The organism is Aeromonas sp. TS_SC_11 (assembly GCF_057318915.1).
Window position 1 is genome coordinate 2307124 of sequence record NZ_CM170470.1, and the last position, 57671, is coordinate 2364794.

Here is a 57671-nt window from a genome sequence, read left to right on the forward strand (position 1 = left end):
ATGCTGGTTGAAGGTGACAACCTGGGCACCTACGTTCACGGTTCCCGCATTGGTGTTATCACCAAGCTGACCGGTGGTACTGCCGAGCTGGCCAAAGATCTGGCCATGCACGTTGCTGCCAACAGCCCGCAGTTCGTCAAGCCTGAAGACGTGTCTGCTGAAGTCGTTGCCAAAGAGCGCGAAATTCAGATCGACATCGCCATCAACTCCGGCAAGCCGAAAGACATCGCCGAGAAGATGGTTGAAGGCCGCATGAAGAAGTTCACCGGTGAGGTTTCCCTGACTGGTCAGCCGTTCGTGAAGGATCCTTCCATGACCGTTGCCGAGCTGCTGAAGAAAGAAGGCGCTGACGTTGTCTCCTTCACCCGTTTCGAAGTGGGCGAAGGCATCGAGAAGCAAGAGACCGATTTCGCTGCTGAAGTAGCAGCCCAAATCGCGGCCGCTCAGAAGGCCTAATCGAACCGGTTTTTCCGTTTCCCCAGACCGCGACTTATGTCGCGGTCTTTATATGACCAGGAATCAGTGACATGAGTACCAATCCCAAGCCTGCATACAGACGTGTTCTTCTGAAGTTGAGTGGTGAAGCCCTGCAAGGATCCGAGGGTTTTGGCATTGATCCAGCTGTGCTGGAGCGGATGGCCCAAGAGATCAAGGAACTGGTTGAGTTGGGTGTTCAAGTCGGTCTGGTCATCGGTGGCGGCAACTTGTTCCGTGGTGCCGGTCTTGCCAAAGCGGGCATGAACCGCGTGGTGGGCGACCACATGGGTATGTTGGCCACCGTGATGAACGGTCTGGCCATGCGTGATGCCCTGCATCGTGCTTATGTGAATGCCCGTCTGATGTCTGCCATCTCCCTGCAGGGTGTCTGCGATTCCTACAGCTGGGCCGAGGCCATCAGCCAGCTGCGCGCCGGCAAAGTGGTGATTTTCTCTGCCGGTACCGGCAACCCATTCTTTACCACCGATTCTGCAGCCTGCCTGCGTGGCATCGAGATCGAAGCCGATGTTGTGCTCAAGGCGACCAAGGTCGATGGCGTATTCAACGAGGATCCGGTTAAGAATCCGGACGCCGTGCTGTATCATGAGCTCAGCTACAACGAAGTGCTTGAAAAAGAGCTCAAGGTGATGGATCTTGCAGCCTTTACTCTGGCCCGTGACCACGATCTGCCGATCCGCGTGTTCAACATGAACAAACCGGGTGCATTGCGTCGGGTTATCATGGGTGAGCCGGAAGGCACGCTGATCCACCACATCGGCAAATAAGATAAATATGATAGACACGAGCCGCGTGATGGCTCGTTCGCCAAAAGGAAAACCACTGTGATCAACGAGATTAAAAACGACGCCAAGGACCGTATGGCCAAGAGCGTAGAGTCGCTCAAGACCCAGATGTCCAAGATCCGTACCGGCCGTGCTCACCCGAGCCTGCTCGACGGTATCCAGGTTGAGTATTACGGTGCTGCCACTCCTCTGAAACAGTTGGCCAACGTGGTGGCAGAAGATGCCCGCACCCTGTCCATCTCCATTTTTGACCGTTCAATGATCCAGGCGGTAGAAAAGGCCATCCTGACCTCCGATCTGGGCCTGAATCCGTCCAGCAACGGTCAGACCCTGCGTGTGCCCCTGCCGCCGCTGACCGAAGAGCGTCGCCGCGATCTGACCAAGATCGTCCGTGCTGAAGCGGAAGGTGCCCGTGTGGCCGTGCGCAACATCCGTCGCGATGCCAACGCCGATCTGAAAGCACTGCTCAAAGACAAAGAGATCTCCGAAGACGATGACCGTCGTGCCCAGGAAGAGATCCAGAAACTCACCGATTCCTTCATCAAGCTGGTGGATGACGCCCTGGCCGCGAAGGAAAAGGAGCTAATGGAAATCTAAGCCTCTGACAGGTATATTACGAGCGCCGTGTAGTGCCCCTGCACGGCGCTTTTGTCTTTGTGGGAGAAATGAATGTCGCTTTTGGCAGCGTTAGGTGATTGTGCCAATTCGTCCTTGCCTCGTCATGTGGCCATCATCATGGATGGCAATGGGCGCTGGGCTCAGAACCGTGGCAAGATGCGGGTCTATGGCCACAAGGCGGGCGTGAAGTCTGTTCGTGAGGCGGTGACGTTTGCCGCGCGCGCCAAGATAGAGGCGTTGACCCTGTTTGCGTTCTCCAGTGAGAACTGGCGGCGTCCGGAAGGGGAGGTCAGTGCCCTGATGGAACTCTTCATGACAGTGCTGGGCCGTGAGGTCAAGCAACTGCACAGCAACGGGATCCGGCTCAAGGTGATCGGCGATACCGCCCGTTTCAGCGAGCGCTTGCAGGCCAGGATCGCCAAGGCCGAGGCTTTGACTGCAGACAACAAGGGGCTGACCCTCAACATTGCTGCCAATTACGGTGGTCAGTGGGATATCGCCCAGGCGGCCCGTAAACTGGCCCGAGCCGTGGCGGCAGGCGAGCTGGATGCCGATGCCATCGATGAGTCCCTGCTGGCCGAGCAGGTCTGCATGGCTGATTTACCACCTGTGGATCTGCTGATCCGGACCGGCGGCGATCATCGCATCAGCAATTTTGTGTTATGGCAGCTCGCCTATGCCGAGCTCTATTTTACCCCGGTATTGTGGCCCGATTTCAACGAGGCCGAGTTCAGTGAGGCCGTTGCCTCTTTCGTTGCCCGCGAGCGTCGCTTCGGGTGTACGGGTGAACAGATACGGGAATTGATCGCCGAGCATCAGACCGGCTAAATCCCCTCCCAAGAGAGAGGTTTCTTTTGCTAAAACAACGAATTATTACCGCATTACTGCTTGTTCCCCTGGTATTGGGAGCGCTATTTTTCCTGCCGTTGAAATTCTTTGCCCTGTTGGCAGCTCTGGTGTTTCTGTTGGCCAGCCGCGAGTGGAGTGGCTTCGTCTCTGCCCAGCCGCAGCAATGGTTGCCGCTGGTGTTCTGTCTGTTGCTCGGTGCCAGCCTGTTCTGGCTGCCGGTCGATCAGCTCTGGACTCCCCATCTGCATCCGCTGGTGATGGGCGTGCTCTGGACCGCCGTCAGCTGGTGGCTGCTGGGGCTGCTGCTGGTATTGCGCTATCCCCGGAGCGCCAGGCTGTGGAAAGAGTCCATCTGGCTCAAATCCTTGTTTGGTCTGGTGACCCTGGTGCCCTTCTTCTGGTCTCTGGTGGCCATTCGTGGTTACAACTTCTATCACGACCCCATGATGGGGGCCTGGATCCTGTTGTTCGTCATGGGGCTGGTCTGGGCGGCAGATTCTGGCGCGTATTTTTTCGGCAAGGCCTTTGGCAAACACAAGCTGGCGCCGGCCGTCAGCCCGGGTAAAACCATCGAAGGCATGTGCGGTGGTCTCTTTACCGCCAGCCTGCTGGCGGTCGGTGTGACCTGGTTCATGGGCTTCGTGCCGGTCAAGATGGCGATAGTGCTGTTCTGCTCCTTGCTGGCCGTGCTGGCTTCCGTGCTCGGCGATCTCACCGAGAGCATGTTCAAGCGGGAGGCAGGCATCAAGGATTCTGGCACTCTATTGCCCGGTCATGGTGGTATCCTCGACCGGATCGACAGCCTGACCGCGGCCCTGCCAGTCTTCCTGCTCAGTTATCTGTTACTCAGTCAGGAGTTCTGATGCACATCTTGCTGATGGTTTTGAGCGCTTCCGGCTCCATTGGTTTGTTACTCAAGCAGGAGTTCTGATGCATAACCTGGTGATCCTGGGGGCTTCCGGCTCCATCGGGCAGAGCACCCTCAAGGTGCTGCGCCGCAATCCCGGGCGCTGGCAAGTACTGGCGCTCACCGCCGCTCGCAGCGTGGATGCCATGGTGCGGGACTGTCTCGAGTTTTCCCCCCGTTTCGCCGTCATGGTGGATGAGTCTGCCGCGACCGCACTGGCGGGCCAGCTCAAGACCCACGGTAGCGCGACACGGGTGCTGTCTGGTCAGGCTGCCCTGTGCGAGGTGGCGGCTCACCCCGATGCACACAGCGTGATGGCGGCCATCGTCGGTGCGGCGGGTCTGGCACCGACCATGGCCGCAGTGCGTGCCGGCAAGCGGATCCTGCTGGCCAACAAGGAGGCGCTGGTGATGTCCGGGGCCTTCTTCATGGAGGCGGTGCGCGAGCATGGCGCCGAGCTGCTGCCCATCGACAGCGAACACAATGCGATTTTTCAGTGCCTGCCCGAAGCCATTCAGCGCCAGCCCGGCTACTGCGATCTGGCGGGGGCGGGCATCAGCAGGATACTGCTGACCGGCTCAGGCGGTCCGTTTCGTTATACCGACATCAATGCGCTGGCACAGGTCACGCCGGCCCAGGCCATCGCCCACCCGAACTGGTCCATGGGGGCCAAGATCTCGGTCGACTCCGCCACCATGATCAACAAGGGGCTGGAGTACATAGAGGCGCGCTGGCTGTTCAACGCCGCGCCCGAGCAGATCCAGGTGGTGATCCATCCCCAGTCAGTGATCCACTCCATGGTGCAGTACAAGGATGGCTCCGTGATGGCCCAGCTTGGCAATCCGGACATGTGTACCCCCATAGCGCATGCCCTGGCTTATCCGGCTCGAGTTGAGTCCGGAGTGGAACCTTTGGATTTCTTCAGTGTCGGAGAGTTCAGTTTTATCCGGCCCGATTATGAGCGTTATCCCTGTCTGGCACTGGCCATGAGTGCCTGTCAGCAAGGGCAGGCGGCGACCACGGCGCTCAATGCCGCCAATGAAGAGGCCGTTGCGGCTTTCCTTGCAGAGCGGATCGGTTTTATGGATATTGCCAGAGTCAATGAGGCCACCATGCTGGCGCTGGGGAGTTCCCCTGTGGGTTCGCTGGATGATTTGATTGCGCTGGATGGTGCGGCCCGTGCCCGTGCTCACAATTTGATTGAGGAGCTTAGCTAATGAGTGGTATTTCGTGGCATTGTGCTGCCTTTATCGTTGCCTTTGGGTACCGGACCATGCATGAAATCGAGGTAACTGGCTGATGAGTGCTGTGCTGTGGAATGACAAACCTGCCTTTGTTACTGCCTCCTTCGGTGATTCGAATGGGTGTGATCTCGAGGTGATCGGCTGATGGGCGGCGTGCTGTGGAATATTGGTGCCTTTATCATCGCCCTCGGATTGCTGGTTGCGGTGCATGAGTTCGGCCACTTCTGGGTAGCCCGCCGTTGCGGCGTCAAGGTCGAGCGCTTCTCCATCGGGTTTGGCAAGGCTATCTGGCGCCGAATGGGCAAGGATGGCACCGAATATGTGCTGGCACTGATCCCGCTCGGCGGTTACGTCAAGATGCTGGATGGTCGGGTCGATGAGCTCAAACCCGGCGATGAGCAATTTGCTTTCAATCACAAGAGTGTCTGGGCGCGCATGGCCATAGTGGCGGCGGGCCCCATGGCGAACTTCGTGTTTGCCCTGTTTGCCCTCTGGCTGATGTTCATGATCGGTGTCCCTGCCGTCAAACCCGTGGTGGGGGAGGTGCGTCCCGCTTCCATAGTGGCGGCTGCCGGGATTGAACCCGGCATGGAGATCGTCGGTGTCGGCGACAAGGCGACCGGTGACTGGGAGAGCGTGACCTATGCCCTCATCAGCCACCTGGGTGATGATGCCGTCCAGCTCAAGCTGAAAGCGGCCAACACCAGTTATGCGGTGGACAAGACTCTCGTGCTGGAGGATTGGACGTTCGATCCGGACAAAGAGTCCCCCGTCGGCAGCCTGGGGATAGTGCCCCTCGGCGGCAAGGTACTGCCCGTGGTCGAGGCCATAGTGCCTGCGAGCGCCAGTGAGAAGGCCGGTATCCTGGTCGGCGATCGCATCAAGCGGGTGGGCGAGCAGGAGGTCACCGAGTGGGCCCAGTTTGTGCACCAGGTCCAGCAGTCCCCCGAGCAGCCATTACAGGTCGTGGTGGAGCGGGCAGGCAGTGAACTGACCCTGACCCTGACTCCGGATGTGAAAAAAGTGCGTGGCCAGCTGGTCGGTTTTGTCGGCTTGTCACCGCAATTGGTTCCATTACCGGATGAGTATCGAATTCTGTTACAGTATGGGCCTTTGCAGGCCCTGTGGCAGGGAGCCCAGAAGACCTGGAGCCTGACCACGCTGACCTTTGACATGATTGGCAAGCTGATTGGTGGCATCGTCTCCCTGGATAACCTGAGCGGTCCCATCTCCATTGCCAAGGGGGCAGGCAGCAGTGCCGATTACGGTCTGGTCTATTTCCTCGGCTTCCTGGCGCTGATCAGCGTCAACCTGGGGATCATCAACCTGTTTCCCCTGCCGGTGCTGGACGGAGGCCATCTGGTCTACTTCCTCATCGAGGCAGTCACCGGCAAGCCGGTATCAGACAAAATTCAGGAAGTGGGTTTCAGGATCGGCGCCGCCATTCTGATGTTACTGATGGGCATTGCGCTATTTAATGATTTCGCTCGCCTCTGAGGCCAGAGCATCAACAAGGACACACAAGAACAAAATGGCTGTTAAAAAAGCATTGGTGTTGAGTTGCCTGCTGGGTGCCAGTTTCCTGGCCCAGGCGGCCCCTGCCTCTTTTGTGGTGCAAGATATCCAGGTCGACGGCTTACAGCGTGTAACGCTGGGTGCCGCCCTGTTGAACCTGCCGATCCGGGTTGGCGACACCGTCGATTCCGTGACCCTGGCCAACGCCATCAAAAAGCTCTACTCCTCCGGTAACTTCGAGGATGTGAAGGTTTACCGTGATGGCCAGGTGTTGCAAGTGGCGGTCAAGGAGCGGCCGACCATCTCCAGTATCGAATTTTCAGGCAACAAGGATATCAAGGAAGAGCAGCTGACCCAGAGCCTGGAGTCCTCCGGCATTCGGGTGGGTGATCCACTGGATCGTACCGTGCTGAGCTCCCTCGAGAAGGGTCTGGAAGATTTCTACTACGGCGTGGGCAAATACTCCGCCAAGGTCAAGGCCATCGTCACCCCGCTGCCGCGCAACCGGGTCGACCTCAAGTTCACCTTCGTGGAAGGGGAAGCGGCCAAGATCCAGCAAATCAACATAGTCGGCAACAATGTGTTCCCGGAAGAGAAACTGCTGGCCCAGCTCTCCCTCAAGGACGATGTACCCTGGTGGAACTTCACCGGTGACCAGCGTTACCAGAAACAGAAACTGGCCGGCGACATCGAAACCCTGCGCTCCTACTACATGGACCGCGGTTATATCCGCTTCGCCCAGGAGTCGACCCAGGTCTCCATGACCCCTGACAAGAAGGGTGTCTACGTGACCCTGAACGTCAAGGAAGGGGATCAGTACAAGGTCTCCGGCGTCCAGCTCAAGGGCGATTTGATCGACCGTGGTGGCGAGATGAAGGGCCTGATCCCCATAGAGGCAGGCAGCACCTACTCTGCCAGTCAGGTAACCCACACCGAAGAGGTGCTCTCCAAGTTCCTCGGTCGTTACGGCTATGCCTATCCGAAAGTGGTCACCTTCCCCCAGGTTAACGACGAAACCAAGGAAGTGGAGCTGATCGTCAACATAGAGCCGGGTCCCCGTGTCTATGTGCGCAACATCAACTTCAGCGGCAACGTCACTACCCAGGACGAAGTGCTGCGCCGCGAAATGCGTCAGATGGAAGGCACCTGGCTCTCCTCCGACAGCGTCGAGCAGTCCAAGACCCGTCTCAACCGTCTCGGCTTCTTTGAAACCGCGGAAGTGGACACCAAGCGGGTACCGGGCAGCGATGACCAGGTCGATCTCGACTTCAAGGTCAAGGAGCAGCCAGCTGGCTCCATCAACGCCGGTGTGGGTTATGGTACCGAATCGGGCCTGAGCCTGCAGGCAGGCCTGCAGCAGGACAACTTCATGGGTACCGGCAAGAAGATCGGTATCTCCGCCAGTACCAACAAGTACTCCAAGAGCGTCGACCTCAGCTACAACGATCCCTACTTCACCGTGGACGGTGTCAGCCTGGGCGGGCGCCTCTACTACAACCAGTTCAGTGCGGCCGATGCCAACATCGTCGACTATGAGAACACCACGGTTGGCTTCCGCCTCTCCAGTGGTTTCCCGGTCAACGAAAACAACCGCCTCGACTTCAGCCTCGGGATCGAGAACAACAAACTGTCCCAGCCAAACCCCTATCTGCAGGTGGACGAGTTCTGGAAGGTGTACAGCAAGAACAAGGATGGCGACAACCGCATGGTGTTCAACACTGTTGACGTCACCGCCGGCTGGACCCGTTCAACCCTCAACAAGGGGATGTTCCCGACCGCGGGTGACCGTCAGCGTGTGAACGCCAAGGTGACAGTGCCCGGTATGGATCTGCAGTACTTCAAGCTGAACGCCGAAGATGCTCACTACTTCCCGTTCGATGCGGACCATAAATGGGTGCTGATGGCCAAGGCCCGCGCCTCTTATGGCAACGGTTATGGCAGCAACGGCAACTATGATCACGTCCTGCCGTTCTTCGAGAACTACTTCGCCGGTGGTTTTGACACACTGCGTGGCTTCAAGAGCAACACGGTAGGTCCGAAGGCGCTCTACTACTACAACCTGAGCGGTAACGACGTCATTCAGGGTACCGACAGCTCGGTGGGTGGCAACGCCCTGGCAGTGGCCTCCCTCGAGATGATAGTACCGACGCCGTTTGCGTCCGAAACCTATCAGCCTCAGCTGCGCACCAGCTTCTTCATCGACGCGGGTTCAGTGTGGGATACCACCTTTGACTATGCCCAGTATCAAAACCGCTGTTTCAGTGGTTGCAACTATCTGACCGACTATTCGGACCCGACCAACTACCGTGCCTCGGCCGGTCTGTCGCTGCAGTGGCTGTCCCCCATGGGACCCCTGGTGTTCGCGATTGCCCGTCCGCTCAAGGAGTACGAAGGGGACAGGACAGAGTTCTTCTCGTTCAATATCGGCCGTACCTTCTAAGGACGGACGCGCCCCCACCCCGCCGGTGGGGGTATTCAATGATGGGACGCGCAGTTTGCGCGCCTCACCAGGTAACAAGTCGGTCCGGGTACCACTTGCATAATCAGGTAAATCAGGTAGCCCTCACATGAGGGAACAAGGAGTTAGTGTGAATAAAGCGTTGAAAGTAGCTGGTTTGAGTTTTGCACTGATGGCTGCCGGCATGGGCTCTGCCTTGGCCGAGACCAAGATCGCCGTGGTCGACATGGGCGAAGTATTCCAAAAGCTGCCCCAGCGTGAAGCTGTCTCCAAGAAGCTGAAAGGTGAATTCGAGCCGCGTATGCGTGAGCTGCAGAAGCTGGAATCCGACGGTCAGAAGCTGGTCGAGAAGTTCAAGAAGGATGAAGCCTTCATGAGCGCCGATCAGAAGAAGCAGAACCAGGAAAAACTGGCCAAGCTGCAGATGGAGTTCAACCAGAAGCGTCAAGCGTTTGAGCAGGACAACGGTCGTCGTCAGTCCGAAGAGCGCAACAAGATCCTGACCAAGGTACAAGCCGCCATCGACTCCATTGCCAAGAGCAATGGCTATGATCTGGTGCTTGAGCGCAATGCTGCGCCCTATGCAGCCAGCAAGCTGGACATCTCCGGCCAGGTTATTTCTCAGGTAAGCAAGAGCAACTAATTGATGGCATTCACTCTCGCACAGCTGGCCCAGCAACTGGGGGCCGAGATCCATGGCGACGGAACCCTGGAAATCCGCAAGGTAGCGACACTGGAAAAGGCCGGGGAGGGGGATATCACCTTCCTGTCCAATAAAAAGTACCGGCATTATCTGGAGCAGAGCAAGGCCTCGGCCGTGCTCATTACAGAAGCGGATCTGCCATTTTGTCCCACCAATGCCCTGGTACTCAAAGACCCCTATGTGGGGTTTGCCCGGGTAGCCCAACTGCTGGACACTACACCGCAGCCGGCCACGGATATCCATCCGAGCGCCGTCATTGCGGCTGACGTGCAACTGGGCGAGAGAGTGGCCATCGGGGCCAATGCAGTGATCGAATCCGGCGTCGTGCTGGGGGATGACGTACGCATAGGCCCTGGCTGTTTTGTTGGCAAGAATACCCGACTGGGAGCGCGCTCCCGGTTGTGGGCCAACGTCACCCTGTATCACAACATCACCATGGGTTCCGACTGTCTGGTTCAATCCGGCACAGTGATCGGGGCCGATGGGTTCGGTTATGCCAATGAGCGTGGCGAGTGGATCAAGATCCCCCAGCTCGGTGGCGTGACCATAGGCAACCGGGTCGAGATTGGTGCCTGCACCACCATAGACCGCGGCGCGCTGGAAGATACCCGCATCGCGGATAACGTCATCATCGACAACCAGTGCCAGATCGCCCACAACGTCGAGATCGGCTACGGCACCGCCGTGGCAGGCTCCACCGTGATGGCTGGTAGTCTCAAGGTCGGCAAATACTGTATCATTGGCGGCGCCTCCGTCTTTAACGGGCACATGGAGATCTGCGATCAGGCCACCGTTACCGGCATGGCCATGGTGATGCGACCCATTACCGAGCCCGGTGTCTACTCTTCCGGCATCCCTCTGCAAACCAATAAAGAGTGGCGCAAGACCGCCGCCCGGGTGATGCGTATCGAAGAGATGCACAAGCGGTTGAGCAAGCTTGAGAAGAAGCTGGATCAAGAATAATCACGATTGGTATAGGGTACTGTTTTGACTACTGAAAAGAAGAGCCTGGGCATCCAGGAAATCATGGATCTGCTGCCCCACCGTTATCCGTTCCTGATGGTGGATCGGGTCGACGATTACGAGATCAGCGATGAGCGCAAAACCTTGCGTGCCATCAAGAATGTTTCGTTCAACGAGCCGATCTTCCAGGGACATTTCCCGGCCAAGCCGGTGTTTCCCGGCGTACTGATCCTGGAAGCCATGGCGCAGGCCACCGGTATCCTGGCCTTTACCATGGTGGGCAAGCCGTCTCCCAACGAACTCTATTACTTTGCCTCCATCGACAACGCTCGTTTCAAGCGTCCTGTTGGCCCTGGCGATCAGCTGGTGCTCGACGTGGAGTTCCTGAAAGAGCGTCGCGGTATTGCCAAGTTCACCGGTGTGGCCACGGTCAACGGTGAAGTGGTTTGTACCGCCGAGCTGATGTGCGCCAAACGCGAGGTTTAATACACGTGATCGACCAGACTGCCATCATTCACGATACTGCCATCGTCCATGAGTCTGCGGTGATTGGTAAAGGGGTTGAAATCGGCCCCTTTTCCGTCATCGGCGCCGAGGTGGAAATCGGCGACAACACCTGGGTAGGTTCCCATGTGGTGATCAAGGGGCCGGCCAAACTGGGCCGTGGCAACAAGATCTTCCAGCACACCTCCATCGGTGAGGATTGCCAGGACAAGAAGTACGCCGGCGAGCGCACCTTCCTCGAGATTGGCGACAACAACGTCTTTCGCGAGAACTGCACTGTGCACCGCGGCACCATCCAGGATCAATCCCTGACCAAGGTGGGCAGCGGCAACCTCTTCATGGTCAACGTGCACGTTGCCCACGATTGCATCATCGGTGACAACTGCATCTTCGCCAACAACGCGACCCTGGCGGGCCACGTGGTGATCGGTGACTTCGTGATTTTCGGTGGTCTCTCCGCGATCCACCAGTTCGGTCGCGTTGGCTCCCACGCCTTCATCGGTGGCTGCGCCGCCCTGAACAAGGATGTGCCGCCCTACGTGATGGCCGCTGGCAATTACGCCAAGCCGTTCGGGGTCAACTCCGAAGGCCTGCGTCGCCGTGGTTTCAGCGCTGAAGCCATCTCCGCCGTCAAGCGTGCCTACAAAGAGATCTTCCGCTCCGGCAAGACAGTCGAAGAGGTGTTGCCCGTGCTGACAGAGATGGCGGCCACCGAACCGGCCGTCCAGCTCTACGTGGATTTCCTCAAGGACAACGAGCGCGGGATCATCCGTGCCTGATCCCGTTCGCATCGGTATCGTCGCCGGAGAGACCTCCGGCGACATTCTGGCCGCCGGGCTGGTGCGCGAGCTGCAGCGCCGTTATCCGGATGCGCAGTTTGAAGGGATCGCCGGGCCGCGCATGCAGGCCCTCGGCGTCAAGGCCCTGTTCGAGATGGAAGAGCTCTCCGTCATGGGGATCACAGAGGTGCTGGGCCGTCTGCCGCGCATCCTCAAGGTTCGCCGTGAACTGCTGCGCCATTTCATTGCCAATCCGCCTGACATCTTCGTCGGGGTGGATGCACCGGATTTCAATATCGGGGTGGAGCTGAAGCTGCGCCGCGCCGGTATCAAGACGGTTCACTATGTCAGTCCCTCTGTCTGGGCCTGGCGTCAGAACCGCATTCACAAGATCAAGGCCGCCACCGACATGGTGCTCGCCTTCCTGCCGTTCGAGAAAGCCTTCTACGATCGCTTTGCTGCCCCTTGCCGGTTCGTGGGCCACACCATGGCCGATGCGATCCCGCTCGAACCGGACCAGGCTGCCGTGCGCCAGGCGCTCGGCATTGACCCGGGCCGACGCTGGCTGGCCGTGTTACCCGGCAGTCGCACCGCCGAGGTGGGCTTCATGTCACCGGTATTTCTCGAGGCCTGCAAGCGGCTGACGGTACGTTATCCGGATCTCGGTTTCATCGTGCCGCTGGTCAACGAGGCGCGACGGGTGCAGTTCATGGCCATCAAGGCCGAGCTGGCGCCGGATCTCGACATGGTGTTGCTGGAAGGTCAGGGTCGCGAAGCCATGATAGCTGCCGATGCCGTGCTGCTTGCCTCAGGTACCGCAGCGCTGGAAGCCATGCTGGTGAAAAAGCCCATGGTGGTGGGTTACAAGCTCAAACCGTTCAGCTATTGGCTGGCTCAGCGGCTGGTGAAGACCGCCTATGTGTCGCTACCCAATCTGCTGGCTGATCAGATGCTGGTGCCCGAGCTTATTCAGCACGAGTGCACCCCGGACAATCTGGTGGATGAAGTCAGCAAGCTGCTGGAGCACGACAACCGTGAACTCATCGCCACTTTCACCCGGCTGCACCAGAGCATTCGCTGCAACGCCGATGTGCAGGCCGCGGATGCGGTGGCCGAACTGCTCGGCAGATAACAGGCAGGGTGGCCGATAGCGCTGCGCTCATCTACCCCATGTCAGGCCCTGCGGGGCCTGTTTTGATTCAAGGCTGCAAGATGATGATCGATATTCCCGAAGACAAGCTGGTTGCCGGGGTGGACGAGGTGGGTCGTGGCCCCCTGGTGGGTGATGTGGTCACCGCCGCCGTGATCCTGGATCCGGCCAACCCGATCACCGGGCTGGCTGATTCCAAGAAGCTTTCCGAGAAGAAGCGTCTGGCGCTGTTTGACGAGATCAAGGCCAAGGCGCTGGCCTGGGCCATCGGCCGCGCCAGTCCCGAAGAGATAGACGAGCTCAACATACTGCATGCCACCATGCTGGCGATGCAGCGCGCCGTGGCGGGACTGACGGTGACGCCAGATCTGGTTTTTATCGACGGCAATCGCTGCCCGGCATTGCCGATGGAGGCGCGCGCCGTGGTCAAGGGCGATAGCCTGGTGGCCGCCATCAGCGCCGCCTCGATTCTGGCCAAGGTGACTCGTGATGCGGAGATGACAGCGCTGGACAGCCGTCATCCCGAATATGGTTTCGCCCGTCACAAGGGCTATCCGACCCCTGAGCACCTCGCCATTCTGGCCGAGCGCGGGCCCTTGGCCGCTTATCGCAAGAGTTTCAAGCCGGTGCGCCATGCACTTGGGATCGAATAGCCAATGCATTTCTGTTTGAGCAACGAGAGGGTATGACGATGGCTGAACCCCGTTTTATCCACCTGCGCGTCCACTCCGATTTCTCCATGGTCGATGGTCTGCAGAAGATCAATCCTATCGTCGGAGCCGCTGCGGCCAACAACATGCCGGCGCTGGCCCTGACCGACCAGATGAACATGTGCGGTCTGGTGCGTTTCTATGGCGCCGCCCACGGCAAGGGCATCAAGCCCATCGTCGGGGCCGACTTCTGGGTGCAAAGCAGTGAGCTGGGGGACGAGCAGTTCCGCCTCACTCTGCTGGCCATGGACAATGACGGCTACCAGAACATTACCCTGCTCATCTCCCGCGGTTATCAGCGTGGCCATGTGCAGGGGCGTCCCGTCATCGACAAGGAGTGGCTCACCGATCACGCCAAGGGGGTCATAGTGCTCTCGGGTGGACGGGAGGGGGACGTGGGCAAGTTCCTGCTCAAGGGCAACCGGCAGATGACGGAGTCGTGTCTCGCCTTCTACCAGACCCACTTTCCCGACGCCTACTATCTGGAGCTGCTGCGTACCGGTCGACCCGATGAAGAGGTCTACCTGCACATGGCGGTGGCCATTGCCACCGAGTTCGAGCTGCCGGTGGTGGCCACCAACGAGGTGGTGTTCCTCAACGCCGAGGATTTCGACGCCCACGAGATCCGGGTTGCCATCCACGATGGCTATACCCTGATGGACAAGCGTCGCCCGCGCCGTTACAGCCCGCAGCAGTACCTGCGCAGCCAGGAGGAGATGGCCGAGCTGTTTGCCGACATCCCTGAAGCGCTGGAAAACACGGTGGAGATCGCCAAGCGCTGCAACGTGACTGTGCGTCTGGGTGAATACTTCCTGCCCAATTTCCCGACCGGCGACATGACCACCGAAGACTTTCTGGTGGCCAAATCCAAAGAGGGCCTGGAAGAGCGTCTCGCCTTCCTGTTCCCGGATCCGGCCGTGCGCGCCGTCAAGCGCGGCGAGTATGACGAGCGCCTCGAGATCGAGCTGAAAGTCATCAACCAGATGGGCTTCCCGGGTTACTTCCTCATAGTGATGGAGTTTATCCAGTGGTCCAAGGACAACGGCATCCCCGTTGGCCCGGGCCGGGGCTCGGGGGCGGGTTCACTGGTGGCTTACGCGCTCAAGATCACCGACCTCGACCCGCTGGAATTTGACCTGCTGTTCGAACGCTTCCTGAACCCGGAGCGGGTATCCATGCCCGACTTCGACGTCGACTTCTGCATGGACAGACGGGACGAGGTGATCGAGCACGTCTCCGACATGTATGGCCGGGATGCGGTGTCCCAGATCATCACCTTCGGCAGCATGGCGGCCAAGGCGGTGGTACGGGACGTGGGCCGGGTGCTGGGCCACGCCTATGGTTTCGTCGATCGCATCTCCAAGCTGATCCCGCCGGATCCGGGCATGACCCTGGCCAAGGCATTCGAGGCCGAGCCCAAGCTGCCCGAGCTTTATGAGCAGGACGAGGAGGTCAAAGACCTCATCGACATGGCGCGCCGGCTGGAAGGCGTGGTGCGCAACGCCGGCAAACACGCAGGTGGCGTGGTAATAGCGCCCACCAAGATCACCGACTTTGCGCCGCTTTACTGCGACGACTCCGGCAATCACCCTGTCACCCAGTTTGACAAGAACGATGTGGAATACGCCGGGCTGGTGAAGTTCGACTTCCTGGGGCTGCGTACCCTGACCATCATCGACTGGGCGCTCGGCATGATAAACCCGCGTCTTGCCAAAGAGGGCAAGCCGCCGGTCGACATCGCCGCCATCCCCATCCACGACAAGAAGTCGTTCGATCTGCTGCAGCGGTTCGAGACCACGGCGGTATTCCAGCTCGAATCCCGCGGCATGAAGGATCTCATCAAACGGCTGCAGCCTGACTGTTTCGAAGACATGATCGCCCTGGTGGCCCTGTTCCGTCCGGGCCCGCTCCAGTCGGGCATGGTGGACAACTTCATCGAGCGAAAGCACGGCAAGGAGGCGATCTCCTATCCGGACGAGAAGTGGCAACACGAGAGTCTCAAACCGATCCTGGAGCCCACCTACGGCATCATCCTCTATCAGGAGCAGGTGATGCAGATAGCCCAGGTGCTGGCGGGCTACACCCTGGGTGGTGCGGACATGCTGCGCCGGGCCATGGGCAAGAAAAACCCGGCCGAGATGGCCAAGCAGCGATCCGGGTTTGAGGAAGGGGCGGTCAAGAACGGCATCGACGGCGAACTGGCGGTAAAGATCTTCGATCTGGTGGAGAAGTTTGCGGGCTACGGCTTCAACAAATCCCACTCCGCCGCCTATGCGCTGGTCTCTTACCAGACCCTCTGGCTCAAGACCCACTTCCCGGCCGAGTTCATGGCGGCGGTCATGACCGCCGATATGGACAACACCGACAAGATAGTGACCCTGGTGGACGAATGTCAGCGCATGGGGCTCACAGTGATACCGCCGGATGTGAATACCGGTCGCTACCGGTTCAGCGTCAACGAAGATGGCCACATCGTCTACGGCATAGGGGCTGTGAAGGGGGTGGGGGAAGGCCCTATCGACGCCATTCTCAGCGCCCGGGATCAGGACGGCCCGTTTCGCGATCTGTTCGATTTCTGCAACCGGGTCGACATCAAGAAGATCAACAAGCGGGTGATGGAAAAACTCATCCTCTCCGGCGCCATGGACAGGCTCGGTCCTCACCGCGCCGCCCTGATGGCGACCCTGGAAGAGGCGATGCGCGCCGCCGAGCAGCACGCCAAGGCACAGGCCGTGGGTCAGGTCGACATGTTCGGGGTCTTGACCCAGGAGATTGACGACGTCAAGAAGGCGTTCGCCAACGTGCCGCACTGGCCTGACAAGGTGTGGCTGGAAGGGGAGCGGGAGACGCTCGGCCTTTACCTGACCGGCCACCCCATCAACCAGTACAGCGGCGAATTGCGTCGCTACACGTCCGGCCGTTTGTGCGATCTGCATCCCACCTCCCGGGATACGGTTACCACGGCGGCGGGGCTGGTGATCGCGGCCCGCAGCATGGTGACCAAGCGTGGCAACAAGATGGGGATCTTCACCCTGGACGACAGATCCGGCCGTCTGGATGTGACCCTGTTCAGTGAAGCGCTGGAAAAATATGAAGAATTGATGCAAAAAGACCGTATTTTGGTGGTTTCTGGACAGGTCAGCTTTGATGACTTCTCCGGTGGCCTTAAAATGTCGGCCCGTGAATTACTGGATATCAACGATGCGAGGGAGCGTTTTGCCAGGGCAATCCGCATCTCCCTCGATGAACAGCGGATTGATGATCGCTTTTTCCCGCGTTTGTGCGAGATTTTGGAACCCGCCCGTGCCGGAGTCTGTCCGGTTCAGGTAAACTATCGTCGCCCCGGCTCACGGGTGCGATTGACGCTCGGTACCGAGTGGCGGGTGACGCCCACCGATCAACTGATAGATGACTTGCGTGTCCTGCTGGGACGAGAGCGGGTTGAATTGGTTTTTGATTAGAGGATCTATAGGCCCTATGAGTCTTTTTCTGGATTTTGAACAGCCGATTGCCGAGTTGCAGGCGCAGATTGATGAACTCCGTCATGTGAGTGAGCACAACAGTGCTGTCGATCTCAATGAAGACATTCGCCGGCTGGAGAAGAAAAACGAAGAGCTGACCAAGAAGATCTTCGGCGATCTGGGTGCCTGGCAGGTATCCCAGATGGCGCGTCATCCTCAGCGTCCTTACACTCTCGATTATATCGAGCACATCTTCACCGATTTCGACGAGCTGGCTGGCGATCGCGCCTATGCCGATGACAAGGCCATCGTCGGTGGCATCGCCCGTCTCGACGGCGAGCCCGTGATGGTGATTGGTCAGCAGAAGGGTCGCGAGACCAAGGAGAAGATCAAGCGCAACTTCGGCATGCCGCGCCCGGAAGGGTATCGCAAGGCCCTGCGTCTGATGGAGATGGCCGAGCGCTTCAAGATGCCGATCATCACCTTCATCGACACCCCGGGTGCTTACCCAGGCGTGGGTGCCGAGGAGCGTGGTCAGTCTGAAGCCATCGCCCGCAACCTGAAAGTGATGGCCGGTCTGACCGTGCCCGTGGTCTGCACCGTGATCGGTGAAGGCGGCTCGGGTGGCGCCCTGGCCATTGGCGTGGGTGATCGCGTCAACATGCTGCAGTACTCCACCTACTCCGTCATCTCGCCGGAAGGGTGCGCCTCCATACTGTGGAAGAGCGCCGACAAGGCTCCCGTGGCCGCCGATGCCATGGGTATCACGGCCCAGCGCCTGAAAGAGCTCAAGCTCATCGACACCATAGTCGAAGAGCCTCTCGGTGGTGCCCACCGTGATGTGCCCCTGATGGCACAGCGCCTGAAGGAGCGTCTCAAGCAGGATCTGAATGCCCTGCGTCCGCTCGAGACCGAACAGCTGCTGGAGCAGCGTTACCAGCGCCTGATGGGCTACGGCTACTGCTAAGCCCGGCATGCTTCTATAAATGGCGTCAAAAGGCCCCTGCTTATGCGGGGGCCTTCTTTTTTGGGCGCGGTAAAGTGCTGTTCATATGGATATCAGTCGGCACCCCGTTTGCCGAAAACCCCTGTGTTGGATCAATTCAGCTGTGGTTAATGGCCAATAAAAGTGGGATCCCGCTCCCGTTTTGCTTAAAGTGGCCCCCTTCCGATCGACCCGATTGGAATGCCCGCAAGGATGCTCTTCAGACGTACGCAGGATGGCCTGGCCAGACTGACTCACAGCGATGTTTACTGCTCCGGTTCCCTTTTTCTGCCACCTCGCACTGGCAGCGCCTTGTTCCGTTCAGTCAGTCCAGGTTTGCGTCACTCTCATTGTGCATTGTCTCCATCTGCAGCGAGTGAATCATGAGCGAATCGGTTTTTGAGATCCACGACTGGACCCTGAGGGTTGACGACAACATGCTGTGTCGCCCCGACCGCGAGGTCTATCTTGAACCCAGACTGGTCAATCTGTTGCGGTTTCTGGCCTGCCATACGGGCACAGTGTTTGGCCGCGATGCCCTGATCAAGGAGGTGTGGGACGGCGCCGAGGTGACCGATCAGGTGGTCACCCAGTCCATCTTCGAGTTACGCAAGATCCTCAAAGATGGTCGCTTTGATGCGGCCGACTATATCGTTACCGTGCCCAAGCGCGGCTACAAGCTGGTGGCATCGGTGCGGCCGCTGCAGGTGCTCTCTGTAGTGATGGCTGACGAGCAGCCCGCGCCCGCGTTCAATACCACTCTCTCCGATCTGAGCCCGCCCGCCACGGCCGACGATGACGATGCCCTGCCCAATGTCGCCCCTTTTCCCGCCGGGCCCCTGACCCGCGCCATCTCGACTCACGCCAAGGATGCCCGCAGCCGCTGGAAGATGGTGAGCTTCGATATCTTCGTGGCCGTCATCCTGGTTGCCATCGTCAGCATGCTCAGCTATCAGCACGCCAGCCCCCAGGTTCACGCCATGCTGGATCCCAATTTGCTGGTGTTTCGCTTTCACTCCGGCATGGATGACAACAACGAGAACGTGCGTCTGGCCGATGGCATCACTCGTGCCCTGATGGGGGAGGTGGCTGCGGTTACCCCGCTGCGTGTTCAGTACGGCGCCACCAATCTGATGGGGGGCATCCTGCCCGGCAAGGAGCTGAGCGTGCGGGTCTCCCGTCAGCCGCGGGGCACCTATCTGGATCTGGAGTATCGCAACATCAATACCAATCGGGTGCTGTTCAGCCATCAGTACCAGCTCAGCCGTCACAAGGTACACGCTGTGCTGCAGGCGAGCAGTCAGGATCTGCTGCGGGCCCTCGATCAGCCGGACGTCTTGCCCGGCATGGGATGGCCCACCGATGATACTTCCCTGATGGCCATGATGGAGGCGCAGTACTACATCAACAGCCAGGATCCCGTGGCTCTCAAGCGTGGCATAGCGCTGCTCGACAACTCTCTTTTCGTCCAGCCGGATCAGCCGTTGTTGCTGGCGGAGCGCTATCTGGCGGGAGAAGCGCTGGCAACCCTGGCGGGCAAGTCCGAGAGTGAGCATCTGATGGGGATAGGTACTCATCTCGCCAGCGTGGTGCAAAGCGATGGCGTCGTGCCCGCTCGGGTGTGGGAGGCCTTGACCCTGCAAGCCATCCTCAACAACCAGCCGCAGCAGGCGAGTCAGCTGCTGGAGCAGGCGGCGAGTCGTGGCCGCTCGGTGCTCTATTACATACTGCAGGGCAAGCTGGCAGAGCTGGACGGTCGCCCCGAGGCGGCGGGAGATGCCTACAGTCAGGCCTTCCTGATGGAGGCGACCGAGCAGACCTATCTGCTCTGCCAGCAGCTCGGTTTCTACAGCAATATGGAGACCCTCACCCCAGCCCTGTTCAATGCCCTGGGTCAGAGCAAGGTGAAGCTCTTCTAGCGCCGAAGCGCTTGTTTACCCTCGGTTGGCGCGGTTGCCGGCCGCATCCACAGGCTGCCTTCGGGCGGCCTGTGTCGTTTCTGTCTGCGTCAATCCGTCTGTCTGCCCAAGGGAATAGCCAGTCTGGCTCAGCCCGATTTATCTCCCGCTGCTCATTGTCACCCGCATTTGACTGGCTCGCCGCATTTGCGCTTGTCCGGCTTTGCGTCATGAGCACTGCTCGCTGCCGCTATCCCACTGTGAGTGCGGGTATGGCCTGCCGGTCGCCGGGAACCGGGTATTGCCGCTGAGGTTTGCCTCTGAGTCGGGGTGGTGATGAAACGAGCGGAGGGTCGAACAGGGGGGAGCGGCCACTTAGGGTGATGGTTCGAGGGACCTTCGGATGGCCGCAAGGGGAGGGGGCGCTATGCGAGCCTCTTTATCCCAGGTTTATCCCCGGAAAAATATCAAGACGGCGAGATAAGGGCGTTATCAAGGAGCAAAAGCGGGGTGGCCGGATATCAAGGTTTTATCAAGATGGCGGTGTGGCTTGATTTCAATTCACTGTTTTTAAATGCTTTTTAGAAAAATCGACGAGGCGGTGAAAAAAGTTGGCTCATGTTTTTATCCGTTAGCGGGTCTTTATGTTTTCCGGGGAGGAGAGGCCTAGTCTGTGCCCATTCGTTGGCGGGGCGTTCCGCCAAATGTGTATGTGACGACCCGACCTTTTATAGAACCGGAGATCTTATGTCCCTAGATACGAGCAAGAAGATTGGCCTCATCGCCTGTACAGGTGTGGTGGCCGGTAACATGATGGGGAGCGGCATAGCGCTGCTGCCTTCGGCACTGGCCACCATCGGCTCCATCTCTGTCTTTAGCTGGGCAATCTGTCTGGTAGGCGCCATGGGCCTCGCCTTCGTCTTCGCCCGCCTTGCGACCAAGAACCCGCAAGAGGGTGGCCCCATTGCTTATGCTGGCGAGATCTCTCCGGTGTTCGGTTTCCAGACCGGTGTGCTCTACTACCACGCCAACTGGATCGGTAACCTGGCCATCGCCATTACCGGCGTCTCCTACCTCTCTGTTTTCTTCCCCATTCTCAACAGCCCGATCCCGGCCGCTGCAGCCACCATCGCTGCCGTCTGGATCTTCACCTTCGTCAACCTGCTTGGCGGTAGCTGGGTGAGCCGACTCTGTACCCTGGGTCTGGTGCTGATCCTGCTGCCGGTAGTAGGTACTGCCGTGATGGGTTGGGGGCATTTTGATACCAGCGTTTACAGCCAGAACTGGAACACCACCAGCGGCAGCGATCTGCATGCAGTCATCAGCGCCGTGCTGATCTGCCTCTGGTCCTTCGTGGGTGTCGAGTCTGCCGCCGTCTCCTCCGGCATGGTGAAGAACCCCAAGCGCACCGTACCTCTCGCCACCATGCTGGGTACCGGTATCGCGGGTGTTATCTACATTCTCTCTACCCAGGTGATCAGCGGCATGTTCCCGGCCGGTGAAGTGGCTGCCTCCGGCGCCCCGTTTGCCATGGCCTCTTCCGCCATCTTCGGTAGCTGGTCTGCCCCGTTTGTCTCTGCCTTCACTGCGCTGGCCTGTTTCACCTCGCTGGGCTCCTGGATGATGCTGGTGGGCGAAGCGGGCAAGCGTGCCGCCAACGACGGCAACTTCCCGAAAATCTATGGCGAACTGGACAAGAACGGTGTCGCCAAGAAGGGTCTGATCTTGGGCTCCCTCAAGATGACTGCCCTGATGATTGGCCTGACCGCCTTCACCTCCCAGTCCGCTCACGCTGCAGATCTCTTCAACGTGCTGACCACGGATGCGGTGCTGCTGACCATGCTGCCCTACTTCTACTCCAGCATTAACCTCATTCGCTTCGAGGGCATGACCTCCCGCAGCATAGGCACCATGATCTTCTCCGGCGTTGCCTGCCTCTTCTGTCTGGTGGCCCTGATGGGCGCCCAGGGTTCCAACCTCACTGCCACCTTCGTGGTGTCGCTCATCATCCTGATGTTCTACGCCAAAAAACAGGGTCTGCGTCAGCACGACGCCTTGCTCAAAGAGCAAGCCAGCCACTAATTCCGTTTTCCTTTTCCGAGCGCTCTTCACTCACCATCCCTGATGGAGAGCGCCCCTCTACGTGTGGAGTATCACGATGAACATCATTGCCATCCTCAACCACCTGGGCGTGTTCTTCAAAGAAGAACCCATTCGCCAGCTGCAAGCCTCCCTCGAGCGTAAAGGCTTTCAGGTTGTATACCCGGTCGACGTGGCCGATCTGCTGAAACTGATCGAGAAGAACCCCCGCGTCTGCGGCGCCATCTTCGACTGGGACAAATACTCGCTGGGCCTGTGCAAGGAGATCCACGATCGCAACGAGAAGCTGCCGATCTTCGCCTTCGCCAACGACCAGTCCACCCTGGATATTCACCTGACCGACCTGCGTCTGAACGTGCACTTCTTCGAGTACCGTCTCGGCATGGCCGACGACATCGCCCTCAAGATGGGTCAGGCCACTCAGGAGTATCAGGACGCCATCCTGCCGCCGTTCACCAAGGCGCTGTTCAAGTACGTGGAAGAGGGCAAGTACACCTTCTGTACCCCGGGTCACATGGGCGGTACCGCCTTCCAGATGAGCCCGGCCGGCAGCATCTTCTATGACTTCTACGGCCCCAACGCCTTCAAGGCTGACGTCTCCATCTCCATGCCGGAGCTGGGCTCCCTGCTGGATCACTCGGGTCCGCACAAGGAGGCCGAAGAGTATATTGCCCGTACCTTCAACGCCGATCGCTCCTACATAGTCACCAACGGCACCTCCACCGCCAACAAGATCGTCGGCATGTATTCCGCGCCGGCCGGCAGTACCGTGCTGGTTGACCGCAACTGCCACAAGTCCCTGACTCACCTGATGATGATGAGTGACGTGACCCCGCTCTACTTCCGCCCGACCCGCAACGCCTACGGCATTCTGGGTGGTATCCCGCAGAGCGAATTCAGCCGCGAGACCATAGCTGCCAAGGTCGCTGCCACCCCAGGTGCCCAGGCTCCCCGTTATGCGGTGATCACCAACTCCACCTATGATGGTCTGCTCTACAACACCGGCTTCATCAAGCAGAGTCTGGATACCCCGTACATCCACTTCGACAGTGCCTGGGTGCCTTACACCAACTTCAGCCCGATCTACGAAGGCAAGTGCGGCATGAGTGGCGAAGCCATGCCGGGCAAGGTGTTCTACGAAACCCAGTCCACCCACAAGCTGCTGGCGGCCTTCTCCCAGGCCTCGATGATCCACATCAAGGGTGACGTGGAGGAAGAGACTTTCAACGAAGCCTTCATGATGCACACCTCCACCTCGCCGCAGTACGGCATAGTGGCATCCACCGAGATCTCCGCTGCCATGATGCGGGGCAACACCGGCAAGCGCCTGATCAAGGACTCCATCGATCGCGCCATCTCCTTCCGTAAAGAGATCAAGCGTCTGCGTGATCAGAGCGAAGGTTGGTTCTTCGACGTCTGGCAGCCGGACAACATCGACACAGTCGAGTGCTGGAAGCTGGATCCGAAAGATGACTGGCACGGTTTCAACGGCATCGACGATGACCACATGTACCTCGACCCCATCAAGGTCACCCTGCTGACCCCGGGTATGGGTCGTGATGGCAAGCTGCTGGAAAAGGGTATCCCTGCTTCACTGGTCTCCAAGTTCCTCGACGAGCGCGGCATAGTGGTGGAGAAGACCGGCCCTTACAACATGCTGTTCCTGTTCTCCATCGGTATCGATCAGTCCAAGGCGATGCAGCTGCTGCGTGCCCTGACCGAGTTCAAGCGTGGTTATGACCTGAATCTGACCATCAAGAGCATATTGCCGAGCCTCTATCGTGAAGACCCGAGCTTCTACGAAGGGATGCGCATTCAGGCGCTGGCCCAGAGCATCCACGATCTGACCTTCAAATACCGTCTGCCGGAGCTGATGTTCAAGGCGTTCGACGTGCTGCCGGAGATGAAGATGACGCCGCACGCTGCATGGCAGCAGGAGCTGGCGGGCAATCTGGAAGAGGTGCCGTTGCGTGACATGGTTGACCGCATCAGCGCCAACATGATACTGCCGTACCCGCCGGGAGTACCGCTGGTGCTGCCGGGCGAGATGGTGACCAGCGATTCTCTGCCGGTGCTCGAGTTCCTCGAGATGCTGTGCGAGATCGGTGCCCACTACCCTGGCTTCGAGACCGACATCCACGGCCTCTATCGTCAGGCCGATGGCAGCTACACCGTCAAGGTGCTGCGTTAATCGAGAGTGACAACAACGGGCCGCAAGGCCCGTTTTTCCCTGTGTTTTTTATCCATTTTTGCGTGAGTCGCCATCATGAAGCGAATTCTCTCCATTCAATCCCACGTGGTGTTCGGCTGCGCCGGCAACGGTGCCGCCGTGTTTCCCATGCGCCGCATGGGCATGGAGGTGTGGCCCGTCAACACTGTGCAGTTCTCCAACCACACCCAGTACAGCGAAGGTTGGCAGGGGATGGTGATGCCGGATGGCCATATCCGCCAGCTGATAACCGGTCTGGCCGACATAGGCGTGCTGGGGCAGTGCGATGCGCTGCTAAGCGGTTACCTCGGCTCGGCCGAGCAGGGGGAAGAGATACTGGCGGCGGTGGCCAGACTCAAGGCGCTCAATCCGAACGCCCTCTATTTCTGTGATCCCGTCATGGGTCACCCCGACAAGGGGTGCATAGTCGCACCCGGTGTCGCCGACTTTCTCAAAAACCGGGCGCTGGCCTGCGCCGATATGCTGGCCCCCAATCTGCTGGAGCTGGAACAGCTGACCGAGCGGGAGATCCGCAATATGCCCCAGGCACTGGCAGCATGCCAGCAACTGCGGGATCAGGGGGTCAAGCTGGTGATGGTCAAGTATCTCGGGAAGGCGGGGTTTGCCATGGACAGGTTCGAAATGCTGCTGGTATGCGAAGAGGGGGCGTTTCATATCTCACGCCCCCTCTATCCCTTTGCTCGCGATCCCATCGGAGTCGGTGATCTGCTGAGCGCCACTATGCTGGCCAATCTGCTGGCAGGTTTCACGCCTGTGGCGGCGTTCGAGCGCACCAATGCCAGCGTCGATGCAGTAATGGCCCAGACCTGGCTCGCCGGAGCCTATGAGCTGCAACTGGTGGCAGCCCAGCAGGCGATGGTGCTGCCACAGGTGCGTGAGCAGGCTACCCGGCTTTAGCCGACCTATTCGTGCAACTTGTGTCTAGCTCGGGCGACGTGCCAGTCGCAGAGCCTGACGAGCGGTTAGCCCTGTGGCCTGGTGCAGACCCTGAGGAGCGCACGCCAGCTTGAGGCGACGCCACTCTCGCCACAGCAACCAGCACAGCGGCAGGGTCAACAGCAGCACAGTCGTGGGCTGGGCGAGCAGTACACCTTCGCGTCCCCACTGCATCGGCAGCAAGAAGATCAGTGGCAGCAGCAGCAGTGTCTTGGCCGCCGAGATGATCAGTGCCTGCTTGGTGCGAGCCATGGATTGCAACAGGACTATGCCAAAGATGATGATCCCTTCCAGCGGAATGGCGCTGAGGTTGAGAGTCAGGCTGCTGACGGCGGCGGCAAGCAGTTCGGCATCCTGACCGCCGGTGTAGAGCATGGCCACCTGGCGCGGCAGCAGCTGGATCAGCAACCAGACAGCCATGCCATAGACCAGCGTGATCTTGAGCCCCATCTCCATCAGGAATTTCAGGTCACGGTAGCGCTTGGCCCCCGCCGCCTGACTGACGAGAGGCTGGATGCCAAATGCCAGTCCCTGCAGGATGACGATGAATATTGCCTCCGTGTAGCCTGCTACCGTGTAACCGGCCAGATCCTTGATGGCGCCATACGCCATCAGCTGGCTGTTGTGCAGCAGCAGCAGCAGTCCCAGGTTGAACTGGGCGATCAGGCTCGGCAGGCCGGTAAAGAGCAGGTTGGGCATGGCCGGAAAATTGGGCACCATATGGCACCATGACAAATTCAGTTTGGCATGGGAAGTAAAGAAGTAACCCAGGCCCAGCAGGCTGACGACCCCCTCGGACATGAGTGTCGCCTGGGCAGAGCCTATCAGTCCCAACCCCAGCCTGCCGACCATGATGTAGTTGAGAATGATGTTCAGCACTGCGCCCCCGCTGACCAGGATCATGGCCAGCCTGGGCTTGCCGTCGTTGCGCAGCAGATAGGGTACCGCCAGGTTGCTGGCCAGCAGCAGGGTACCGCCACCAATCCAGTAGAGGTAGTCACTGGCCTGTTTCCAGGTCTCTGTGCCTTGCTCGATTCCCAATGCCAGCAGGATATCGATGTGCCAGTGGTGCAGCAGCAGGGGTGCCAGAGTGCCGAGCAAGGCCAGCAGCCAGAGCGCATTGACCAGTGCCTGGCGGGCGAGCTTGAGGTTCTTGGCCCCTTGCTGGAAGGAGATGGCGGTGGCCGCGCCCATGCTGATCATGGCGGCGAGACCGATCAGCACCATGATGACCGGGTAGACCAGGTTGATGCCAGCGAGGCCGGCGGCGCCCACGTAGTGACCGACGAAGATGCCATCGACCAGGTAGTAGGCACCGGAAACCAGCATGGCCATGATGGAGGGGAGGGCATAGCCCCAGAAACGGCGGGTCATCGCCCGCTGGCGCAATGTGAAGTAGGCAGACATATCTGTTCTCTTGGGGAGTTCGATTATCGAGCCGACAGTCTAAATTAATACACTTTTGTTGATAATCCGCCTTAAGATTGATGGATTGATGAGTGAAATTCAGTAATCACCGAGTTTGGTAGTGTGCCTTGAGCATGTCGATCAGGGCGCGCAGACCTTTACCCAGTTGATGACGGCTTGGATAGAAGAGTGAAAATCCCACGAAGGTTGGGCACCAGGGCTCCAGTACTCGCAACAGTTTCCCTTCTGCCAGCTGCTTGCTGACCTCCTCTTCCGGACAGTAAGCCAATCCCAGCCCTGCCTCGGCAGCGCCAAGATAGAGGGCTGGCGTGCTGGTGGTGAGCGGCCCTGTCACCTCGATTTCCAGCATGCTCCCCTTTCCCTCGGTAAACGCCCAGCGATAATGGTGGGAGGGTGTCAACCGATAACCTATGCAGGCGTGACGCGACAGCTCGCGAGGGTGTTGCGGTGTGCCGTGTTTGCTCAGATAGGCCGGTGAACCCACCACCAGATAACGCTGGTGTGGTCCCAGTGGCACACCGATCATCTCCTTGGGCAGCAGATCGCCGTAGAAGATGGCGGCGTCATAGCCATCCTCGATAAGCCGTGGCATCAGCTCCTGCTCCACCACCTCTACCTGCATGCGCGGGTAGCGCACCATGTAATCGATAAGCACAGGGGCCAGCAAGTCGTTGATGGCCTCCCTTGGTGCGCTTATTTTCAGTCGCCCGACAGGCTCATTGCTGTGATGGGCCAGCTCGTCGAGGGCCTCTTCCAGGGTATTGAGGGTCGGCAGCAACTGCTCGAGCAGACGTTGGCCCGCATCGGTCGGCACCACGGCGCGTGTGCTGCGATTGAGCAGTCTGACACCGAGCCGGGTCTCCAGCCCTTTCAGGCTGTGGCTCAGGGCGGAGGCCGAGACGCCGAGTTCGAGGGCGGCCTTGCTGAAACTCTGATGGCGGGCCACGGCGGCAAAAACCGCCAGTTCGGCGAGATCGGTACGGGTGATGACCATGACAACTCAGGGAAAAAAAGGGTGAACAACAGGGTACGTCAGGGCAAGGCGAGGTACAACCTGGTCAATAAATAACCAACTGTAAGCGATTTGTTATACCTATAAGGATATAGATACTGGTGAAACTACCTGTATTTGTTAACAATTGTTCACAAGGTTGAGCTGATAACGTGATCCATGACGCCAGAAAGGCGATTCCAATCAAACTTTGGTTGATTAATTCAAAAAAACACTGTGATCGTTAGGGGGATTTAATTAGAGTCAGCCCATCAGAACAAAGGCGCGTTAACGAGTTGTAACGGCTGACGCGCTGACAGCCCCAGGCTGATGACCCACTGACCTGTTTGTTGCAATTTGGTTATTGCATGGAGTAATGACCACCTTGCCGGGTTTGGGGGGAAGAAAAAACAGGGATGGACGGCAGGAGTTCCAGGGAAATGGGACAGGGCATTGCGCCCGGTTGACTAGATTTTTTCTATTTTCCTTGATGACAGGAACACCACTATGTCTGACATGAACATTGCAGTAGAAGGCAGCGCAGCCAGTAATGCGTCTTCCCGTGGCAACACCAAGGCCGATCTGGTCTGGATGCTGGGTTTGTACGGTACCGCCATCGGTGCCGGTGTACTCTTCCTGCCGATCAACGCCGGCGTAGGTGGTTTGTGGCCGCTGGTGGCCATGGCGCTTCTGGCGTTGCCGCTGACCTTCTTTGCACACCGTGGTCTGACTCGCTTCGTACTGTCCGGCTCCACCCGTGATGGCGACATCACCGAAGTGGTGGAAGAGCACTTTGGCAAAACCGCAGGCAAGTTCATCACCCTGCTCTACTTTTTTGCCATCTATCCCATAGTACTGATGTACTCGGTCGCCATCACCAACACGGTTGAAAGCCTGCTGGTTCACCAACTCGGTATGACAGCACCACCCCGTGCCGTCCTGTCGCTGGCATTGATCCTGGGTCTGATGGCTGTGGTACGCCTCGGTGGCCAGTTCATCGTCAAGGCGATGAGCGTGCTGGTGTTCCCGTTCGTGCTGACCCTGATGGGCCTGGCTTTCTATCTGGTTCCACACTGGAACGGCGCCATCATCACAGAAGCACCGGCCCTGTCCGATGCCTTCAACGGCGACTTCATCAAGACCCTGTGGCTGGCCATTCCGGTGATGGTGTTCTCCTTCAACCACTCCCCGATAATCTCCTCCTTCGCGGTGGACAACAAGGGTCGTTACGGCGCCGGTGCCGAGAAGAAGTGCGGCAACATACTGCTGGGTGCCCACGTCATGATGGTCATGACCGTCATGTTCTTCGTGTTCAGCTGCGTACTGAGCCTCTCCCCGGCTGATCTGGCTGCCGCCAAGGAACAGAACATCACCATTCTGTCCTACCTGGCCAACCATTTCGATAATGCCTTCATTGCCACAGCAGCTCCGCTGATCGCCATGGTTGCCATCAGCAAGTCTTTCCTCGGCCACTATCTGGGTGCCAAAGAGGGCATGAACGGTCTGATGGCCAAGGCGCTGCGCGAGAAAGGCAAGCAGGTCGACATCAAGCAACTGGACAAGGTGACTGCCGTCTTCATGATCCTGACCACCTGGGCTGTGGCTACCGTCAACCCCAGCATCCTCGGCATGATCGAAGACCTGGGCGGCCCCATCATCGCCATGCTGCTGTTCCTGATGCCGATGTACGCCATCACCAAGGTACCTGCCATGCGCAAATACGCTGGCAACATCAGCAACGGCTTCGTGACCCTGATTGGCCTGATCGCCATGTCCGGTATCATCTACAAGCTGATTGCCTGATAATTCCGGTTACACTGTTGAATGAAGAAGCCGCCTCGCAAGAGGCGGCTTTTTTTGTTTGAGCAAGGGATAGTCCTTAACAAGCAAGGGGTTGCGGCCTAACATGGCCCGATGTGTGTTTATTAATCGGGACAAAGGAATATGTCTGCTTTGAAAAAGGATCTCGGGCTCTGGCAGGGGATGGGGCTGCTCGCCACATCACTGCTGGGTACCGGTATCTTCGTGGTGCCGGCGACCGCGGCGTCGCTGGCCGGTGGGGCCTCGCTCTGGGCCTGGGTGCTGCTCATTGTGCTGGTGCTGCCCATCGCCTTCACCTTCGCCCGGCTTGGCCGTCGTTATCCTCACGCAGGTGGGGCGCCGCATCTCATCGGGCTTGCCTTTGGCAACGGCGCCGAGCGCTTCTCCGCCTTCCTGTTTCTGGCTGTGCTGCCGGTGGGATTGCCTGCCGCACTCACCATTGCCGCCGGCTTCTGGCATGCCCTGTTCGAGATGGAGGAGTGGACCCTGTGGGGCATACAGCTACTGACCTTGCTGGGGGTGTTTCTGCTGGGGTTGCGGGGCGCGCGCTCCTCCGGCAACTTGCAACTGCTGATCGCCCTGGCCATTTTGGGGCTGACCCTGCTCATCTGGTTCAAGGGGGATCTCAGCTGGCGCGACGGGGCCCAGCCGTTGCCGACCGCAAGCGAATGGCCCGCCATGGGCACGGCGCTGGCAGTGATGTTCTGGTGCTTCGTGGGGCTGGAAGCCTTCGCCCACATGGGGGAGGAGTTCAAGCGACCTGAGCGGGACTACCCGCTGGCCCTGCTTGGCGGCGTGCTGCTGGCGGGGCTCATTTATTGGGTCCACTCGCTGGTGGTGCTCAAATATGGGCTCTATGGTGACGAGGCAAAAAACGCCACCGCCATTCCGGCGCTGCTCTCGCTGCTGTTCGGCCCTACCGCCAAGTGGCTGGTGGCAATCCTGGGTTATCTCTCCTGTTTTGCCAGCATCAACATCTATCTGCAGGGTTTTGCGCGCCTTATCTGGAGCATGGCGCGGGAGGGCAAGCTGCCCACCTCGCTGGCTCGTCTCTCGGCCCGGGGGGCGCCGCTCAATGCTCTGTGCTGGGTGCTCGCCATCTGCCTTGTCTCCATCACCTTGATCCTCTGGCTGCGTTTGCCGCTGGATGAGCTTATCCGCTACGCCAACGGCAACTTCGTGCTGGTCTACCTGCTCTGCATGGCGGCAGGCTGGCGCCTGCTCGGCGGCATGGGCAAGGGGCTGGCGGGATTGAGCGTCTTGCTCTGCCTCGCTGTGCTGGTGGCGCTCGCCTCCCAGGTGTTTTATGCCGTATTGCTGAGTGCAGGTTATGGTCTCTTCTCCCTGTGGCGGCGCTATCTGCGCCGCACCCGGGCCACGGAGAATATCTGCGCCATCAAATAACCAGCCCGACAAAGAGCCCCGCAGTGCGGGGTTCTTTGTCTATCAGGCGTGTTGGTTACCGGGCGCTTGGCTGGTCGCTGCGCAGCAGAGCGTAGTGTTGCAGGGAGATAAACTGATCCCCCTTCCATTCGCACTCCCGCGCCGTCCCCTCGTAGCGAAATCCGGCGCGGAGCAGGACGCGGGCGGAGGCGACATTGGGCTCCTCCACCAGGGCCTGTAGCCGGTGCAGCGTAGTGGTGCCATAGAAGTGGGTCAGAAAAAGGGGCAGGGCCCTGCCCATTACCCCTTTTCCCCAGTACTCGGGATAGAGCCAATAACCTAGCTCGGCCTTTCTGTGCTGCGGATCGGCATCGTTGTAGCCGATGGCCCCCATGGGGAGGCCGGTGTGCTGACTGCGGATCAGAAACCAGTCGCCAGTGCCCTGACGCACCAGGTCGGCGTACCACGCCATTTGGACCTCACAGGCAGTCAGGCTATCGTAACTGATGCCGTAGTGGGCAATAACCTCTGGATCCGACAGGCCGCGATAGATGTGGGGCAGATCGGCAGTCGTGATAGGGTCGAGCCGCAGTTCGCCCCCTTGTCGTGAATTCATGCTCTTCTCCTGTGCGGCCTGTGTTGGCAGGCCGCCTGATTGGGAAAGACAGTTGTGTGAAGGTGTGACTGTTGGCGTCAATTTGCTGCGAGGCCAAGCAAACCGGCCAGCTGCTGCAACTCGTCGCGCCACTGTTGTTGCAGCCGGGGTGTCTGATGCCTGGGCTTGCGGGCGAGGTCGGCGGCGAGCAGGGCATCCAGCTCGTACCAGCGTGCCAGCAGCACCTCTTCGTCATCCTCCACAGTGGCTTGTTCTTGCGGACTGCCAGTGGTGGCGGGGCTGATTGAAAGGTCCATGGGTTCATCACAGAGCAGCTCGGCATAGGCCCGCTCGGCACTGTGGGCTTCGACAATCCGGCCTTCCCTGATCACCCAGAACCGGTTGCAACTGCGCTCGATCAGATCCCGGTCGTGGGAGATCAGCAGCACGCCACCGGCAAAACGCGACAGCGCCTCGGCCAGATCTTCTTTTCCTTCCAGATCCAGATGGTTGGTGGGTTCATCCAGCCAGAGCAGATGGTGGCTCGCCAGCGACAGGGCGAGAAACAGCAGCCTGGCCCGCTCACCACCGCTCAGGCTATGCACGCGTTGCCCGTGACGGGAGTAGGGGAAACCTGCACGGATCAAGGCCTGGCGCAGCGTCACCTCGGACAGGGGGGCCAGACAATAGAGGGCATCGGTCAGCGTTGCAGCGTCATCGAGCTGCTGCAGGGACTGATCGTAGTAGGCGATGCTGGCGCCGGGGTGGTGGTGCCAGCCTTCACCTGGTAGTTGAGCGTGCAGATCGTGCCAGCACTGACGCAGCAGGGAGGACTTGCCGGTGCCATTGGCACCGAGCAGGGCAACCCTGTCTCCGGCTCGCAGCCCGAGATCCTCGGCCCGCAGCAGGGGAGGCAAGCCGGGAGCGGGGCGCACGTCGAGGGCGTCCAGCCGCAGCAGGGCATCGGCGGGCAGTGCCTGCCCGTGCAGTTCGAGGCGCCAGGGTGCGCCCGTACCGACAACGCTCTGCTCCTCCTGCATCTTGGCAATCCGTTTCTCCATGGATTTGGCCTGACGCACCAGCTTCTCGTTGTCATGCTCCCGCCCCCAGATGGCGAGGCGTTTGCTGCTGGCGCTCAGGCGGTCGATCTCCTTCTGCTCGTCGGCCCGGCGCAAACGGGCTTGCTCGTCCTCTTCCGCCTGGGCCGCTCTGGCCTGGCTGCAAGGCAGGGCGAAGCGATAGAGGCATCGATCCCGCAGGATCAGGGTCTCGCGGGTGACCCGGTCGAGCAGGCGGCCATCGTGGGACACCAGTACGAAAGCGCCGCGCCAGCCCAGCAGGAAGCGCTCCAGCCAGAGCAGAGCGGGCAAGTCCAGGTGGTTGCTGGGCTCATCGAGCAGCAACAGATTGGGCTGGCGCAGCAGGGCGCGGCCTATCTGCAATCTGGTGTGCTGGCCGCCGCTCAGGGCGCTGACCGGTAACGCGCCCTGTACTTCAAGCTGCAGCTCGGTCAGCATCTTGTCCACCTGCCAGTCGAGCGCGGGATCCCCGTCCACTGCATCGAGCAGTACGGCGCGGGCGGTGAGCGCCTGCAGGCGTGCGGGCAGATGTTGCGCCACGAATTCACAGCGGCAAGCCGCTGCGTGATGCACGCGTCCGTCATGGGGATCGAGCTGACCGGCCAGCAGGGCGAGGAGTGTGCTCTTGCCGCTGCCATTGGCACCGATAAGGCCGATGCGATCACCGCTGCGGATGCTGAGGTCGACGCTGTCAAACAGGGGAAGGTGTCCTGCTGTCATGTGCAGGGAATGGGTACTCATCAGGGTTGTCATGCTCTTGCTCTCTAAAATCACGGGATCGAAAATCCCTGTCATCAGGAGCGCTGGCGACAACGGCAGAGTCGAGAAAGGTCTCGGTTTGGAAGGGAGTCGGCTTTGCTCGAACCCGCTATCGCAGCGCGATGGTATGCAGGCAAGAGCACTGGAATGTGCCGAACAGGCGAGCCGAGAACATCGGACACGCTTGGATAACCATTTTTTACCTCCTTATTTTTTGTGATGACAAGGTGCGCCGATTATAAGCACAGAAAAAATAGCCGTCCATCGGGGGCCTCTGTCTCTTGCCCCCGTGGTGAGGCGGGTCCGGGTACAAGGAGGCAGTGGCCTTATCGGCTGCGCCAGCAAAGTCAAAGCCCCGCATTGCGGGGCCTTGGCTGTATGAGAGTGGTGGGTCAATCGCGGGGGGTCTTGAGCGCCTGGATCACATCCTCGTCGGGGGCCAGCCCTTCTACGTGGTTGAAGATCTCCAGCCCCTCCTGCGCATTGATGGTAAAGGCATCGGCACTGCGATAGCTGCCGCTGCCGGCGCTTTCGATGATGACGATGAGCTCGGGCTGCTTGTCGCCATTGAGATCCTGCAACTTCAGCTCCTTGATGCTGCCATCTCGGGCCAGTACCTTGCCATCGATGAACTGATCGAGGGGAAACTGGGGGTTGGCACCGGAATAGAGACGCACGTCGTAGCTGCCGATGGAGGCGGGCTCACCGCGCCCCTCGCTGATGGCAAGCACCTGACCGGTGGGCAGCGTCAGCTGTTTGAAGAACCCTTCTGCCGCCTGACCAGTCAGTGGCAGGGTGAGCAGACCGAGTGTCATGAGCAAGGCTTTCATGGATGTGATCCTTGTGACTGTGGTGACGGGCGGGTATCTCCTGCCCGTCACGGATGTTGATATGTGAGCCGAGTTCAGGTGATGCCTGTCCCGGCTCTTCGCACAGGGCGTCCGTTACCAGATCTTGACCCGTTTGGCGGGGTCCAGATAGAGCTTGTCCCCCGGCTTGATGTTGAATGCCTCGTAGAAGGCGGGGATGTTCGGCACCACGCCGTTGACCCTGTACTCCGGCGGGGAGTGCGGATCCGAGGAGAGCAGCATCTGCATCAGCTCGGGGCGGTACATGCCTTTCCACACTTGGGCCCAGCCGAGGAAGAAGCGCTGTTCGCCAGTGAAGCCGTCCAGCACGGGGGCTTCCTCGCCCTTGAGTGACAGCAGATAGGCCTTGTGGGCTATGGTGAGACCGCCCAGATCGCCAATGTTCTCCCCCAGAGTGAACTGGCCGTTGACGAACTGGCCATTGATGGGCTCGAAGCGGTTGTATTGGGCAACCAGTCGGCTGGTACGAAAGCGAAACTCCTTGAGGTCGGCCGGCGTCCACCAGTCGCGCATCACGCCATCACCGTCGGATTTGGCCCCCTGATCATCGAAACCGTGACCCATTTCATGGCCAATGACGCCGCCGATGGCACCGTAGTTGACGGCATCATCGGCCTGCATGTCGAAGAAGGGGGGCTGCAATATGGCGGCCGGGAAGACGATCTCGTTGTTGCTCGGGTTGTAGTAGGCATTCACCGTCTGCGGCGACATGTGCCACTCGTCCCTGTCCACCGGCTTGCCCAGGCGTGCCAGGCTGTCGGCATATTCAAAGGCGCGAGCCCGTTGCAGGTTGCCTACCAGATCATCGGCGCGGATCTCGATGGCGCTGTAATCCTTCCATTTGTCCGGATAGCCTATTTTGGGCCTGAACTTGGCAAGCTTTTCCAGTGCCTGGGTCTTGGTGGCCGGTGACATCCAGTCCAGCTCCTGAATGCTCTGGCCGTAAGCGGTGCGCAGGTTTTCCACCAACTGCTCCATGCGGGCCTTGGCCTGGGGCGGGAAGTAGCGCTCCACATAGAGTTTGCCCACTGCTTCCCCAAGGTGATCGTCCAGTATGCCGAGGGCGCGTTCCCAGGGGGCGCGTTGCTTGGGGGTGCCGCTCAAGGTGGTGCCGAAGAAGGCGAAATTCTGGGCGTCGGTCTGGCTGTCGAGATAGGGGGCATAATCCGTGATGAGCTGCCACTTGAGGTAAGCCTGCCAATCACCGATGGGAGTCTGCTGCATCAGGCCGTCGAGGGCAGCGAGATAGCTGGGTTGGCCGATGATCAGGCTCTGCTGGCCGGCGAGACCGGCCTGGCCAAGGTAGCCGTTCCAGTCGATATGGGGGGCGAGACGCTTGAGCTCGCCGAGGGAGCCCTTGTTGTAGTTCTTCTCCCTATCCCGCAGGGTCACGTTGTCCCACTGGATCTGGGCGAGTTGGGTCTCAAGGGCCAGGATACGCTTGGCCTTTGCGCTCGCATCCACTTCGCCAAAGCGTGTCAGCATACCGGCGATGTGCTGCTCGTATTTCTGGCGCAGGGCCTGGCTGTTGGCGTCGGTTTTGAGGTAGTAATCCCTGTCTGGCAGGCTGAGCCCGGACTGATAGAGATAGACGGCATTGCTGTCCGGAGCCTTGGCATCGGCACCGATCCAGAAGCCGAACGGGGCGCCGCCCCCCAGCTGGCCCGAGCGGGCGAAGGCGCGAGCCAGTCCGTTCTGATCGCGGATCTGATCGATTTCGCCGAGCAGGGGCAGCAGCGGTGTGGTGCCCTTGGCATCCCGACCAGCCTGATCCAGATAGCTGGTGTAGAGATCGCGGATCTGCCGGGCCTGGGTATCGGCGGGGGCCTTGGCATCAAGCCCTTCCACCAGCACTCGTACATCCGCCAGGGATTTGTCCCTGAGCATATAGAAGGCACCATCGGCGGGCCTGTCATCCGGGATCTTGGCGGTGGCCAGCCAGTGACCGTTCACGTAGCGGAAGAAATCATCACCGGGTTTGACCCGGGTATCCATGTTGGCCAGTGCCAGGCCCGAGTGCTTGTCTGCCGTGTCCGGCGCCTGACTGCAACCGGCTAACAGGGCCAACCCAATGAGGCCGGCCAGTATGCTTTTCTTGTTGTTCATTCTGTTGGATTCCAATTCGGGTTATTCAGCTTCCTTGCCCACGCAGGGCGCACATCACTCTAGCAGTCGGGTTACAGCTTGATAAGCCCGACTCTGCTAAGATCGGCCAGGTCGTTTTGGGGAAGCCTATGATTTCTCGTATTTATTCTCGTTTTTGTCAGACCCTGCCAGAGCCGGAAGGTTCCCGGGGCTTGTTGGTAGCCTTCAGTGGCGGGCTCGATTCCACAGTGTTGCTGGCGTTGGCGGAGCAGTTTGCCCGCGAGCATGGGCTTGCGCTGCGCGCCCTGCACGTCCACCACGGCCTCAGCCCCCACGCCGATGAGTGGGTCGCGCACTGCGAAGCCGTGTGTCAGCAACTGGCGGTGCCGCTCATGGTGGAGCGGGTGCAGCTGGTGCGTGGCAATGGCGAGAGTCTGGAGGCACAGGCGCGGGATGCCCGTTATCAGCGGCTGGCCGCCAGACAGGAAAAAGGGGAGTGGCTGCTCACCGCTCATCATCAGGACGATCAGCTGGAGACCTTGCTGCTGGCCCTCAAGCGAGGTGCCGGTCTGCGCGGTCTGGCGGGGATCTTGCCGAGCCAGCCCTTTGCTGGTGGCCTCTTGTTGCGCCCCCTGCTTGAGTTCAGTCGCGCCGAATTGGCCGAGGCGGCGGCGACCCTCCCCTTCGGCTGGGTGGAGGATGAGAGCAATCAGGACGTGAGCTATGACCGCAATTTTCTGCGTCAGCAGTTGATCCCCCAGCTCAAGGCGCGCTGGCCGGCCATGGCTCGTACCGCCGCCCGCAGCATGGCGCTGTGCGCCGAGCAGGAGGCGTTATTGGAGGAGCTGGCCGAAGAAGACTGGCAGCTGGCCTGTGGAGGGGAGGCGCTGCACGTTTCATCGTTACCGGCTTCATCGCTGCAGATTGTGCCCCTGCTCACCCTGTCGCCCACCCGGCGCAACAACTTGCTGCGTTACTGGATCCGCCGCCTGGGGGGCGAGATGCCCTCCCGGGATCAGCTTGCTCTGCTGTGGCAGGAGGTGGCGCTGGCGCGGGAGGATGCCAACCCTCAGTTCAGCCTGAAAAACCTCGATTGCCGCCGTTTTCAGGGGCGGCTGCATCTGGTTCGGCCCGGGTTGACGCCCCGTCACGAACAACTGGCTGTCACTATCGGCGAGTCCATGATCCTGCCCGATGGGCTGGGGCGGGTGCACGTGTCGGCCAGGCCGGACGGGGAGGGGCTGAGGTTGCCAGGGATAGGGGAGCCTTTGTCGGTGCGTTTTCAGGTGACGCCCGGTGTCATGCTCAAACCTGTGGGGCGCAGCGGCAGCCGCCGTTTCAAGAAGCTGCTGCAAGAGTATGGGGTACCTTCCTGGCTGCGGGGCCGTATTCCCATCCTCTACTATGGCGAGCAGGTGGCGGCAGTGGCCGGACTCTTTATCTGTGACGGATTTATGACGCAAGAAACGGGGATGGGATGGCAGTGGCTGCCAGCGGCCGACAGCGGCATCCCGCAGTGAGCTCAGGCCCGCCATGCAGCTAGCCTGGCGGGCCTTTTTACGATCCTGGCGCTGTGGTACTCAGTCCAGCAGACCCGCTTTACCGGCTTTCTTGCGGGCATAGAGGTGAGCATCGGCCGCCTCATACAGGCTCTGGACTGCGACCCCTGATTGCCAGCTGGCCGCCCCCAGACTGCAACCGACCGAGAAGGTGCTGAGTTCCTTGTGGGTCAGCAGCATGTGTTGCAGCCGCAGCCAGACCGGGCGCCAGGCCTCGGGCTCGGCGGGTTGCAGCAAGAGGGCAAACTCGTCGCCACCGAGGCGAAAGGCCTGATCCGTGCTGCGGATACAGCTCTGGAGCAGATGGGCAAAGCGGCTCAACACCAGATCGCCGACCGGGTGACCCCAGGTGTCGTTGATCTGCTTGAAGTGATCGAGATCCAGCAGCACCAGCACCAGGCCGTGGGATTCCCGGCTGTGCTGCTCCACGGCGCGACCTATGGCCTCGTCGAAATAGGAGCGGTTGCCGAGCCCAGTCAGGTGATCGAGTCGTACTTGCTGCTCCAGCTGCGCCAGCCTCATATAGAGGGGCAGCGGCTGGCAGAGCAGCTGATGGTATTGCTGCAGGATCCGCTGCTGGCTGCCGCTCAGTATGTGTTCCAGGGTGTAGTGCAACTGGCCGAACAGCTGACCATGCTGGCCGCGCAGTTCAAACGGGTAGCTGTGGAGCGTCAGGCTGGCCTGGGGCGGCTGCTGGATCAACCTCTGTGGCTGGGGGTTGTCAAAATAGAGGCTATGTATACGGACAACTCTTGCCGCACGATCGGCAAAGGTTGCCAGCAGGCTGTCGAGATCCGACTGTGCCAGCAACAGCTCGAGCAACTGGTTGCGATCCTGACTTGCCAGCGGCGTGAGCCGCTCCATCTGCCGAACCCACAACTCGATGCCATGCCCCAAACCATTCAATGACGATGTGTTTTCCACGGTACAGCCCTCATACATCCTACTACCTGCCACTTCCCTGCAATCCCTGTGCCTAAAATATGTTCAATGTGAGCAAGGGCGGCTGGCTAGGCTTAAGTGGATAAAAAGGGAGGAAAAATTTGTACGCAGATGTGTTGATCCTGCTGTTTGCCGCCGTCTTGCTGGTGGCGATTTTCCGGCGCCTCGGCCAGCCGGTGATCCTCGCTTACCTGGTCGCCGGTGTATTGCTGGGTCCCCATGGTGCCGCCGTTCTCTCCGAGCAGGCGAACATGCAGACCATCGCCGAGCTTGGCATCGTCTTTCTGATGTTCTCACTGGGGCTGGAGTTCTCCTTGCCGCGTCTGATCGCCATGCGGATGCTGGTCGTGGGGGTCGGTGGTCTGCAAGTGCTGTTCACCTCCCTGCTGTTCTTCTGGCTTGGCTGGTGGTGGGGGCTGAGCCTGCCCCAGGCGCTGGTGGTGTCGGGCACCCTGGCGCTCTCTTCCACCGCCGTGGTGATCAAGCAGTTGGGAGAGCAGAAACAGCTGCATACCCGCCGCGCTCAACTCGGGGTCAGCGTGCTCCTGTTTCAGGATCTGGCGGTGGTGCCGCTGCTGGTGATGATCCCCATACTGGCCAGACCCGAGATCCAGGGCAGTGCCCTGCTGGCGGAGATCGCCTGGGCCACTCTCAAAGGCCTGTTTGCCCTGTTCAGTCTGCTTGCCGTCGGCAAGTGGCTGCTGCCCCTGCTGTTTCACGAAGTGGCGCGGGCCCGCTCCGATGAACTTTTCGTGCTCAGTGCCCTGCTGGTGGCCTTGCTGGCGGCTTTCATGACCCATTCGCTGGGGTTGTCGATGGCGCTTGGGGCTTTCCTGGCGGGCATGATGCTGGGCGAGTCCCACTATCGCCATCAGCTGGAGGTGGACATAAGGCCGTTTCGGGATGTGTTGATGGGACTCTTCTTCATCACCATCGGCATGACCATGGATTGGCAACTGGTGGCGCTGGCCTGGTGGCAGGTGATCCTCTGCGTATTTGGCCTCATCTTGATCAAATCCCTGCTGGTACTGCTGGCGGGGAGCTTGATGGGGGAGCGCAAGCGGGATGCCATGGCGGCGGGGATCATGCTGAGCCAGGTCGGTGAATTTGGCTTCGTGTTGCTGGCGCTGGCCAACCACCACGCGCTGCTCGAGCATCAGCTCGTCTCCCTGCTCATCGGCATAGGGGTGATCTCCATCGCCATGACCCCCTGGCTGGTGCAAAAGGCGCACAGTCTGGCGCGCTCGCTCACCGACTCGGCCCTGCTTACCCGTTCCGAGGTGGCGCAGTCGGGGCTGAGCAAACATCAACACGTCATCATCGCCGGTTTTGGCCGTGCCGGGCAGACATGCGCCCGTTTTCTCAAGCTGGAAGACATTCCCTTCCTCGCGCTGGATCTCGATCCCGAGCGGGTGGGCGAAGCCAAGACGGCGGGGGAGCAGGTGGCATTTGGCGATGCCAGCCGGCGCGATATCCTGCTGGCCGCCGGTCTGCTGCGGGCTCGCCTGGTGATCATCACCTTCGACGATCGCAAGCGGGTCGAGGCCATGCTGGCGCTGATAAAGGAGCTGGCGGGGCAGGTCAGGGTACTGGTACGGACCCGGGACGACAGCTTTCTGGAGGCCTTCAAGCAGGCAGGGGCGCATGAGGTGATCCCGGAATCCCAGGAAGGGGCCCTGATGCTGGTTTCTCATCTATTGCTCAACTGCGACATCCCCATCGGCCGGGTGATCCGGCGCATGGAGCTGGAACGCAGCAGCCAGTATCGCTTTTTGCACGGCTTCTACTGGGGGGACCAGAGTGCCAGCAATCTGGAGACGGATCAGTTGCTCGAACGTCTGCATCCCGTGCTGCTGCACGATCAGGCCTGGGCCGTGGGGCAGACTGTCCAGGCGCTGGCGCTTGACGCTGTGCGAATAAAAGAGGTGCAACGCGGTGAACAGAGCCTGGAGCCCAGGCCCGAATTGCGGCTGGCGGCAGGGGACAGGCTGGTGCTGTTTGGCAATGCGGTAGCGATGGAGCAGGCAGAACAAAAGTTGCTGGAGGGGCGTTAGGCCTTGCGCTGCGCAAGGCCGACCAGCTGATTTACGCCTCTTCCCGCATCACTTCTTCAATCCCCAGAAACTGTTCGACCCGCGCCCGCTCGTTGAGGGTGTCCCTGTAACCCAGCTTGATCAGTTGCTGGCAGTAGCCGGGATAGAACATCAGAAAGCTGGCCAAGCTGCTGGTCTCGTCCCCCGACACTCCCAGCACCCGCAAGAGGCGGCGCAGGTGTACAGGCAGTTTGCGCAGATAGGCCAGCGCTATGGTGTCGAGATCCTGGCTCGGTTTCAGCACGCAGGTCTCCACCCGTTTGAGTTTCAGGCGTCTGCGCTCCCGCTCGGGTATGAGATCCAGGGTCTGATTGATACGCCATAGCCGCTCCAGATCCGAATTCAGGGTATCGGTAAAGACGGTATCGAGCAGGTGGCTCGCGATGTTGGAGCTGGTCAGGTGGCCATGGCGAAAGGTGGGGGCCGAGTGGGCAGGTGGATCCAGCGCAATCAGCAGGATCCGCTCCGCCCCCAGATGGATGGCGGGGCTTAATGGGCTCAACTGGTGAATGGAACCATCGCCGTAAAACTTGTCGCCAATATGGGTCGCCGGAAAGACAAACGGCAACGCCGAGGAGGCCAGCAGGTGATCCGAGGTGAGCAGAGTGCGCACCCCACGCCGTCTGGCTCGCTCCCACGGCAGATGGTCGGCCCGTCCCTGAAAAAAGGTGGTGGAGAGGCCGTCATCATAGTCCGACGCTGTGATGGCCAGTGCCTCCAGGCTGCCATAGAGGATGTTGTCGTCGATGCGGTGATAGTCGATGAGCTGATCCAGCAGACGGCGCAGGGGGGCGTTGTCAAACAGGTGAAAGGCGTGATTGGTGTGAGGATTGATAAGCCCGGCCGAGCCTTCATACAACAGCCGCCACAGCAATCTGCCGGGGTGAAAGTCGAAAATATGGTGGGTTTCGAAGCGGCGCCAGACCCACTCCAGCTTGCGTACCCCCAGGTGGAAACAGGAGGCATAGCAGGCCAGCGCCGTGACATTGATGGCACCGGCCGAGGTGCCGCACAGTATGGGAAACGGAATGCCGAGATTGCGGGGATAAAACTCGGCGATGGCCTTGAGGGCACCGACCTGATAGGCCGCGCGAGCACCGCCACCGGTCAAGAGAAGAGCTGTGTTGGGTCTGGCCATGATACTGCGCCTTATGGTTGCCACTGAAGGTGTTGCCACCGAGCAATTTAACTATAAGGCGCTGTATCGAATATAAAAATAGGTCTGCGCACCATTTTTTCAGCAGGCTGGTTTCAACGGTGGTTATGCCGGTGAATGGGAGCCTGCCAGGTTATCGAAAGCGGCAAAGAGGGGGGTACTGGCAAGGATTCGGCCGTGACCCAACCCACGGGTGCTGATCAGTCGGGTTCGGCCATCCAGGGTTGCTCGTTGGGAGTCGCCGTAGGGGGCAAACCTGTCTTCCTCGTCGTGCACTATGATGGCGGCGCCGCTGCGGCTGGCGAGACGCCCCAGCGGGTCGACCGTGCTGAGGGGATGCTGGTACTCCTGCTCAATCTCTTTCACTACCGCATCGAACAGGCGGATGGAATAGCCGGAGCGGGCCACCATGCCGTAGAGCTGGGGCACATAGTCGAGCACGGGCGAAACAAGCAGCAGCGGCAACTGGTCGAGGGCTTGTTGGCGACTGGAGAGGGTGACGGCACCCCCCATACTGTGGGCGATGACGCCATTGAGGGGACCGAATTTGACGACCAGTTCGGCCACCAGCTCGTCAAAGGCGCGCACGAAGCGGGGCAGGTGACCGGTATGACCGGCGCTATGGCCATGGGCCGGATGGTCATAGGCAATGGCGGTGAAGCCCTGGGCGGCGATATGGCTCATCAGCGGATAAAACTGGCTGGCACTGCCGGACCAGCCGTGCATCAACAGCCAGACCGGCCCCTGGCCGAGCCGATAGCTCATCAATATCCCTTCGCTGGTGTGCACGGCTTGCTTCACCAGGCCCGCAGGCGCCGCCTCATCCCGCTGATTGCGCTGGGGGGTGAGCAGCAGCTTGCTGGCGGTACGCCTGGCGTGAGCGGGGGCGAGTCTGTGATGCAACCGGGTGCCAAGCCCCAGCAGCCATTTGCTCGGGCTGAAGCGGCGGGTGTTGAAGTAGATCTTGCTGCTCATGATGGTCCTGTCTGTTTTGTGTGCGAACGGTCGTGCTTTTTTGTGGGTTTTTAAAAAGTCATTCGAGAAATCATTGCCAGCTGGTCAGCAGATCATCCACTTCGGGCCAGAAGTGGCGAGCGGGATCCTGACACAAGTCCAGCGCATTGAACACCTGATCTGCCAGATAGAGGCCGTATAGCCGATAGACGGCGCGCCAGGGTTCCAGATCCTGGCGCCACTCCCCCTGCGCCTGACCCTGCACTACCTGGCGGGCCAGGTAGTCGAGCCAGAAACGCACCAGCTGGCGCGCTGCCTGTTGCACGTCACCCTCCTGGGCCGAGGTCCAGGCATCGAGGAACATGCAGCGACCGGCGAAACACTGATTCCAGGCCAGCCAGGCCTGGAGCAGGGCGACAAGTTTTTCGCGCTGGCTCTGGTGTTGTTGCTGGCGCACGGGCTGGATCACCCGCTCCCGGAACACTTCGGCAGCGTGTTCCAGCACGGCGATCTGCAGGTTGTCGCGGGATTGAAAGTGGGCAAAGAGACCGCTCTTGGACATCTCGCACGCACAGGCCAGCGAGCCTATGGTCAGGCTCTCCAGCCCTTGCTGGCTCGCCTGCTCAAACGCAGTCTGCAAAATGTTGTCGCGGGTCAGACGGCCCTTGCTCATCACACTCTCCTCGTTGGCCCTGCAGCATAAAGTACGATCGTGCTAATTGTCGAGGGAGAAACTGGCAGGAGAGGCCACAGGTCAGACTCAATCCTCCTTGATATCCATCTGCTGCAAGGCGATGACCGCCTGGGTGCGATTCTTGACGCTGGGCTTGCGAAAGGCGGGAGTGATATGGGCCTTGATGGTGGCAGGGGGGTCAGTCGTCCTTGATATCCATCTGCTGCAAGGCGATGACCGCCTGGGTGCGGTGCTTTACGCCGAGCTTGCGAAAGGCGGGAGTGATATGGACCTTGATGGTGGCAAGGGGGTCAGTCGTCCTTGATATCCATCTGCTGCAAGGCGCGATGACCGCCTGGGTGCGATTCTTGACGCTGGGCTTGCGAAAGGCGGGAGTGATATGGACCTTGATGGTGGCAAGGGGGTCAGTTGTCCTTGATATCCATCTGCTGCAAGGCGATGACCGCCCGGGTGCGATTCTTGACGCTGGGCTTGCGAAAGGCGGGAGTGATATGGACCTTGATGGTGGCAAGGGGGTCAGTCGTCCTTGATATCCATCTGCTGCAAGGCGATGACCGCCTGGGTGCGGTTCTTGACGCCGAGTTTGCGAAAAACAGCCGTGATATGGGCCTTGATGGTGGCTTCGGAGACATTGAGCTCCCAGGCGATCTGCTTGTTCAGGCTGCCATCGCGCAACATCACCAGCACCTTGTACTGCTGTGGGGTGAGGCTGGCGAGCTTGCTGGCGAAATCGGGGCCGTCTTCGGATTCGGGATGCAGGGATATACCGGCTGGCACCCAGTTATCTCCCCCGATCACCGTATTGAGGGCGTTGACCAGCTCTTTCATGGGGACCGACTTGGGGATGAAACCCAGCGCGCCGAGTCGCAGTACTTGCTGGATGATGGCGGCATCTTCCGAGGCTGAGACCACGACAATGGGCAGGTCGGGATACTGGCCGCGCAGGTGGGCGAGGCCGGAGAAGCCGTTGGCGCCGGGCATCTTGAGATCGAGCAGCAACAGGTCTACCTCAGGGTGTTCCCCCAGCAGGCTGGTCAGGCTGTTGATGGAGTCGGCCTCCAGCAGCTGGGCATCGTTGATGGCCATGTGTACAGCTTGATAGAGGGCGCCCCGAAACAGGGGGTGGTCATCTGCGATGACGATGGTAAATTGGCTGTCCATTGCTCACATTGTTGCTAACTGATTGTTTTGGAAAATCAAACTAGCATCGCTCTCTTGGGGGGTCAAACCCGCAGGCGTGCAAATGTGAAGCGACCGTCGGATGTCGTGCCATTGGGGCAGATGGGATGGTCACGAGCAACCCATGCAGGAGGCAAGAGATGGGATCCTTGGTATTGACGGTGGGCACGGGCTCCACCTGGGCAATGCGGGCGGCACTGGTGCTCGCCATGAGCGGGCTGGAGTGGCAGGAGCAGGTGTTTGATCTGGAAGATGCCAAGGCGTTGGCGCGGCTCAAGCGGTTGGCGCCTGCCGGTCTGGTGCCCTGGCTGGATCACGATGGCGTGCGGGTACACGACTCGCTGGCCATTGCCGAATACCTGTACGAGCTCTGCCCAGACCGCCAGCTCTATCCCGCTTCCCAGGCCGAGCGGGCGCTGGCCCGCAGTCTGTGCGCGGAAATGCACTCGGGCTTTGGCCAGATCCGCAGTCAGCTGCCCTTCTTTCTGGGGGCGCCGACCCGCAGCGAGCCACCGGTGGAGGCCATCGGCGAGCTGGCTCGCCTGCAGACCATCTGGTCCCAGGCGAGGGGACCATTCTATTTCGGTGAAGAGGGCATCATAGATGCCTTCTATGGGGTGATGGCCTATCGGCTTGCCAGCTATGGCATCCAGTTGCCCGGTCAGGCCGGTGTCTATCAGCAGGCCTTGCTGGCCTGGCCTTTGTGGCAGGCTCTGCTGGTCAAGGTACGGTTGCAGTGGCCTGTGGCTGCCCGTCAGCCGGCGTAAGACGGCCCTGTTGAACGGGTCGGCGACTGACATTGAAGAGGGGAGCCATTGGCTCCCCTCTCTGCTGATGCGTGGTACTGTCTACGGCTGCCGACCGGCAAATACCACCACCACCTTGTCCCCCCCCTTCTCCCTCACGAAGCTGTAGGGCGCATCGGACAGCTTCTTGTGGCTGCCAGCGGCTATGGCCGGATGGGCGGCGCGGAACTGGCCGAGTCGCTGCCAGTGCTTGACCAGCTCGGCCTTCTCACCGCTCCCGATCTCCTGCCAGTTCATGTCCGAGCGAACACTCTGATCGAACACGCCGCCATCCTTGGCCAGACCCCGGCCGGACTCGTCCCCGTAGTAGAGCTGGATGCCGCCCGGCAACAGCATGAAGCTGTTGGCGACTCTGCGTTGCAGCGGCACGTCCTGATAGTCACCAAAGAACAGCTTGGTGTCGTGGGAGCTGATGTAGCTCAGCACGTTGAACTCGGGATCCTGATTGATGCGGCTGGCGTAGCTGGCATAGGTGGGATCGCTGCCTGCCATGCACTGGGCCTGGGGCAGGGCGAACTCCCGTTGATAGTCGAAGTTGATCAGGGAATCGAAGCCATTCTGGTACCAGAAATCCTTGGCGACCCCGTGATCCCACACCTCGCCCACCATGTAGAAGGGGAGAGCATCGAGCGCCTTGTCCGGGTTGGTTGCCTTCCACTCCTTGAGTGCCGCCGTGCCCGCCTGCTTGAGCTTGGCCCACACGGCGGGCTCCAGGTGCTTGACGGTGTCGGCCCGAAAACCGTCGATGCCGAAGCGGCGCACCCAGTCGGTGTGCCAGGCGATCAGGTAGTCGCTCACAGTGGCATTGGGCAGCGCCTTGGCTTTGGTGTCTTTTTTCGCTGCCAGCAGTGGCGGCAGACCTACCGGTTTGGTGGACTCGGTGAGGAAGTCCGGCAGCCCCGCCACCGAGCCGGTGACGTCGTCTGTGCCTGGCTGCGGGTAGCCGGGCAGACCGGCGCGCACCCAGTCACCGCTCCACCACTTGTTCCAGTCTAGTGATTGGTAGTCGATAAACTGGTTGTAGCCATGCCAGTTGAGGCCGCCACTCGGACGCCACTGGTTCCAGGTGGCCGGCAGTTTGCCAGTGTTCTGGGTCAGATCGGTGAGCCCCAGATCCTGCAGATCCGCCAGGGTGGCGTAACCGGCGTGGTTCATCACCACGTCCAGAATGATCCGCATGCCGCGCTTGTGGGCCTCGTCCACCAGGGTCTTCAGGCTCTCCTCGTCGCCGTAGTTGGGATCGATCTTGGTGAAATCCAGTGCCCAGTAGCCGTGGTAGGCGTAGAAGGGGAAGTTGCCCTGCTCGCCGCCGCCGATGAAGCCGTGTACCTGCTCCACCATGGGAGTGATCCAGATGGCGTTCATGCCGAGGCTCTTGATGTAGTCGAGCTTCTCGGTCAGCCCCTTGAAATCGCCGCCGTGCCAGGTGGCGACCTCGTCCAGACCATCCTTCTGGCGGCCGAAGCTGTGATCGTTGGCGGGATCGCCGTTGTGGAAGCGATCGGTCAGCAAGAAATAGACGCTCGCCTGATCCCAGCTGAAAGGTGCTTGCTTGGCTGCCTTGACCGGTTCGAGCAGCAGCAGGCCGCCGCTCTCCTTGCTCGGGGTCAGGGTCAGCTTGCCCTGTTTGACCACGGCCTCCTGTGTTGAGTAGGCATCCCGCAGCCGGGTGCCGTCAGGCCATACGCCCTTCAGCGACACCGTCACAGGGCCGCCATCCCAGGCGATACAGGGCTCTGCCGGGGGCTGGCGCTTGAACTCGCTCTTCCTGGTCGCCCGCAGCACCTTGAGGCTGGGGGTATCGGGGTTGAAGGTAAACTCGTAGTCCCCGGCCAGCATCACCCGCAGGGTGAAACTTGTCCCCTTGGCGCATTTGTCCATGGGTTGGGCGGTGCCGAAGGGGAGCGGCTTGGCCTCAGGTGGCCCGAAGCTGGTGCCGCAACTGTTGCCGGCATCGCTGATGCGGATCTGGTGACTGCCCTTGTCCAGCTTGTGGGTCAGGCTGACGGTGCCCTTGTCCAGCGTCAGCGCCTCGGCCACAGGTTTGCCATCCACATAGAGATGTACCTCGGGGGAGGCCTGCACCAGGCCTGAACACAGGGGGCCGGCCAGCAGGGCGAGCCAGAGGGGAGAGAAGCGAGGAGAGCGACGCATAAGCCATTCCTTGAGCAAGGGTAACCGGACCAGATTCCGTCAATGGGGCTCATTCTAGGTGGCATAGTGGCGGGCTTGGACAGGCAAAACGCCGATCTGTGAGCTCAGTTCAAATGGTTACGTTTTCAAGCCGGGCAAAGTGTGATGACGGCAAGCATCCGCTCGCGCTTGTCCAGAGAAAGCCGCCCTGACGTCAAGAGGCCGCCGCCCGAGTCGCGACATTCCAGGGCATTTGCTCACGACTGAGCAACCCCAAGGGATGGCTTGGGTGCTTGTACTGGGCCCGCTTCTTTGCCTGGAAAAATGGCACGGCTCTAACCCGACGCGGCGGACCCCGCTACTAATTGTGTCGGTCAGCAGGCATGACAGAGCGGGTCGGTCACAGTTGGCGGATGTAACCACTTTGCACGATATGCCAGAGGCTGTCTCAGCCACTATTTACCCTGCGCTGTGCGTTAACAGAAGGGCAGGTGCGCAGATATTGATGGGGGGTCAGGCCGAACTCCTGCTTGAAGCGGGCGGCGAAACGGCTGGGAGAGTCATAACCGCAGGCGAGGGCCACCTCCAGCGGAGTGAGGGCCTGTTGCAGCAGGGTGAGGGCGTGGCTCATGCGCACCTGAGTCAGCAGCTGGCGAAAGCTGCGCCCCTCGGCGGCCAGCTTGCGCACCAGGGAGGCGCGGCTCATGGCAAAGTGGGGGGCCAGGGTCTCGAGTGTATGGTCGGCGCCTGGCTCCACGCCGAGGTAGCGGGCCAGCCGCTCTCCGAGTGTCATTGTGCTGGCGGGAAACAGCAGGTCGAGGGCATGGGCGGCGTGCAGCTCGGCATAGAAGCCGTGCAGCAGCTGGGTCTGGGTGGCCTGGCTCAGCGTGCGGCTGGCCATGGAGCAGACCAGCTCGAAGCAGAATGCCAGCGCCGGGTTCACCTCAAGGCGCGGCTCCCTCTGCAGGGGGGGCGGGGCGCTGCTCAGCCATTCGGCGGGGGGCGGGGCTAGCAGGGTCAGGGCATGGGAGCTGAACTTGCCCTGCTCGGGCTGATTGATGAAGGTGAGCTGGTGGCCTGCCGGGATCAGCAGCCAGCTCCCCTTGTCAAATGACAGGCGCCTGTCCTGCCACCACAGCAGCTTGTGGCCCTGCTGTACCCAGATGATGGTCGGCGCATAGATGAGCACCCTGTGTAGGGGCTGCTCGCGGATCCCGAAATAGTGATTCAGTTGCAGCAAGGGAGTGCTCATCCGGCGGGCTCCTAGGGGGTGACGAAGGTGGCGGTCAGGGTGGCCTTGCCCAGCGCCATGGCATTGAGCATGTAGCCTACCATGGCGGGCGGGGTATCTGCCTTGACCTCGAGATCCTGAGGCAAAGCCCAGGCGGTGAACTGGTAGCGGTGCATGCCATGCCCGGCGGGCGGGCAGGGGCCGCCGTAGCCCTGGCTGCCGAAGTCGGTTCCGAGCTCCAGCCCTTGCTTGAGTTTGCCGGAGGCGTTGCTGGCCAGCTCGCTCTGATTGGCGGGCAGGTTCACCACCAGCCAGTGCCACCAGCCGCTGCCGGTGGGGGCATCGGGATCATAGGCCGTGATGGCGACGCTTCTGGTGCCGGCCGGCAGGTCCTGCCAGCTCAGCTGGGGGGATCGGTTCTCGCCCTTGCAGCCGAAGCCGTTGAAGCTGAACGCCTTGTCCATCAGCTGACCTTCCTGGATGTCCGTGCTCTTCAAGGTCATGGCGGTGGCGGGCAGGACCGCCACGCACAGCAGGGAGAGCAGGGCGGAACGCAGGGGTAATTTCATTGTGGTGCTCCTTTATGGATGAGGGGATCTCCATGGGGGGATCCTGATGAGGGGATCAGTCTAGCGAAAGAGGGTCAGCCTGGTGCAACATCAAGGCTCAATATCAGGTTTCAGGTGGCTGATTGTGAGCTGAACTGCATCTGGAAGGGGGGGGTGGGACGGCGAGGTGGCAAGGGAGTGGGCCAGCTCGTGGTGTGGCGGCCATAAAAAACCGGCCTCATGGAGGCCGGTTTTGACATTGTGCTGACAGAAGAGCAGGCGGCTTAGCGCAGTATCATCTGCTCGCGGCCCGGGCCGACGGAGACCATGGGGACCGGCACACCCAGCAGGGCTTCGATGCGCAGCACATAGTGCTGGGCAGCCTTGGGCAAGTCTTCAAACTTGCGGATGTGGGAGATGTCTTCGCTCCAGGCTTCCATGGACTCGTACACCGGCTTCAGACCGGCGGTCTGTGGCCAGATCGGGTTCTCGGTGTTGGCACCTTCGTAGGCCACGCAGATCTTCAGATCCGGCATGCCGGAGAGGCAGTCCAGCTTGGTCAGGGCGATCTCGTTGGCGGCCTGGATCTCCAGACCCTGCTTGGTGGCAACGGCGTCGAAGTAACCGATGTCACGGGGACGGCCTGTGGTGGCACCGAACTCGTTGGCGAACTTGCGGAACTCTTCCTGGTTCTCCATGGCGGTGATCAGGGTGCCGGTACCGACAGAGGTACTGAACGCCTTGGCCACGGCAATCACGCGCTCGGGGCGCAGGGCCGGCAGGCCGCCACCGATGCCGGCGTAAGCGCCGGAAACGTGGGAAGACGTTACCCAGGGGTATTCGCCGTAGATGAGGTCACGGCCGGCGCCCAGCTGGGCTTCAAACAGCAGGGTGCCATTCTGGGCCTGGATGGCCTTGAGCGGCTCGCTGACGTTGCAGACGGCGTCGATCCAGGGAGCGGACACTTCCAGCAGCCAGTCGGCCATTTCCTGGGCTGTCTGGCTGAACTCGAAGCTCGGGTAGAGGGCTTTGAGCTGCGGCAGTTTCCAGTCGAGGAAGAACTGGATGCGCTCGACCAGCACTTCAGGCTGTTTCAGCCAGCCGACCAGGATCGCTTTTTTCATGACCCGATCACCGTAAGCCGGTGCAATGCCCTGACGGGTGGAGCCATAGGCGCCATCACCCAGACGGACTTCTTCCAGGGTATCTTCCAGCGCATGGATCGGCAGGCAGAAGGTAGCGCGATCGGAGATGGCCAGTTTAGGGGTCACGCCGGCGGCTTTCACTTCAGCCAGCTCGCGGGTCAATGGCTCCGGGCTGATGACCATGCCAGGGCCGAGGACAACCAGGCACTCCGGGTTGAATACGCCGCTCGGCAACTGGTGCAGCTTGAAGGTGCCCAGGTCGTTGACGACGGTGTGGCCGGCGTTGTTGCCGCCCTGAAAACGGATGCTGGCGGCGGATTGACCTGCCAGATAATCGACGATGCGGCCTTTGCCTTCATCACCCCAGTTAGCACCTACGACTACGATAGACGACATGACTCTTTCTCCTAAGACGTTAGGCGTTCATCCTAGGAGGCTAAGGTGGATTAGAAAAATTAATTATCTTTATAATCCCGATAAGAGAACCATATAATTACGACAGCGTTATCGGCAAGACACCTGTGCTGCTGCACTGGCCGGCATAAGGTGCGCAGAGGTGGAAAACAAAAGGATCCCCATGCTGGATATTCACTGGCTGCAAACCTTCGTCACCCTGGCACGGTTGCAGCACTTCGGCCACACCGCCACCGAACTGCACATGACCCAGCCCAATGTCAGCCTGCACCTCAAAAATCTGGAGCAGGCTACACGGGTCAAGCTGATTGAACGCAGCCCGTTCCGGCTGACCCAGGCGGGGGAGCGCCTGTTGCAAAGCGCCGAGCGCGCCATCAATGAGTTGCTGTTGTGCCAATCCGACCTCAATGCTCTCAATCAGCTGAGTCAGGGCACGCTCGCCATCGCCGCCAGTGACATCATCTCCCGCTTGCTGCTGATCCAGCCGTTCCAGCGTTTCAAGCAGGAGTTTCCCGGCATCGACCTCACCTTGTTCAATACCACGTCGGATCAGGCGGCCGAGCTGGTCAAGGCTGGCAAGGCGGACCTTGGCTTCGTGATGGCGCAAAAGCGCAGCGAACCTCTGTTCTACACAGAGTTGCAGCAAGTGACCTGGTGCGCGCTGGGACACGGCTTGGCCCGCTGGCAAGCGCGGGCGAAGGCGGGAGATAGCGATCCCCTCGATGAGCCGACCCTGATCCTGCTTGGTCACGATACCCGTACCCGGGCGCTGATAGACCCTTCCTTGCCTCTGCTCGGTTTGCCTACTTGTCGCATCATGGAAGTGGGCAGCGTGGATGCCCAGCTCGACTGGGCCGAGGCGGGATTCGGAGTGGCCATAGTGCCGGACTTCTCGCTCCATCCGCGCCTCAAGCTCACCGCCCCCGTGACCAGATTGACCGACTTTCCCGGCACCAGCTTAGGATACGTGGTGCGTCAGAATCAGGTGTTGTCACGGGCCATCAAGCAGCTGCTGCACTGGGTGGAGGAGGAGATACAAAGGCCGGATGCCTATCATCCATCGCAGCCCACGGCTGAGCGCTGAGCCGGTTTCGGATAAGCCGGGGGGAGTTGTCACTTGTCCGGCCGCGATCACAACCGATAACAGGCAAGGTTTGACGGCTGAAATAAACGGTATATCTATCGCCTTCATTCCCGCTGTGTGTGCCGGGCCAAGGGATATAAAACGATACAAAAAAAGAGGCCACCCGAATGGGTGGCTTCTTTGCCTTGGGTATCCCCGGGATCACTGGGTGGGGATGCTCGCCGAGGGCGCGGCGGGCAAGGGCTGACTCGCGTCAGTCGTTGCACCGGTCGCGCTTGGCGAGCCCCCTTTTGTGTCGCTTGTCTCCCCAGTGGCAACCGCTGCAGGAGAGACTGCCGCCGAGGCGGGCGGTACCGCGACGGGCTGGGTTGCCACCGGGGCGGATGTGCCCGCCGGGGGAACTGTCACCTCGCTGCTGGCGTGCGCAGCCGAGGCCGCTTCCATTGCGGGGGTTGCCGCCGACACTTCTGTCGCAGAGGCAGTGAGGGATTCAGGTGTCAGTGACGGCAGTGGCAGAGCAGCGTCTTCCATGCCCGGATGGCGCGGTACGTCTGCCGCGGCCAGCATGGAGTCCTGGGTGAGGGGCGTCAGTGCCGGGTGCAATCGGGTAAATTGCTTGAGCCGCGCGGTCAGCACATCTCGCACTGTGCGCACCTCGGCTTCGGGCAGGCTGTCCAGTGCGATCAACTCGGCGGTAACGGCGAAGGTACTGACGCTGGTGGGCTGTCCGGGATAGAGGTTGGCACCGATCCGGCTGTGTTGATAGTAAGGGTGGTGCTTGAGCAGGCGGTCGATCTGTTCCCCTTCGATAGGGATGATACGCGCCTTGCAGCGACCGGTCAGGTCCCCTATGCCCTGATTGGGGTGGCCCGCCACCACGAAAGCGGCGTCCAGAGTGCCATCGCAGAGTCCTTCCAGCCGACTGTTGACTGCGGCCGGGATGACGGGGGCAAAGCTGCTTGCCTGCCAACCCATGGCATCGAGCAGAGCCTGGCTGGTGACGCGCTCCCCCGAGCCCGGGTTGCCCAGATCGACCCGCTTGCCTTCGATGTCAGCCAGGGTAGTGATGCTGCTGGTGGCGCTGGCAAGCAGGGTCAGCGACTCCTGATGGAGCCTGAACAGGCTGCGAAGCCGGTCGTTGGGCGGCTGGCCAACGAAGGGGCCCGTGCCTTTGGCGGCATGATGAACCACATCCGACTGTACCAGTGCCAGCTGGATTTTGCCCTGGCCCAGATCCTTCAAGTTGGCCAGCGAACCTGAGGTGCTCTGCACGGCACAGTGCAGCCCCTTGCTGGCGCTCTCTTCGTTCAGCAAGCGGCAGATGGCGCCTCCGGTCGGATAGTAGACGCCGTTGAGCGCCCCTGTGCCAATGGTGAGATGGGTGGGCGTGGTGGCGTGCAGGGGCAGTGTCAGGGCAGCAGCCAGCCAGGGCAGGGTGATTCGTAGCAGGGCAGGCAGGTGGTGCAAGGGGCTTGGGTACATAGTGAACCGGATAAATGGCTGATAAAAGGGATGGGCCTGGCCCATCCCGTATGACGTCTCATGTTGTCTATTCAGCGGCGGGTCACAATGGAGTCAACCATTGTGGCCCGCAACGACTGCGCTCAAGCGTAGTTGGTTGCCGCCGACATGCAGCTGCAAAAATATACGCTATTGCCGTCAGATGCGAGTCTGGATCGCTTTCTCCATCCGAGCCAGTGCTTCGGTCAGCCGTGCTCTGGTGCAACCGAAGTTGAGCCGCACGAATTGGCCATTGCCGAACTGGGCGCCGGGGGAGAGTCCCACTCCCGCCTGTTCGAAGAAGGCGATGGGATCGTCGAGCCCGAGCGCACTGACATCGATCCAGGCGAGGTAGGTCGCCTGATGGCGTGCCAGCGTGACGCCAGGCCAGCGGGCGACCGCCTGCTCGATCAGCGCCAGATTGGCAGCCAGATAGTCGAGCTGTTCGGCAAGCCAGGGGTCGCCCCCTTCATAGGCCGCTTCGGCCGCGACAAAGCCCAGCAGGTTGACGTCGGCGCTGATGCCGCGCATTGCCTGTTGCAGCTTGAGGCGCAGGCGGGGGTTGGGCACCACGGCGAAGGCGCAGCACAGACCCGCAATATTGAAGGTCTTGCTCGGTGCCATCATGACGGCGCAGCGATCGGCGGCTTCCGGGCTGACGGCGCCATAGGGTATGTGACGGGCATTTTTGTCCAGCAGCAGATCGCAATGGATCTCGTCCGAGCAGACCACCAGATTGTGGCGCTCGGCGATGGCATCGATGGCTTCGAGCTCCTCGCGGGTAAACACTGTCCCACCCGGGTTGTGCGGGTTGCACAGCAGCAGCAGATCACCAAACGGGGCCTGACGTTCCAGCGCTTCCAGATCCAGCACCCAGCGACCCGCCTCTTCCACCATGGGGACTGTGAGCAGGGGACGGTCGTTGAAACCGGGGGCTTGCAGGAAGGGGTAGTAAACCGGCTTGGGGGTGATGATGCCGCGGCCTTGCTGGCTCCAGGCTTTGCACGCCAGGTTCAGACCCGGTACCACGCCGGGCAGGAAGATGAGCCACTCTGGCTGTATGGTCCAGCCGTAGCGGCTTGCCAGACGCGCCATGATGAGTTCGATCAGCCGGGCAGAGGGGCGCGAGTAACCGAAGATACCGTGGGCGACCCGTTTGGTGAGGGCCTCGACGACGGCGGGCGGCGAGACAAAGTCGGTGTCGGCAACCCACATTGGCAGCACGTCCTCGCCTTTGTACTTGTCCCATTTCAGGCTCATGGTGTCGCGACGATCTATTTCCCGGTCAAAATCAAACATGTGAAATCCTTATACTGGCCAGTGGGCTTTCAATGTACGGGGTCGGGCGCGGGGTCGCAAGCCTTGAGGTAACTCTTGATAATGACATAAAATAAGCGGCGCTATTTCATGCACTTGCCGAATTTTGGCCAGTTTTTATCCCCCAATCCAGTGGTAATCCTATGAGCTTGCTGACCACAGCCCTGCAGAGGCGTGATCCCGTCTCCCTCTCTTTTCTGGCCGTGACCTTTATGACCGGGGTTGCAGTCGCGCTCCAGGTACCGACCTTGAGCCTGTTTCTGGCCGAAGAGGTGCAGGTGCGCCCCTTGCTGGTTGGGCTCTTTTACACCGTCAACGCTGTGGTCGGCATCCTCATCAGCCAGTGGCTCGGCCATCGCTCCGACAGCAAGGGGGATCGCAAGCAGCTGATCCTGCGCTGCTGCTTCGCGGGTGTGGTGCTCTCCCTGCTGTTCGCCTGGAATCGCAACTACTGGCTGCTGGTGAGCCTGGGGGTTGTGCTGGCCAGTCTGGCGGCCACTGCCAGCCCCCAGCTGTTTGCCCTGGCCCGTGAATATGCCGACAGCCGCAACAAGCGGGCGGATATGTTCAGCTCAGTGCTGCGGGCCCAGTTTTCCCTGGCCTGGGTGATTGGTCCCCCCATCGCCTTCGCGCTGGCCATCGGCTATGGCTTCGAGGTGATGTATCTCGCCTCCGCCCTTGCCTACCTTGTCTGCGCGCTGGTGGTGTGGCGCTGGCTGCCCTCCCTGCCGTTGCCCACGCAAAATAACGAGGTGGAACGGGTCAGCAGCTGGCGGGACCCGTCGGTGCGGGCACTGTTTATCGCCTCCACCCTGATGTGGACCTGCAACAGCATGTATCTCATCAACATGCCGCTCTATATCACCCGCGAGCTGGGGCTGGAGGAGAAACTGGCGGGTGTGCTGATGGGCACGGCTGCGGCCCTGGAAATCCCCTTCATGTTGCTGGCAGGCTACTACACCCAGCGCTTTGGCAAGCGTCCCATGATGCTGGTGGCTGTGCTGGCCGGGGTGTTTTTCTACGTGGGGCTGGTCACCCTGTCGAGCCAGCCTGCCCTCATAGCGCTGCAACTGCTCAACGCCATCTTCATCGGTATAGTCGCGGGGATCGGCATGTCCTACTTCCAGGATCTGATGCCGGGGCGCGCCGGGGTGGCGACTACCCTGTTTGCCAACAGCATCCGCACCGGTTCCATCATGGCGGGGGCCATAGCGGGAACCGTGGCCGAGATCTGGAGCTTTCATGGTGTCTTCATGGTGGCGACCGCACTGGCGATGGCGGCACTGGCCGCCTGCTGGCGGGTACCCAATGTGTAAGGCGGGTCTGTGACCGGTTGGCTATGGGTGACGCAGGCAGCCTGACGGCTTGGGCTTATTTGTCGTTATCGGTCTGATATTCGTTGTGCAGACAGCGCAGCAGCAGTTCGGTGGCCGGACCCAGGGTATCGGCCGTTGATGGCGTGAGCTGAGATAGCAGTATCGCTGTCGCTGACCGAGGTTACTTGTCGTTATCGGTCTGATATTCGTTGCGCAGACAGCGCAGCAGCAGTTCGGTGGCAGGGCCCAGGGTATCGGCTGACGGGGTGAGCAGATAGGTATAGAGATGGCGCTCGTTGCCGCTCTCCAGATCCAGTGGCACCAGGGCGCCGCTGCCGAGCTCCTCCTGCACCAGATGGCGGGGCAACCAGGCATAGCCAAGGCCGAGTTTGAGCATGGCGATGGCTTCGTGATAGTGGGTCGCCTTCCAGCCGGTGTCGTCCGCATCGTTCCAGTCCACCGAGCGGTGGATGGGGGGATGCAAGCTTATCTGGTTGTGGCTGGCGAGCTCCTCGGTTGAGACGGCTCCCGTCAGGGCAGCGAGGGGATGTTCGGCCGAGCAGAGCGGCAGCAGGCACACTTCGTCCAGCGGCAGGCCGGTGCGATCCTGGGGCAGGTGTTCGGACAGCATGAGATCCCCTACCTGCAATGCATTGAAGTGGCAGTGAATGCGTTCGTGCAGATTGACGCGGCAGCCCCGGCTGCGGGGATAGAAGTTGGCCAGTGCCCGATAGAGACGCTCCCGCGGTTGCAGCACGGAAACATAGAGATTGATCTGCGGCTCCCATTGCCGCTCCAGGTTGTTGGCCAGGTTTTCCAGCTCTTCCACCTGCTGGCTGAGCTGACGGGCCCGCTTGAGGAAGATCTCCCCTGCCGGCGTCAATACCGCCTTGCGCCCCCTCACTTCCAGCAGGGGGACTCCCAGACTCTGCTGCAGCTTGGCCACCGCATGATTGAGAGAGGATTGGCTCTTGTTCAGCGCCTCGGCGGCCTGGGCATAACCGCCGCAGTCCACCACGGCCTGAAAGATCCGCCATTGCTCAAACGTGCTCTTGGGACGAAACATATCTCAACCTGATAAGGGATCGGATCTGATAAAGGCCTTCGACAGGGTGCCGACGACACCCTATTGAATTTAACCCCATGCGGTGCAGGGTTCCGGTTATTTTGTTGATTTATTTGGGCTGGGCCACAAAGGTCTGACCGGTTTTGCCACGGCTGTCCTGTCCCATCAGGTAGAGATAGAGCGGCATCAGGTCGGCCGGCGTCTTGAGCTGCTGGGGATCTTCCGCCGGGAAGG

The 57671-nt window shown here is 60.4% G+C and carries 46 protein-coding genes (2 of these 46 only partly in view); 27 read left to right on the plus strand and 19 right to left on the minus strand.

Annotated elements, in window-relative coordinates:
* From tsf to pdxY, 20 genes are all read left to right on the plus strand, one after another.
* Window positions 1-456, plus strand: partial view of a translation elongation factor Ts gene (gene tsf, locus AC1P02_RS10950; protein ID WP_005312074.1) — the 3' portion only. The gene continues 426 nt to the left of window position 1, outside the view; only the last 456 of its 882 coding nucleotides appear in the window; its start codon lies off the left edge, out of view; it ends in the stop codon at window positions 454-456.
* A gap of 71 nt (window positions 457-527) precedes the next feature.
* Complete coding sequence (gene pyrH, locus AC1P02_RS10955; protein ID WP_005312076.1) at window positions 528-1262, plus strand: UMP kinase; 735 nt, start codon at window positions 528-530, stop codon at window positions 1260-1262.
* Window positions 1263-1319: 57 nt separating this feature from the next.
* Window positions 1320-1877, plus strand: a complete 558-nt coding sequence (gene frr / locus AC1P02_RS10960) for a ribosome recycling factor (protein WP_005312078.1) — start codon at window positions 1320-1322, stop codon at window positions 1875-1877.
* Window positions 1878-1949: 72 nt separating this feature from the next.
* Window positions 1950-2726 carry a polyprenyl diphosphate synthase gene (gene uppS / locus AC1P02_RS10965; RefSeq protein ID WP_005312081.1) on the plus strand — a complete coding sequence of 259 codons (777 nt, stop codon included), beginning with the start codon at window positions 1950-1952 and terminating at the stop codon, window positions 2724-2726.
* Window positions 2727-2752: 26 nt separating this feature from the next.
* Complete coding sequence (locus AC1P02_RS10970; RefSeq protein ID WP_096118000.1) at window positions 2753-3610, plus strand: phosphatidate cytidylyltransferase; 858 nt, start codon at window positions 2753-2755, stop codon at window positions 3608-3610.
* Window positions 3611-3677: 67 nt separating this feature from the next.
* Window positions 3678-4871: a 1-deoxy-D-xylulose-5-phosphate reductoisomerase gene (gene ispC / locus AC1P02_RS10975; protein ID WP_485185386.1), complete on the plus strand. Its 1194-nt coding sequence runs from the start codon at window positions 3678-3680 to the stop codon at window positions 4869-4871.
* Between the two features lie 171 nt (window positions 4872-5042).
* On the plus strand, window positions 5043-6395 hold the full coding sequence (gene rseP / locus AC1P02_RS10980; RefSeq protein ID WP_087756268.1) for a sigma E protease regulator RseP: 1353 nt from the start codon (window positions 5043-5045) through the stop codon (window positions 6393-6395).
* A gap of 34 nt (window positions 6396-6429) precedes the next feature.
* A complete protein-coding gene (bamA, locus tag AC1P02_RS10985) occupies window positions 6430-8853 on the plus strand; it encodes an outer membrane protein assembly factor BamA (RefSeq protein ID WP_058393483.1) in 2424 nt (807 codons plus the stop codon).
* Between the two features lie 148 nt (window positions 8854-9001).
* A complete protein-coding gene (locus tag AC1P02_RS10990) occupies window positions 9002-9514 on the plus strand; it encodes an OmpH/Skp family outer membrane protein (RefSeq protein ID WP_011898992.1) in 513 nt (170 codons plus the stop codon).
* 3 nt (window positions 9515-9517) lie between these two features.
* On the plus strand, window positions 9518-10537 hold the full coding sequence (gene lpxD / locus AC1P02_RS10995; RefSeq protein WP_042467152.1) for a UDP-3-O-(3-hydroxymyristoyl)glucosamine N-acyltransferase: 1020 nt from the start codon (window positions 9518-9520) through the stop codon (window positions 10535-10537).
* A 24-nt stretch (window positions 10538-10561) separates the two neighbouring features.
* Window positions 10562-11023: a 3-hydroxyacyl-ACP dehydratase FabZ gene (fabZ, locus tag AC1P02_RS11000; protein WP_005312091.1), complete on the plus strand. Its 462-nt coding sequence runs from the start codon at window positions 10562-10564 to the stop codon at window positions 11021-11023.
* A 5-nt stretch (window positions 11024-11028) separates the two neighbouring features.
* Complete coding sequence (gene lpxA / locus AC1P02_RS11005) at window positions 11029-11820, plus strand: acyl-ACP--UDP-N-acetylglucosamine O-acyltransferase (RefSeq protein ID WP_005312092.1); 792 nt, start codon at window positions 11029-11031, stop codon at window positions 11818-11820.
* Window positions 11813-12952: a lipid-A-disaccharide synthase gene (gene lpxB, locus AC1P02_RS11010; protein WP_429193213.1), complete on the plus strand. Its 1140-nt coding sequence runs from the start codon at window positions 11813-11815 to the stop codon at window positions 12950-12952. The genes lpxA and lpxB overlap by 8 nt, the downstream gene beginning before the upstream one ends.
* A gap of 80 nt (window positions 12953-13032) precedes the next feature.
* A complete protein-coding gene (gene rnhB, locus AC1P02_RS11015; RefSeq protein ID WP_485185387.1) occupies window positions 13033-13623 on the plus strand; it encodes a ribonuclease HII in 591 nt (196 codons plus the stop codon).
* 38 nt (window positions 13624-13661) lie between these two features.
* On the plus strand, window positions 13662-17141 hold the full coding sequence (gene dnaE, locus AC1P02_RS11020) for a DNA polymerase III subunit alpha (RefSeq protein ID WP_021139728.1): 3480 nt from the start codon (window positions 13662-13664) through the stop codon (window positions 17139-17141).
* A gap of 16 nt (window positions 17142-17157) precedes the next feature.
* Window positions 17158-18108, plus strand: a complete 951-nt coding sequence (gene accA, locus AC1P02_RS11025; RefSeq protein WP_485185388.1) for an acetyl-CoA carboxylase carboxyl transferase subunit alpha — start codon at window positions 17158-17160, stop codon at window positions 18106-18108.
* A gap of 401 nt (window positions 18109-18509) precedes the next feature.
* Window positions 18510-20045: a lysine decarboxylation/transport transcriptional activator CadC gene (cadC, locus tag AC1P02_RS11030; protein ID WP_485185389.1), complete on the plus strand. Its 1536-nt coding sequence runs from the start codon at window positions 18510-18512 to the stop codon at window positions 20043-20045.
* A gap of 726 nt (window positions 20046-20771) precedes the next feature.
* On the plus strand, window positions 20772-22106 hold the full coding sequence (cadB, locus tag AC1P02_RS11035) for a cadaverine/lysine antiporter (RefSeq protein WP_042867206.1): 1335 nt from the start codon (window positions 20772-20774) through the stop codon (window positions 22104-22106).
* Between the two features lie 76 nt (window positions 22107-22182).
* Window positions 22183-24315, plus strand: coding sequence for a lysine decarboxylase CadA (locus AC1P02_RS11040; RefSeq protein WP_485185390.1), 2133 nt, complete (start codon window positions 22183-22185; stop codon window positions 24313-24315).
* Between the two features lie 75 nt (window positions 24316-24390).
* Window positions 24391-25251, plus strand: a complete 861-nt coding sequence (gene pdxY, locus AC1P02_RS11045; protein WP_485185391.1) for a pyridoxal kinase PdxY — start codon at window positions 24391-24393, stop codon at window positions 25249-25251.
* Window positions 25252-25275: 24 nt separating this feature from the next.
* Here pdxY and AC1P02_RS11050 read toward each other — a convergent pair whose 3' ends face one another.
* Complete coding sequence (locus AC1P02_RS11050; RefSeq protein WP_485185392.1) at window positions 25276-26697, minus strand: MATE family efflux transporter; 1422 nt, start codon at window positions 26695-26697, stop codon at window positions 25276-25278.
* Window positions 26698-26803: 106 nt separating this feature from the next.
* On the minus strand, window positions 26804-27712 hold the full coding sequence (locus tag AC1P02_RS11055; protein WP_021139723.1) for a LysR family transcriptional regulator: 909 nt from the start codon (window positions 27710-27712) through the stop codon (window positions 26804-26806).
* A 504-nt stretch (window positions 27713-28216) separates the two neighbouring features.
* Between AC1P02_RS11055 and AC1P02_RS11060 the strand changes: the two genes are divergently transcribed.
* Together AC1P02_RS11060 and yjeH are read left to right on the plus strand one after the other, a co-directional pair.
* A complete protein-coding gene (locus tag AC1P02_RS11060) occupies window positions 28217-29512 on the plus strand; it encodes an HAAAP family serine/threonine permease (RefSeq protein WP_058393475.1) in 1296 nt (431 codons plus the stop codon).
* Window positions 29513-29653: 141 nt separating this feature from the next.
* Entirely contained in the window at window positions 29654-30934 is a 1281-nt protein-coding gene (gene yjeH / locus AC1P02_RS11065) for an L-methionine/branched-chain amino acid transporter (RefSeq protein ID WP_059167925.1), read from the plus strand.
* Window positions 30935-30989: 55 nt separating this feature from the next.
* Here yjeH and AC1P02_RS11070 read toward each other — a convergent pair whose 3' ends face one another.
* The 4 genes from AC1P02_RS11070 to AC1P02_RS11085 form a co-directional block, all read right to left on the minus strand.
* Window positions 30990-31529 (minus strand): GNAT family N-acetyltransferase, encoded by a 540-nt coding sequence (locus AC1P02_RS11070; RefSeq protein ID WP_113720542.1) that lies wholly within the window; start codon window positions 31527-31529, stop codon window positions 30990-30992.
* 77 nt (window positions 31530-31606) lie between these two features.
* Window positions 31607-33340 (minus strand): ABC-F family ATP-binding cassette domain-containing protein, encoded by a 1734-nt coding sequence (locus AC1P02_RS11075; protein WP_485185393.1) that lies wholly within the window; start codon window positions 33338-33340, stop codon window positions 31607-31609.
* A gap of 398 nt (window positions 33341-33738) precedes the next feature.
* Window positions 33739-34176, minus strand: coding sequence for a PliI family lysozyme inhibitor of I-type lysozyme (locus tag AC1P02_RS11080; RefSeq protein ID WP_005312116.1), 438 nt, complete (start codon window positions 34174-34176; stop codon window positions 33739-33741).
* 114 nt (window positions 34177-34290) lie between these two features.
* Window positions 34291-36321, minus strand: coding sequence for a M13 family metallopeptidase (locus AC1P02_RS11085; protein WP_485185394.1), 2031 nt, complete (start codon window positions 36319-36321; stop codon window positions 34291-34293).
* A 128-nt stretch (window positions 36322-36449) separates the two neighbouring features.
* Here AC1P02_RS11085 and tilS point away from each other — a divergent pair, with 128 nt between their 5' ends.
* Complete coding sequence (gene tilS / locus AC1P02_RS11090; protein ID WP_485185395.1) at window positions 36450-37820, plus strand: tRNA lysidine(34) synthetase TilS; 1371 nt, start codon at window positions 36450-36452, stop codon at window positions 37818-37820.
* 60 nt (window positions 37821-37880) lie between these two features.
* On the opposite strand, the gene AC1P02_RS11095 is transcribed toward tilS, so the two are convergent.
* Window positions 37881-38801: a GGDEF domain-containing protein gene (locus tag AC1P02_RS11095; RefSeq protein ID WP_058393467.1), complete on the minus strand. Its 921-nt coding sequence runs from the start codon at window positions 38799-38801 to the stop codon at window positions 37881-37883.
* Between the two features lie 101 nt (window positions 38802-38902).
* On the opposite strand from AC1P02_RS11095, the gene AC1P02_RS11100 reads away from it, so the two are divergent.
* Entirely contained in the window at window positions 38903-40855 is a 1953-nt protein-coding gene (locus tag AC1P02_RS11100; RefSeq protein ID WP_198315330.1) for a monovalent cation:proton antiporter family protein, read from the plus strand.
* Window positions 40856-40886: 31 nt separating this feature from the next.
* Here the strand turns inward: AC1P02_RS11100 and AC1P02_RS11105 are convergent, their stop codons facing one another.
* The 4 genes from AC1P02_RS11105 to AC1P02_RS11120 form a co-directional block, all read right to left on the minus strand.
* Complete coding sequence (locus AC1P02_RS11105) at window positions 40887-42032, minus strand: patatin-like phospholipase family protein (RefSeq protein ID WP_005312124.1); 1146 nt, start codon at window positions 42030-42032, stop codon at window positions 40887-40889.
* Window positions 42033-42155: 123 nt separating this feature from the next.
* Window positions 42156-43025 (minus strand): alpha/beta hydrolase, encoded by an 870-nt coding sequence (locus tag AC1P02_RS11110; RefSeq protein ID WP_198315329.1) that lies wholly within the window; start codon window positions 43023-43025, stop codon window positions 42156-42158.
* 70 nt (window positions 43026-43095) lie between these two features.
* Window positions 43096-43677 carry a TetR/AcrR family transcriptional regulator gene (locus AC1P02_RS11115; RefSeq protein ID WP_005312128.1) on the minus strand — a complete coding sequence of 194 codons (582 nt, stop codon included), beginning with the start codon at window positions 43675-43677 and terminating at the stop codon, window positions 43096-43098.
* 537 nt (window positions 43678-44214) lie between these two features.
* Entirely contained in the window at window positions 44215-44859 is a 645-nt protein-coding gene (locus AC1P02_RS11120; RefSeq protein ID WP_021139081.1) for a response regulator, read from the minus strand.
* Between the two features lie 158 nt (window positions 44860-45017).
* On the opposite strand from AC1P02_RS11120, the gene AC1P02_RS11125 reads away from it, so the two are divergent.
* Window positions 45018-45644 carry a glutathione S-transferase gene (locus AC1P02_RS11125; RefSeq protein WP_113720551.1) on the plus strand — a complete coding sequence of 209 codons (627 nt, stop codon included), beginning with the start codon at window positions 45018-45020 and terminating at the stop codon, window positions 45642-45644.
* Between the two features lie 81 nt (window positions 45645-45725).
* Here the strand turns inward: AC1P02_RS11125 and AC1P02_RS11130 are convergent, their stop codons facing one another.
* The 4 genes from AC1P02_RS11130 to AC1P02_RS11145 form a co-directional block, all read right to left on the minus strand.
* The gene (locus AC1P02_RS11130) at window positions 45726-47837 is read right to left on the minus strand and encodes an alpha-amylase (protein ID WP_485185396.1); all 2112 of its coding nucleotides are present in this window, start codon (window positions 47835-47837) and stop codon (window positions 45726-45728) included.
* Between the two features lie 427 nt (window positions 47838-48264).
* Entirely contained in the window at window positions 48265-49068 is an 804-nt protein-coding gene (locus AC1P02_RS11135) for a helix-turn-helix transcriptional regulator (protein ID WP_485185397.1), read from the minus strand.
* A gap of 11 nt (window positions 49069-49079) precedes the next feature.
* Entirely contained in the window at window positions 49080-49616 is a 537-nt protein-coding gene (locus AC1P02_RS11140; RefSeq protein ID WP_058393459.1) for a YbhB/YbcL family Raf kinase inhibitor-like protein, read from the minus strand.
* Between the two features lie 263 nt (window positions 49617-49879).
* A complete protein-coding gene (locus AC1P02_RS11145) occupies window positions 49880-51136 on the minus strand; it encodes an adenylosuccinate synthetase (protein WP_021139077.1) in 1257 nt (418 codons plus the stop codon).
* Between the two features lie 181 nt (window positions 51137-51317).
* Here AC1P02_RS11145 and AC1P02_RS11150 point away from each other — a divergent pair, with 181 nt between their 5' ends.
* Window positions 51318-52238: a LysR family transcriptional regulator gene (locus AC1P02_RS11150; protein WP_485185445.1), complete on the plus strand. Its 921-nt coding sequence runs from the start codon at window positions 51318-51320 to the stop codon at window positions 52236-52238.
* A gap of 201 nt (window positions 52239-52439) precedes the next feature.
* Here AC1P02_RS11150 and AC1P02_RS11155 read toward each other — a convergent pair whose 3' ends face one another.
* On the minus strand, window positions 52440-53720 hold the full coding sequence (locus AC1P02_RS11155) for a TAXI family TRAP transporter solute-binding subunit (RefSeq protein WP_485185398.1): 1281 nt from the start codon (window positions 53718-53720) through the stop codon (window positions 52440-52442).
* Between the two features lie 177 nt (window positions 53721-53897).
* Window positions 53898-55037 (minus strand): MalY/PatB family protein, encoded by a 1140-nt coding sequence (locus AC1P02_RS11160; protein ID WP_290043549.1) that lies wholly within the window; start codon window positions 55035-55037, stop codon window positions 53898-53900.
* 161 nt (window positions 55038-55198) lie between these two features.
* On the opposite strand from AC1P02_RS11160, the gene AC1P02_RS11165 reads away from it, so the two are divergent.
* On the plus strand, window positions 55199-56371 hold the full coding sequence (locus tag AC1P02_RS11165; RefSeq protein WP_485185399.1) for an MFS transporter: 1173 nt from the start codon (window positions 55199-55201) through the stop codon (window positions 56369-56371).
* Between the two features lie 181 nt (window positions 56372-56552).
* Here AC1P02_RS11165 and AC1P02_RS11170 read toward each other — a convergent pair whose 3' ends face one another.
* Window positions 56553-57437: a LysR family transcriptional regulator gene (locus tag AC1P02_RS11170; RefSeq protein WP_005312172.1), complete on the minus strand. Its 885-nt coding sequence runs from the start codon at window positions 57435-57437 to the stop codon at window positions 56553-56555.
* 109 nt (window positions 57438-57546) lie between these two features.
* Window positions 57547-57671, minus strand: the 3' portion of a protein-coding gene (locus AC1P02_RS11175) for a YciK family oxidoreductase (RefSeq protein WP_021139072.1). Its footprint extends 631 nt past the window's final position; the window shows 125 of its 756 coding nt (coding positions 632-756); the start codon falls outside the window, past its right edge; the stop codon is at window positions 57547-57549.

Bases quoted from the DNA above. Each gene is read 5' to 3' on its own strand.
- AC1P02_RS11050 (WP_485185392.1), bottom strand. From the start codon at position 26,697: ATGTCTGCCTACTTCACATTGCGCCAGCGGGCGATGACCCGCCGTTTC.
- dnaE (WP_021139728.1), top strand. From the start codon at position 13,662: ATGGCTGAACCCCGTTTTATCCACCTGCGCGTCCACTCCGATTTCTCC.
- AC1P02_RS11125 (WP_113720551.1), top strand. From the start codon at position 45,018: ATGGGATCCTTGGTATTGACGGTGGGCACGGGCTCCACCTGGGCAATG.
- AC1P02_RS11085 (WP_485185394.1), bottom strand. From the start codon at position 36,321: ATGAACAACAAGAAAAGCATACTGGCCGGCCTCATTGGGTTGGCCCTG.
- AC1P02_RS11130 (WP_485185396.1), bottom strand. From the start codon at position 47,837: ATGCGTCGCTCTCCTCGCTTCTCTCCCCTCTGGCTCGCCCTGCTGGCC.
- yjeH (WP_059167925.1), top strand. From the start codon at position 29,654: ATGTCTGCTTTGAAAAAGGATCTCGGGCTCTGGCAGGGGATGGGGCTG.
- pyrH (WP_005312076.1), top strand. From the start codon at position 528: ATGAGTACCAATCCCAAGCCTGCATACAGACGTGTTCTTCTGAAGTTG.
- AC1P02_RS11150 (WP_485185445.1), top strand. From the start codon at position 51,318: ATGCTGGATATTCACTGGCTGCAAACCTTCGTCACCCTGGCACGGTTG.
- AC1P02_RS11055 (WP_021139723.1), bottom strand. From the start codon at position 27,712: ATGGTCATCACCCGTACCGATCTCGCCGAACTGGCGGTTTTTGCCGCC.
- AC1P02_RS11145 (WP_021139077.1), bottom strand. From the start codon at position 51,136: ATGTCGTCTATCGTAGTCGTAGGTGCTAACTGGGGTGATGAAGGCAAA.
- AC1P02_RS11135 (WP_485185397.1), bottom strand. From the start codon at position 49,068: ATGAGCACTCCCTTGCTGCAACTGAATCACTATTTCGGGATCCGCGAG.
- cadC (WP_485185389.1), top strand. From the start codon at position 18,510: ATGAGCGAATCGGTTTTTGAGATCCACGACTGGACCCTGAGGGTTGAC.
- AC1P02_RS11080 (WP_005312116.1), bottom strand. From the start codon at position 34,176: ATGAAAGCCTTGCTCATGACACTCGGTCTGCTCACCCTGCCACTGACT.
- uppS (WP_005312081.1), top strand. From the start codon at position 1,950: ATGTCGCTTTTGGCAGCGTTAGGTGATTGTGCCAATTCGTCCTTGCCT.
- bamA (WP_058393483.1), top strand. From the start codon at position 6,430: ATGGCTGTTAAAAAAGCATTGGTGTTGAGTTGCCTGCTGGGTGCCAGT.
- rseP (WP_087756268.1), top strand. From the start codon at position 5,043: ATGGGCGGCGTGCTGTGGAATATTGGTGCCTTTATCATCGCCCTCGGA.
- AC1P02_RS11115 (WP_005312128.1), bottom strand. From the start codon at position 43,677: ATGAGCAAGGGCCGTCTGACCCGCGACAACATTTTGCAGACTGCGTTT.
- AC1P02_RS11105 (WP_005312124.1), bottom strand. From the start codon at position 42,032: ATGGCCAGACCCAACACAGCTCTTCTCTTGACCGGTGGCGGTGCTCGC.
- AC1P02_RS11060 (WP_058393475.1), top strand. From the start codon at position 28,217: ATGTCTGACATGAACATTGCAGTAGAAGGCAGCGCAGCCAGTAATGCG.
- AC1P02_RS11110 (WP_198315329.1), bottom strand. From the start codon at position 43,025: ATGAGCAGCAAGATCTACTTCAACACCCGCCGCTTCAGCCCGAGCAAA.
- AC1P02_RS11170 (WP_005312172.1), bottom strand. From the start codon at position 57,437: ATGTTTCGTCCCAAGAGCACGTTTGAGCAATGGCGGATCTTTCAGGCC.
- AC1P02_RS11155 (WP_485185398.1), bottom strand. From the start codon at position 53,720: ATGTACCCAAGCCCCTTGCACCACCTGCCTGCCCTGCTACGAATCACC.
- accA (WP_485185388.1), top strand. From the start codon at position 17,158: ATGAGTCTTTTTCTGGATTTTGAACAGCCGATTGCCGAGTTGCAGGCG.
- cadB (WP_042867206.1), top strand. From the start codon at position 20,772: ATGTCCCTAGATACGAGCAAGAAGATTGGCCTCATCGCCTGTACAGGT.
- lpxD (WP_042467152.1), top strand. From the start codon at position 9,518: ATGGCATTCACTCTCGCACAGCTGGCCCAGCAACTGGGGGCCGAGATC.
- AC1P02_RS11160 (WP_290043549.1), bottom strand. From the start codon at position 55,037: ATGTTTGATTTTGACCGGGAAATAGATCGTCGCGACACCATGAGCCTG.
- rnhB (WP_485185387.1), top strand. From the start codon at position 13,033: ATGATGATCGATATTCCCGAAGACAAGCTGGTTGCCGGGGTGGACGAG.
- AC1P02_RS11165 (WP_485185399.1), top strand. From the start codon at position 55,199: ATGAGCTTGCTGACCACAGCCCTGCAGAGGCGTGATCCCGTCTCCCTC.
- tilS (WP_485185395.1), top strand. From the start codon at position 36,450: ATGATTTCTCGTATTTATTCTCGTTTTTGTCAGACCCTGCCAGAGCCG.
- AC1P02_RS11070 (WP_113720542.1), bottom strand. From the start codon at position 31,529: ATGAATTCACGACAAGGGGGCGAACTGCGGCTCGACCCTATCACGACT.
- AC1P02_RS11040 (WP_485185390.1), top strand. From the start codon at position 22,183: ATGAACATCATTGCCATCCTCAACCACCTGGGCGTGTTCTTCAAAGAA.
- AC1P02_RS11140 (WP_058393459.1), bottom strand. From the start codon at position 49,616: ATGAAATTACCCCTGCGTTCCGCCCTGCTCTCCCTGCTGTGCGTGGCG.
- AC1P02_RS11120 (WP_021139081.1), bottom strand. From the start codon at position 44,859: ATGGACAGCCAATTTACCATCGTCATCGCAGATGACCACCCCCTGTTT.
- AC1P02_RS11075 (WP_485185393.1), bottom strand. From the start codon at position 33,340: ATGACAACCCTGATGAGTACCCATTCCCTGCACATGACAGCAGGACAC.
- pdxY (WP_485185391.1), top strand. From the start codon at position 24,391: ATGAAGCGAATTCTCTCCATTCAATCCCACGTGGTGTTCGGCTGCGCC.
- AC1P02_RS11095 (WP_058393467.1), bottom strand. From the start codon at position 38,801: ATGTATGAGGGCTGTACCGTGGAAAACACATCGTCATTGAATGGTTTG.
- ispC (WP_485185386.1), top strand. From the start codon at position 3,678: ATGCATAACCTGGTGATCCTGGGGGCTTCCGGCTCCATCGGGCAGAGC.